General features: G+C 63.1%; 53 protein-coding genes (2 of these 53 running past the window's edge). 24 read left to right on the forward strand and 29 right to left on the reverse strand.

The window, feature by feature from the left end:
• A protein-coding gene (locus CVS28_RS04695) for a DUF3027 domain-containing protein (RefSeq protein WP_103466193.1) crosses the window boundary here: on the reverse strand, window positions 1–335 show its 5' portion. Its footprint begins 196 nt before the window's first position; the window shows 335 of its 531 coding nt (coding positions 1–335); the start codon lies at window positions 333–335; its stop codon lies beyond the left edge, outside the window.
• Window positions 336–346: 11 nt separating this feature from the next.
• A complete protein-coding gene (locus CVS28_RS04700; protein ID WP_103480814.1) occupies window positions 347–727 on the reverse strand; it encodes a cold-shock protein in 381 nt (126 codons plus the stop codon).
• Between the two features lie 201 nt (window positions 728–928).
• Between CVS28_RS04700 and CVS28_RS04705 the strand changes: the two genes are divergently transcribed.
• Genes CVS28_RS04705 through CVS28_RS04720 form a run of 4 tightly spaced genes read left to right on the forward strand, consistent with a single transcriptional unit; the run spans window position 929 to window position 5,559 of the window.
• On the forward strand, window positions 929–1,168 hold the full coding sequence (locus tag CVS28_RS04705) for a hypothetical protein (protein WP_133159051.1): 240 nt from the start codon (window positions 929–931) through the stop codon (window positions 1,166–1,168).
• A gap of 29 nt (window positions 1,169–1,197) precedes the next feature.
• Entirely contained in the window at window positions 1,198–3,042 is a 1,845-nt protein-coding gene (locus tag CVS28_RS04710; protein ID WP_103480815.1) for a helicase-associated domain-containing protein, read from the forward strand.
• Window positions 3,039–4,712, forward strand: coding sequence for a DNA repair helicase XPB (locus CVS28_RS04715; protein WP_103466085.1), 1,674 nt, complete (start codon window positions 3,039–3,041; stop codon window positions 4,710–4,712). The genes CVS28_RS04710 and CVS28_RS04715 overlap by 4 nt, the downstream gene beginning before the upstream one ends.
• A 52-nt stretch (window positions 4,713–4,764) precedes the next feature.
• Entirely contained in the window at window positions 4,765–5,559 is a 795-nt protein-coding gene (locus CVS28_RS04720; RefSeq protein WP_165788067.1) for a class I SAM-dependent methyltransferase, read from the forward strand.
• Window positions 5,560–5,675: 116 nt separating this feature from the next.
• Here the strand turns inward: CVS28_RS04720 and CVS28_RS04725 are convergent, their stop codons facing one another.
• A complete protein-coding gene (locus tag CVS28_RS04725; protein ID WP_103480817.1) occupies window positions 5,676–7,073 on the reverse strand; it encodes a sulfatase family protein in 1,398 nt (465 codons plus the stop codon).
• A gap of 54 nt (window positions 7,074–7,127) precedes the next feature.
• Complete coding sequence (locus CVS28_RS04730) at window positions 7,128–8,039, reverse strand: sugar phosphate isomerase/epimerase family protein (RefSeq protein ID WP_103480818.1); 912 nt, start codon at window positions 8,037–8,039, stop codon at window positions 7,128–7,130.
• Between the two features lie 148 nt (window positions 8,040–8,187).
• On the opposite strand from CVS28_RS04730, the gene CVS28_RS04735 reads away from it, so the two are divergent.
• Window positions 8,188–9,708 (forward strand): sulfatase family protein, encoded by a 1,521-nt coding sequence (locus CVS28_RS04735; protein ID WP_103480819.1) that lies wholly within the window; start codon window positions 8,188–8,190, stop codon window positions 9,706–9,708.
• A 126-nt stretch (window positions 9,709–9,834) separates the two neighbouring features.
• Window positions 9,835–12,201 (forward strand): polysaccharide lyase 8 family protein, encoded by a 2,367-nt coding sequence (locus tag CVS28_RS04740; protein ID WP_103480820.1) that lies wholly within the window; start codon window positions 9,835–9,837, stop codon window positions 12,199–12,201.
• A 97-nt stretch (window positions 12,202–12,298) separates the two neighbouring features.
• Here CVS28_RS04740 and CVS28_RS04745 read toward each other — a convergent pair whose 3' ends face one another.
• Window positions 12,299–13,303 carry a Gfo/Idh/MocA family protein gene (locus CVS28_RS04745; protein ID WP_103480821.1) on the reverse strand — a complete coding sequence of 335 codons (1,005 nt, stop codon included), beginning with the start codon at window positions 13,301–13,303 and terminating at the stop codon, window positions 12,299–12,301.
• 9 nt (window positions 13,304–13,312) lie between these two features.
• Window positions 13,313–14,452: a LacI family DNA-binding transcriptional regulator gene (locus CVS28_RS04750; RefSeq protein ID WP_103480822.1), complete on the reverse strand. Its 1,140-nt coding sequence runs from the start codon at window positions 14,450–14,452 to the stop codon at window positions 13,313–13,315.
• Between the two features lie 261 nt (window positions 14,453–14,713).
• On the opposite strand from CVS28_RS04750, the gene CVS28_RS04755 reads away from it, so the two are divergent.
• From CVS28_RS04755 to CVS28_RS04770, 4 genes are read left to right on the forward strand one after another with little or no spacing between them, the layout of a single operon-like run.
• Entirely contained in the window at window positions 14,714–16,021 is a 1,308-nt protein-coding gene (locus tag CVS28_RS04755) for an ABC transporter substrate-binding protein (RefSeq protein ID WP_103480823.1), read from the forward strand.
• Window positions 16,022–16,990 (forward strand): carbohydrate ABC transporter permease, encoded by a 969-nt coding sequence (locus tag CVS28_RS04760; RefSeq protein ID WP_243399693.1) that lies wholly within the window; start codon window positions 16,022–16,024, stop codon window positions 16,988–16,990.
• A gap of 9 nt (window positions 16,991–16,999) precedes the next feature.
• On the forward strand, window positions 17,000–17,932 hold the full coding sequence (locus CVS28_RS04765) for a carbohydrate ABC transporter permease (protein ID WP_103466076.1): 933 nt from the start codon (window positions 17,000–17,002) through the stop codon (window positions 17,930–17,932).
• Entirely contained in the window at window positions 17,932–19,368 is a 1,437-nt protein-coding gene (locus CVS28_RS04770; protein WP_103480824.1) for a sulfatase family protein, read from the forward strand. Before CVS28_RS04765 ends, CVS28_RS04770 begins: the two co-directional genes overlap by 1 nt.
• Window positions 19,369–19,495: 127 nt before the next feature.
• On the opposite strand, the gene CVS28_RS04775 is transcribed toward CVS28_RS04770, so the two are convergent.
• The 3 genes from CVS28_RS04775 to CVS28_RS04785 form a co-directional block, all read right to left on the reverse strand.
• Complete coding sequence (locus tag CVS28_RS04775; RefSeq protein WP_103480825.1) at window positions 19,496–20,773, reverse strand: SdrD B-like domain-containing protein; 1,278 nt, start codon at window positions 20,771–20,773, stop codon at window positions 19,496–19,498.
• Window positions 20,774–21,094: 321 nt separating this feature from the next.
• Window positions 21,095–22,270, reverse strand: a complete 1,176-nt coding sequence (locus CVS28_RS04780) for an MFS transporter (protein ID WP_103480826.1) — start codon at window positions 22,268–22,270, stop codon at window positions 21,095–21,097.
• 106 nt (window positions 22,271–22,376) lie between these two features.
• Window positions 22,377–22,688 (reverse strand): ArsR/SmtB family transcription factor, encoded by a 312-nt coding sequence (locus tag CVS28_RS04785; protein WP_103480827.1) that lies wholly within the window; start codon window positions 22,686–22,688, stop codon window positions 22,377–22,379.
• A 266-nt stretch (window positions 22,689–22,954) separates the two neighbouring features.
• On the opposite strand from CVS28_RS04785, the gene CVS28_RS04790 reads away from it, so the two are divergent.
• From CVS28_RS04790 to CVS28_RS04800, 3 genes are all read left to right on the forward strand, one after another.
• A complete protein-coding gene (locus CVS28_RS04790; RefSeq protein ID WP_103466192.1) occupies window positions 22,955–23,665 on the forward strand; it encodes a response regulator transcription factor in 711 nt (236 codons plus the stop codon).
• 5 nt (window positions 23,666–23,670) lie between these two features.
• The gene (locus CVS28_RS04795; protein ID WP_103466071.1) at window positions 23,671–25,263 is read left to right on the forward strand and encodes a sensor histidine kinase; all 1,593 of its coding nucleotides are present in this window, start codon (window positions 23,671–23,673) and stop codon (window positions 25,261–25,263) included.
• A gap of 177 nt (window positions 25,264–25,440) precedes the next feature.
• On the forward strand, window positions 25,441–25,734 hold the full coding sequence (locus CVS28_RS04800) for a WXG100 family type VII secretion target (protein ID WP_103480926.1): 294 nt from the start codon (window positions 25,441–25,443) through the stop codon (window positions 25,732–25,734).
• Window positions 25,735–26,100: 366 nt separating this feature from the next.
• Here the strand turns inward: CVS28_RS04800 and CVS28_RS04805 are convergent, their stop codons facing one another.
• Window positions 26,101–27,081 carry a ribonuclease HI family protein gene (locus CVS28_RS04805; RefSeq protein ID WP_103480828.1) on the reverse strand — a complete coding sequence of 327 codons (981 nt, stop codon included), beginning with the start codon at window positions 27,079–27,081 and terminating at the stop codon, window positions 26,101–26,103.
• A 177-nt stretch (window positions 27,082–27,258) separates the two neighbouring features.
• Window positions 27,259–28,887, reverse strand: coding sequence for a chaperonin GroEL (groL, locus tag CVS28_RS04810; protein WP_103466069.1), 1,629 nt, complete (start codon window positions 28,885–28,887; stop codon window positions 27,259–27,261).
• A 450-nt stretch (window positions 28,888–29,337) separates the two neighbouring features.
• Between groL and CVS28_RS20110 the strand changes: the two genes are divergently transcribed.
• Window positions 29,338–29,946, forward strand: a complete 609-nt coding sequence (locus CVS28_RS20110; RefSeq protein ID WP_103480829.1) for a TM2 domain-containing protein — start codon at window positions 29,338–29,340, stop codon at window positions 29,944–29,946.
• 129 nt (window positions 29,947–30,075) lie between these two features.
• On the opposite strand, the gene CVS28_RS04820 is transcribed toward CVS28_RS20110, so the two are convergent.
• A complete protein-coding gene (locus CVS28_RS04820) occupies window positions 30,076–30,678 on the reverse strand; it encodes a LytR C-terminal domain-containing protein (RefSeq protein ID WP_243399694.1) in 603 nt (200 codons plus the stop codon).
• 42 nt (window positions 30,679–30,720) lie between these two features.
• Window positions 30,721–31,020 carry a DUF3263 domain-containing protein gene (locus CVS28_RS04825; RefSeq protein WP_423716381.1) on the reverse strand — a complete coding sequence of 100 codons (300 nt, stop codon included), beginning with the start codon at window positions 31,018–31,020 and terminating at the stop codon, window positions 30,721–30,723.
• Window positions 31,021–31,215: 195 nt separating this feature from the next.
• Here CVS28_RS04825 and CVS28_RS04830 point away from each other — a divergent pair, with 195 nt between their 5' ends.
• Complete coding sequence (locus CVS28_RS04830; RefSeq protein WP_207797160.1) at window positions 31,216–31,974, forward strand: uracil-DNA glycosylase; 759 nt, start codon at window positions 31,216–31,218, stop codon at window positions 31,972–31,974.
• Between the two features lie 76 nt (window positions 31,975–32,050).
• Window positions 32,051–32,905: a siderophore-interacting protein gene (locus tag CVS28_RS04835; RefSeq protein ID WP_243399695.1), complete on the forward strand. Its 855-nt coding sequence runs from the start codon at window positions 32,051–32,053 to the stop codon at window positions 32,903–32,905.
• Window positions 32,906–33,272: 367 nt separating this feature from the next.
• On the opposite strand, the gene CVS28_RS04840 is transcribed toward CVS28_RS04835, so the two are convergent.
• Both CVS28_RS04840 and CVS28_RS04845 read right to left on the reverse strand, forming a co-directional pair.
• On the reverse strand, window positions 33,273–34,700 hold the full coding sequence (locus tag CVS28_RS04840; RefSeq protein WP_103466187.1) for a threonine/serine exporter family protein: 1,428 nt from the start codon (window positions 34,698–34,700) through the stop codon (window positions 33,273–33,275).
• 228 nt (window positions 34,701–34,928) lie between these two features.
• Window positions 34,929–36,002 (reverse strand): lipid II:glycine glycyltransferase FemX, encoded by a 1,074-nt coding sequence (locus tag CVS28_RS04845; protein WP_103480831.1) that lies wholly within the window; start codon window positions 36,000–36,002, stop codon window positions 34,929–34,931.
• A gap of 161 nt (window positions 36,003–36,163) precedes the next feature.
• Between CVS28_RS04845 and CVS28_RS04850 the strand changes: the two genes are divergently transcribed.
• Both CVS28_RS04850 and CVS28_RS04855 read left to right on the forward strand, forming a co-directional pair.
• Window positions 36,164–37,636, forward strand: a complete 1,473-nt coding sequence (locus CVS28_RS04850) for an ABC transporter permease (RefSeq protein WP_103480832.1) — start codon at window positions 36,164–36,166, stop codon at window positions 37,634–37,636.
• Between the two features lie 3 nt (window positions 37,637–37,639).
• On the forward strand, window positions 37,640–38,326 hold the full coding sequence (locus tag CVS28_RS04855; protein WP_103480833.1) for an ABC transporter ATP-binding protein: 687 nt from the start codon (window positions 37,640–37,642) through the stop codon (window positions 38,324–38,326).
• Between the two features lie 89 nt (window positions 38,327–38,415).
• Here CVS28_RS04855 and CVS28_RS04860 read toward each other — a convergent pair whose 3' ends face one another.
• The 8 genes from CVS28_RS04860 to CVS28_RS04895 form a co-directional block, all read right to left on the reverse strand.
• Complete coding sequence (locus tag CVS28_RS04860; RefSeq protein ID WP_103480834.1) at window positions 38,416–40,086, reverse strand: MDR family MFS transporter; 1,671 nt, start codon at window positions 40,084–40,086, stop codon at window positions 38,416–38,418.
• On the reverse strand, window positions 40,083–40,712 hold the full coding sequence (locus tag CVS28_RS04865) for a TetR/AcrR family transcriptional regulator (protein WP_103480835.1): 630 nt from the start codon (window positions 40,710–40,712) through the stop codon (window positions 40,083–40,085). Before CVS28_RS04865 ends, CVS28_RS04860 begins: the two co-directional genes overlap by 4 nt.
• Before the next feature lie 45 nt (window positions 40,713–40,757).
• Window positions 40,758–41,786, reverse strand: coding sequence for an enoyl-CoA hydratase/isomerase family protein (locus tag CVS28_RS04870; RefSeq protein ID WP_423716378.1), 1,029 nt, complete (start codon window positions 41,784–41,786; stop codon window positions 40,758–40,760).
• The gene (locus tag CVS28_RS04875) at window positions 41,674–42,942 is read right to left on the reverse strand and encodes a CaiB/BaiF CoA transferase family protein (RefSeq protein ID WP_243399696.1); all 1,269 of its coding nucleotides are present in this window, start codon (window positions 42,940–42,942) and stop codon (window positions 41,674–41,676) included. The genes CVS28_RS04870 and CVS28_RS04875 overlap by 113 nt, the downstream gene beginning before the upstream one ends.
• On the reverse strand, window positions 42,935–44,479 hold the full coding sequence (locus CVS28_RS04880) for an aldehyde dehydrogenase family protein (protein WP_103480836.1): 1,545 nt from the start codon (window positions 44,477–44,479) through the stop codon (window positions 42,935–42,937). The genes CVS28_RS04875 and CVS28_RS04880 overlap by 8 nt, the downstream gene beginning before the upstream one ends.
• 144 nt (window positions 44,480–44,623) lie before the next feature.
• Entirely contained in the window at window positions 44,624–45,361 is a 738-nt protein-coding gene (locus tag CVS28_RS04885; RefSeq protein WP_103480837.1) for an ATPase, read from the reverse strand.
• 109 nt (window positions 45,362–45,470) lie between these two features.
• Window positions 45,471–46,994 carry a SulP family inorganic anion transporter gene (locus CVS28_RS04890; protein ID WP_243399697.1) on the reverse strand — a complete coding sequence of 508 codons (1,524 nt, stop codon included), beginning with the start codon at window positions 46,992–46,994 and terminating at the stop codon, window positions 45,471–45,473.
• Between the two features lie 105 nt (window positions 46,995–47,099).
• Window positions 47,100–48,152: an ABC transporter substrate-binding protein gene (locus tag CVS28_RS04895; protein ID WP_479768592.1), complete on the reverse strand. Its 1,053-nt coding sequence runs from the start codon at window positions 48,150–48,152 to the stop codon at window positions 47,100–47,102.
• Window positions 48,153–48,317: 165 nt separating this feature from the next.
• Between CVS28_RS04895 and CVS28_RS04900 the strand changes: the two genes are divergently transcribed.
• From CVS28_RS04900 to arr, 4 genes are all read left to right on the forward strand, one after another.
• Window positions 48,318–49,319 (forward strand): iron chelate uptake ABC transporter family permease subunit, encoded by a 1,002-nt coding sequence (locus CVS28_RS04900; RefSeq protein ID WP_243399711.1) that lies wholly within the window; start codon window positions 48,318–48,320, stop codon window positions 49,317–49,319.
• A gap of 2 nt (window positions 49,320–49,321) precedes the next feature.
• Entirely contained in the window at window positions 49,322–50,377 is a 1,056-nt protein-coding gene (gene fepG / locus CVS28_RS04905; protein WP_423716382.1) for an iron-enterobactin ABC transporter permease, read from the forward strand.
• On the forward strand, window positions 50,377–51,189 hold the full coding sequence (locus CVS28_RS04910) for an ABC transporter ATP-binding protein (protein WP_103480840.1): 813 nt from the start codon (window positions 50,377–50,379) through the stop codon (window positions 51,187–51,189). The genes fepG and CVS28_RS04910 overlap by 1 nt, the downstream gene beginning before the upstream one ends.
• 74 nt (window positions 51,190–51,263) lie before the next feature.
• Complete coding sequence (arr, locus tag CVS28_RS04915) at window positions 51,264–51,692, forward strand: NAD(+)--rifampin ADP-ribosyltransferase (protein WP_103480841.1); 429 nt, start codon at window positions 51,264–51,266, stop codon at window positions 51,690–51,692.
• A gap of 30 nt (window positions 51,693–51,722) precedes the next feature.
• Here the strand turns inward: arr and CVS28_RS04920 are convergent, their stop codons facing one another.
• From CVS28_RS04920 to CVS28_RS04935, 4 genes are all read right to left on the reverse strand, one after another.
• Window positions 51,723–51,932: a helix-turn-helix domain-containing protein gene (locus CVS28_RS04920; protein ID WP_103466054.1), complete on the reverse strand. Its 210-nt coding sequence runs from the start codon at window positions 51,930–51,932 to the stop codon at window positions 51,723–51,725.
• Entirely contained in the window at window positions 51,932–52,408 is a 477-nt protein-coding gene (locus tag CVS28_RS04925; protein ID WP_103480842.1) for a DUF2975 domain-containing protein, read from the reverse strand. Before CVS28_RS04925 ends, CVS28_RS04920 begins: the two co-directional genes overlap by 1 nt.
• Before the next feature lie 80 nt (window positions 52,409–52,488).
• A complete protein-coding gene (locus CVS28_RS04930; RefSeq protein ID WP_103480843.1) occupies window positions 52,489–53,106 on the reverse strand; it encodes a LysE family translocator in 618 nt (205 codons plus the stop codon).
• A 77-nt stretch (window positions 53,107–53,183) separates the two neighbouring features.
• Complete coding sequence (locus CVS28_RS04935; RefSeq protein WP_103480844.1) at window positions 53,184–53,969, reverse strand: AraC family transcriptional regulator; 786 nt, start codon at window positions 53,967–53,969, stop codon at window positions 53,184–53,186.
• A 235-nt stretch (window positions 53,970–54,204) separates the two neighbouring features.
• Between CVS28_RS04935 and CVS28_RS04940 the strand changes: the two genes are divergently transcribed.
• On the forward strand, window positions 54,205–54,381 hold the full coding sequence (locus CVS28_RS04940) for a YciI family protein (protein WP_103480845.1): 177 nt from the start codon (window positions 54,205–54,207) through the stop codon (window positions 54,379–54,381).
• Here the strand turns inward: CVS28_RS04940 and CVS28_RS04945 are convergent.
• Both CVS28_RS04945 and CVS28_RS04950 read right to left on the reverse strand, forming a co-directional pair.
• Window positions 54,365–55,069, reverse strand: coding sequence for an ankyrin repeat domain-containing protein (locus tag CVS28_RS04945; protein ID WP_423716379.1), 705 nt, complete (start codon window positions 55,067–55,069; stop codon window positions 54,365–54,367). The two genes, CVS28_RS04940 and CVS28_RS04945, sit on opposite strands and share 17 nt — an antisense overlap.
• 9 nt (window positions 55,070–55,078) lie before the next feature.
• Window positions 55,079–55,636: a GlcG/HbpS family heme-binding protein gene (locus CVS28_RS04950; RefSeq protein WP_103480846.1), complete on the reverse strand. Its 558-nt coding sequence runs from the start codon at window positions 55,634–55,636 to the stop codon at window positions 55,079–55,081.
• 230 nt (window positions 55,637–55,866) lie between these two features.
• Here CVS28_RS04950 and CVS28_RS04955 point away from each other — a divergent pair, with 230 nt between their 5' ends.
• A protein-coding gene (locus tag CVS28_RS04955; protein ID WP_103480847.1) for a sensor histidine kinase crosses the window boundary here: on the forward strand, window positions 55,867–56,851 show its 5' portion. Its footprint extends 233 nt past the window's final position; the window shows 985 of its 1,218 coding nt (coding positions 1–985); its start codon is at window positions 55,867–55,869; its stop codon lies beyond the right edge, outside the window.

Genomic DNA, 56,851 nt, shown 5'->3' on the forward strand with positions numbered 1-56,851 from the left:
AGAACGGAATCATTGGTGGGAAGCATCCCCACTTCATTGACCGTGGAGGCCTTGCCGCGGGAAACCCTGGCCAGCGTGGCAAACCAAACCCAGCCGCCGTATCCGGGCAGCAGGGATTCAAACAAATGCGTCACGCAGCGGACACCTTCACTGCGGGCACCGAGATGCCTGCCAATGTCAGTGTCGTTGGCAATGCTCCGCACAGCCTCACGCGCGGTTGCCACATCTGCGGCCAGGAAAGCGTCAGGCTTCCCCACACGCCAGAGGGGAACACCCGGGCGCTGCGTTGCTTCCGGAACAGCTGAGGCGTCTGATTCGCCAGAAAATTCGGTCATGGTGGGCACCGTTATGCGTCGAAGTTGTCGGCAACCTTGCGCAACGCTGCGGCAATCTTGCTCGCGTCACCATCAGGATACTTGCCGTTGGTCAGTGATCCTACAGAGTGCTCCAGCAAGGAAACCAGGTCCTGCACAATCGGGGCAAGGTCGCGGGCTGGCATGCGCTTGGCCTTGGCCACCGAGGCGCTGCGGTCCAAGATCTTTGCAGCCATGGCTTGGGCACCTTTGCGGCCGTCGGCTACACCAAATTCCATCCGCGTTCCGGGCTTGATCTCACCCGCATCCGCCGGCAGCGCATTGGCGCGCAGGAAAACCTCGCGACCGTCATCGGCAGCAATGATGCCGAAGCCTTTTTCGTTGTCGTACCACTTCACTTTGCCGATAGGCACTTGCTTACCCCTTAAAAAGTTTTGTCGGTGGAAATCACATTCTGTGCCTGTGCGAGGGCTTTTCGCAGTACTTCGGGCCGTAATTTGTGATGGCCGGTACCTACGGTGACAGAACGTGTAGCAACACGCACCCTTACATTACCGTGTTGACCCCGTCACCGCGGCTTTGCGCCCCAACTGTCCGCTGTTAGCGTTATGTTCATGAACCCCCACTTTTCCGCCCCGCAAACAGTGAGCCGTGGCTGGCAGATGTTCAACTACGCGGCCATGGCCATGGCAGTGATTGCCTTGATCGCGCTGATAGTTGTCTTGATCAGCAAGTGGGCTGGCGGCACACCGTGGCCCGGCTTCAACTGGATCTCCATGATCGCCCTGCCCGCGGCGTTTCTCATGATGGGCACCAGCGTGCTGCGCTCGGTGGCCATTCGCCGCCGACTCTAGCCGGCACCATTCCTGCGCTGCTCCCACCCATGGGCACTCTGGCGGACGTGGCGGCCGAGCTGGCCCACCGCAGCGACGCCCAGCTGCTGCGGCTCTTCACCCTGCGCCCGGATGCCATCAATCCGCCGGTGGCCAATTTCGCCGCCCTGGCAACGCGGCTGTGCGGTCCCAGCAGCATTCTGGCCGCACTGGATGCGCTCAATGTTTCCCAGCTGCACGCGCTGACTGTCCTGCATTCACCTGCCGCGACGGGCACGGAAGCAGCCCACGTGCCGGCAACGCTGGCTGAGTTGCATGAGATGGCTCTGCTGACTGCCGAGATTCCAGCTTCACCGGCTAGCCAGACGCACGCGGACGACGGCGGCACCCAGCAATTTTGCACCCTCGCCTCCGTGGGGCTTGCCTTGGGCGAAGGCCCGCCTCTGGGGGATCACTTGACACCCCCGGCCGCCCCGCCCAGCCCGAAGCTGGCGGAGGTTCGCACGGCCCTGCGCGACAACGCAGCGGCGAGCGCCGTCGAGACCCTGCTAAGAGTCACCGCCGAACTGGTGGAGTCCATCGGGCATGCTCCGCTGGCAGCATTGCGCGACAGGGGCGCGGGGGTGCGTACTGTGCGGAAACTCGCCGTGTGGCTGGAAATCAATGAAGCACAGCTGTGCTTTTATCTTGAGCTGGCGGCCACAGCACACCTTATTTCCTATGACCGCGCATCGGCGCAGTGGCGGGCGGCAACGCCGGATTGGCTGCTGTTGGAGCGCCCGGCCCAATGGTTGGCGCTAGCCAAAGCCTGGCAGGACAGCACCAGGCTTCCGTTCTCCGACGCACCAAACAGACCGGCAGCGGGCAGCCCGGCAGCAAAACCGTTGGCGGTGACCTCGACTCTCCCCCACCTTGCCGCTTTGCGCCACAGGGTACTGCGTGTTCTCGCCGCCCCGGAGCTGGCCGCACCCTCCCGCAACTCCGAACCACCGAACACCACTTATGCTCCCACCCTTGATTCCGTCGTGGCCCAGCTGGCTTGGCGCCATCCGAGGCAGTCCGCTGCCATGTCCGCCCTGGTGCCGGGAATCATGGCCGAGCTGGAACTTCTGGGACTGACGGGCGCCGGTGCGCTGAGCATCACTGGCCGTTGCGCCGCCGCGCACGACTGGCCAGCGGCACTGGCCGCACTGGACTCCACACTGCCGGCGCCCATTGACCACTTTGTCATTCAAGGTGACCTGAGCGTTGTAGCCCCCGGCTTTCTGGCGCCCGCCATCGCAGCGGAATTGAAACTTTTGGCCGCCACGGAAGGGCGGGGAGCCGCCGGGATCTTCCGCATCAGTGAGGGCTCACTGCAAGGCGCCATGGCTGCGGGCCAAAGCAAGGAGAGCATCCTGGGGTTTCTTCGCCGGCATTGCCGCACCGAGCTGCCCCAATCCCTTGAGTACCTGATCGGCGCAGCCGCTGCCAAACACCCGGCAGGAGGGGCCCGGCCAGACTCCCCCGCAAGCACACCGCGACGCGGGCCCGACAGGACCACAGCCCTGGCGTGGGAGGCACCCCAGCCAACTGACGACGTCGTCCATCTCCAGATGCAGGCCCAACTGGCTCAGCTCCGGCGCAGCCCGGTCTGGGGTTCGGCCGTGCAGGACGAGGCCGGGCCGGCGCTGGTCATGGAACAATTGCGGCTGTCCATTGCCAGCGGCAACACGGTGTGGCTGAGCGCGGTGAATGGTTCCGGCGACGTTGAACGGGTGTTGCTGGTGCCGCTCTCACTTGTGGGAGGCTTGCTCCGGGCGCGGCTCAATGGCACGGGGCGTGAACGGCATTTCAGCATCCACAGGATCACGGCAGTAGAAGATCCTCCACAGGAAGGGACGGAACTCCCATGACTGACGGTCCGTTGATTGTTCAAAGCGACAAGACCATCCTGCTGGAGGTGGCGCACCCGGACTCCACCGACGCCCGCCACGCCATCGCCGCCTTCGCCGAACTGGAGCGTGCACCCGAACACATGCACAGCTACCGGATCACGCCACTGGGGCTGTGGAACGCCCGCGCTGCCGGGCTCGACGCCGAGCACGTGGTGGACACCCTGCTGAACTATTCGCGCTATCCCGTGCCGCATGCGCTGCTGCTGGACATTGCCGAGATCATGGCCAGGTATGGGCGGCTGCGGCTGGAAAAAGATCCGCAGCATGGCTTGGTGCTGCGCAGTGACGACGAGCTGATCCTGGCGGAGGTGTGCCATGCAAAGAAGGTGTCCGCGCTGCTGGGCGCCCGCATTGATCCGTTGACTGTAGTGGTCCACGGGACTGCCCGCGGCGAGCTCAAGCAGCTGCTGCTCAAGGCCGGCTGGCCTGCCGAGGACCTGGCCGGCTATGTGGACGGCACCAGTCATCCGATCGCCCTGAGCGAGAACACCGGGGCAAGCCCCTGGACCCTGCGCCCGTACCAGCGCGTGGCCGTGGAGAACTTCTGGGCCGGCGGCTCGGGCGTGGTGGTGTTGCCGTGCGGTGCCGGGAAGACCATTGTGGGTGCCGCCGCCATGGCCGCCTCCGGGACCACCACGCTCATTCTTGTCACCAACACCCTCTCGGCGAGGCAGTGGAAGGCCGAGCTGCTTAAGCGCACCACCTTGACGGAGTCGGAAATTGGGGAGTATTCAGGGGCAGTGAAGGAGTTGCGCCCTGTCACGATTGCCACGTACCAGGTGCTCACCACCCGGCGCAATGGCAGCTTCACGCACTTGGAGCTGCTCAATGACAACGACTGGGGCCTGCTGATCTATGACGAGGTCCATCTGCTGCCGGCCCCCATTTTCCGCATGACCGCTGACTTGCAGGCGCGCCGGCGGCTCGGGCTGACCGCCACTTTGGTTCGCGAGGACGGCCGCGAGGGCGAGGTTTTCGCCTTGATAGGTCCCAAGCGCTACGACGCGCCTTGGAAGGAAATCGAGGCCCAGGGGTACATTGCTCCCGCCGACTGCGTGGAGGTGCGCGTGGACTTGGCGCGCGCGGAACGTTTGGCCTATGCCACGGCGGACGACGGCGAGAAGTACCGTTTGTGCGCCACCACGCTGGCCAAGTCCGTGGTTGCGCAGGCCCTCGTGGCAGCCCATGGTGGCGAGCAGATATTGGTGATTGGACAGTACCTCGACCAACTGGATGAGCTGGCCGCCCGCCTGAACGCTCCGCTGATCAAGGGCACCACCCCGGTCAAGGAACGCGAACGGCTTTTTGAGGAATTCCGCCAGGGCCGCGTACCCACTCTTGTGGTGTCCAAGGTGGCCAACTTTTCCATCGACCTGCCCGAGGCCTCCGTGGCCATCCAAGTCTCCGGCGCCTTCGGCTCCCGGCAGGAAGAAGCCCAGCGCCTGGGCCGGTTGATGCGGCCCAAGGCCGACGGCCGCACGGCCCGCTTCTACACCTTGGTGGCCCGCGACACCGTCGATGCTGATTTTGCCGCCAAACGCCAGCGCTTTTTGGCCGAGCAGGGCTATGCCTACAGGATCATGGACGCCCATGATGTTCCCCGTGCCATGGAAGGTCTACAGGAGTAGGATCGGGAAAAACAAGCGTGAATTCACTGAACTACGGAGGCGCACAGGCGTCATGAGCTATGAAGATTCAGTAGCCGAACACTACGGCCGCGGCAATGCCGAACAACTCATACTTGCCCACCTCAGTGCCCTGGGCAAGGATCCCGAGCACTTTGACATTGCCGATCTGCAGGGCATGGACCAACTGCATGTGGGCGGCGCCGAGGCCACCTCCCGGGTGGCAACACGGGCCGGAATCAACGCCGGCAACCACGTGCTGGACATCGGCTCAGGCTTGGGCGGGGTGGCCCGCCATCTGGCCCAGCACTTTGGCGCCAGCGTCCACGGGGTGGAGCTCACACCCGAATTTGTAGCCGCGGCAACCTCGCTGACCCGGCGCACCGGCCTGAGCAGCGCCGTGGCGTTCACCCAGGGCAGCGCCCTGGCGATGCCGTTTGAGGAAAACTCCTTTGACGCCGCAGTCCTCTTTCACGTGGGCATGAACGTTCAAGACAAGGACCAGGTCTTTGCCGAGGCTGCCCGGGTGTTGCGGCCAGGCTCCGTCATGGCCGTGTACGACGTCATGCTGATGGGCGGCGATGTGGAGGAGTACCCGCTCCCCTGGGCCACCTCCGCCGAGACGTCATTCCTGCAACCGCCGCTTGCCTATAGCGATGCCCTGGGCCAGGCCGGATTCAGTGTGGACTACGAGGCGAAAGTTCCCGTCTCGGACTCCGTGGCGTTCCTTGAGCGGGCACTGTCCGGCAGTGGCCCGGCAGGGGTGCAGGCCGCCCAGCTGAACAACTTGATGATGTTCTTCCGCTCGGGCTTGTTGGCGCCTGTGGAGATCTACGCGCATCTGGACTGAGGTCTGGATTATGACGCCGGTATGGTGATGCGCTGCTGATATATCTGCAGCGCATCACCATACCGGCGTCCGCCCAATCCGAACTCCACGAGGTCGAAATGGTCCTGCGCCGGCACTCAGCCGGCGGACAAGCCGGCCACCCACTGCTCATGCAACGCCGTGAGCTCGGCGGCTACTGTTGCTTCGGCGTCGTACAGGTTGCTGGTTTCGCCCGGATCTGCGGCAAGGTTGCACAGGAAGTAGCCACTGCCAGGATCGGCGTGCTCAACGTCCCTGATGGCATCAGCTACGGGCGATCCTGGTTCCACCCAGCGCAATTTCCAGTCTCCGCGGCGCACCGACCATTGCCAGCCACAATCCCAGTGCAGAGTTTCGTGGCACTGAGTCGAATCGTCTGCCGCGGCGAGCAGATCCAGTCCGTCGCAGTGCGCATAAACGGCCGGGTCCGCACCGGCGGCGGCGAGCGCCGTGGGCAGTATGTCCATGGAACTTGTCAGCCCGCTGCGGGTAACCCCCTCCGGCACGTGGCCGGGCCAGCGCAGCAGGAATGGGACGCGCACGCCGCCCTCCCCCAGGGTGTACTTGGTCCCGCGCAAGGGAGCGTTGACACCGTAGTTACACGTGGATCCGCCGTTGTCGGTGAGGTAAATGACCATGGTGTCCTCGGCCAGCCCCAGTTCGTCGAGCTGGTCCAGGATCAGACCAATCTGCTGGTCCATCAATTCCAGCTGGGCCAGGTAGTACGCGCGGCCGTTTTCCAGGTGCGGGCTGATGGCGCCGTCGTACCAGTCAATGTACTCGCTGGCCCCCGGATTCCAATCCTCATAAGCTGGCAGCCCGCGCTTTTCGAGCTCCTCGGCGGGCAGCTGCCAACAAAAGTTGTGGACGGCGTTGAAGGCCACTGTGGCCAGGAACGGCTTGTCGGCATGGTCCGCAACAAACGCCCGGGTCCGCTCCCCAATCGTGTCGGTCAGGAAGCCCTCCAGTTCCTGGGGCTCTTCGCCATTCCAGAGAGGTTGCACAGCCATGGGGAACGCAGCATCACCGTACTCCTGCACCGCGTCCTGGGAGTGGTGGAGGTAGTTGAGCCGGCCCATCGACTCCCCCGCGAGCCCGTAAAACGATTCGTCATAGCCGTGCCGGGGAGGGGTGCCACGGTCACCATGGTGTTCGGTGCCGTAGTGGACCTTGCCGAAATAGCCCGTCGCGTAGCCTTCGGCGCGCAGGAGCTCGGCCATGGTGGGTACCTCTGGCGGGCAGATTTCCGAGTCCGTAAACCAGCGGGCACCCCAGCGCTGCTGATAGCTGCCAGCAGCCAGCCCCGCCCTGGACGGTGAACAAATGGGTGCTGTGACATAGGCGTTGCCATAAGAGGCGCCCTGCCGGGCCAGCCTGTCCAACGCGGGCGTGCTCACATCATCCTGCACTCCCAGAATGGAGCGGTCTGCATAGCCATGGTCGTCGGAGATGATGACCATAATGTTGGGTTGACGCGCGGGAGTGCGGGAGGGCATGAGGATCCTTCTTGATGATGGTGGAGTTTTCTCAGCGAACAATGCCGCGCCGGGCTAAGCCAGGACTGCTTTCAATGATTCCAGGGCCTCGGCCAGCGGCGGAAGATGCGGGTGCCAGGCGCGTTCCCACTCCAGCGAAACCCACGGATCCTCGATTCCATGGTTCGCCGAGATCCCACCGACGAGTCGCTGCATCTCACGCAACGGAAGTTCGCCTTGGCCGGGCAGCGTCAGCGTCACAGTGTTGGTCCCGGGATTCCGCACGCCATCCTTGTACTGCGCGTACGCCAAGGAGTCCGCTAAAAGTTCGGCCGTGCGGGCGGGTTCTTCGTCATGGCGCCACGGGTGCATGAGGTCCCAAATAACCTGCACCGGCGCATCCGCAGCAACATGGGACAGGATCCGCACAATGTCGCCCCCGCGGGGATGCGAATCGTGGGTCTCCAACAGGATCACCACCCCTCGCTCCCTGGCTCGTTCAGCTGCCGCGTTGAGCCGGCTGGCGCCAAGCTTGTCCGCCGCCAGCATTTCCGCCGACGGGTCCTCCCCCAGTGCGCATGGCTCAATCCCTGCCCCGGGGAACACCCGCACCTGGGCCGGGCCGGACGCATTTCCAACCGAGAGGTCTGCAGCCAGTTCGACGGCGGCCAGCAGCCCAGCGAGCACCGGATCGTTTGCGCCCTGGTCGGCGTGGGCATCGGCAGCACCGTCGCCGGCGCCGTCGTCGTAAGCACTGGCGGGTGGAGCGCAGACGCTGACATAGCTGGCCAGCGTCACCACTGTCAGGCCGGCGCTGGCCAGTGCTTGGGCAACGTCGCTGCGCTGGGCCGCGTCCATGCCCGGGTACACGAACTCACCCGCGGCTGCACGCAGTTCAACCCCTGTGGCACCGGATTTCTGCGCAAGCTCTACGACCTGCTCCAGCGAATCGCCTGGACACCCCAGGGTGGAAAACGCCAATGGCATGATGGGCCTTTCAACGGCAAACGATTAATTAGTTTCACACTAGTGCGGAAACCGCTTTCCATCAATGTTTAATGCTCTGTCATTACCCCTTTATTCCTCCCCTGGAACTCTGCTAACAATGGTGTGTCCCGTCTTGCAAGGAGCACCCATGCCCGGCCCTGCCACCACTGCTGCCCTGCCCGGGCAGCCCCAACCAACCGGCCAACACCCGACGCTGCCCAACATCGTCTTCATCCTCAGCGACGACCAGGGCCCCTGGGCGCTGGGCTGCGCCGGCAACTCCGAGATCCAGACGCCACACCTGGATGCCCTCGCCGCACAGGGCACCCGGCTGGAGAACTTCTTTTGCGTCTCCCCCGTCTGCTCCCCGGCCCGGGCCAGCCTGATGACAGGGCAGATCCCTTCCCGGCACGGCGTGCACGACTACCTGACCGGCGTCGAGGTTGGTGCGCAGGCCCCGGACTACCTGGCCGGGCAGCTAATCTTCACCGACGTCCTCGCGGAGAACGGCTACCGCCTGGGCCTGTCCGGAAAATGGCATTTGGGCGCCAACGACGCCCCACGCAAGGGATTTGTGCACTGGTATGGGCTCGAAGGTGGTGGCAGCCCGTACACGGGCGCAACCATGTACCGCAACGGCGAACGCGAGGAAACCAGCAGCTATCTGACGGATGCCATCACCGAGGATGCCCATAAATTCCTGAATCAGGAAGCCTCCCCCCAGCAATCCCAAGAAGCCAAAGAGCCGTTCTTCCTCGCCGTCAACTACACGGCCCCGCACCAGCCGTGGAAGGGTCAGCACCCCGCGGAATTTGAGGATCTCTACGCGGATTGTGCCTTTGAAAGTTGTCCCCAGGAGGAACCGCATCCCTGGCAGCCCACGGTGGACGGGGTGGCCATTGGCGGGGAGCCGGATGTGCGGGCCGCCCTGGTGGGATACTTCGCGGCCGTCAGCGCCATGGATGCGGCCATCGGGCGGCTCATGGCGCACCTGGACAGCCTCGGCATTCGTGAGAACACGCTGGTCATTTTCAGCAGCGACAACGGTTTCAATTGCGGCCACCACGGTGTGTGGGGCAAGGGCAACGGCACGTTCCCGCAAAACATGTACGACTCCTCCGTGAAAGTGCCCGCCATCTTCCACTGGCCGGGCCGGATCGCCGGCGGCAAGGTCCGGGCGGAGCTTTTGTCCGCGTACGATGTCGCCGCCACCATCTTGGAGATCGCCGGGCTTGATCCGGCCACCTTTGAGACGGGGCCGGGTGCCTCCTTCGCACCGCTGCTGCTCACGGACGGGCGGCCGGAGGCGGAGCGGCAGGCTGGCGCCGTGGTGGTTTATGACGAATACGGCCCGGTGCGGATGATCCGTACCCAGGATTTCAAGTACGTGCACCGGCACCCGCACGGGCCGCACGAGCTTTATGACCTGGCCGCGGATCCCGGGGAGCGCGTGAACCTGATGCTCGACGCCGTCGCGCATCCCATGCTGCCAGCCCTGCGTTCGCGAATGGCTGGCTGGTTTGCCAACCATGGGGTGCCGGACTTTGACGGGGCCGCACTTCCGGTTGCCGGGGCGGGTCAGCACAGCCCGCTCCACAGCCCAGTGGGGACCCCCGATCCCCTCGGGGCCTTCACCGGACCCAATTGGGACGGCACACCACGCCCGTGACTGTCCTTGAGAACAATCCTTCCAAGTAGTCCTTTATTCCTCTCTTCACGGTGGCCTTGACTGCAAGGTACTGCTTGCGTTGCTGGCATCAGGGCCGGCAACCTTTGACGAATAGGAATTCCTCCAATGACGTATGGACTGACTCGACGGCACCTCCTCAAGGGCGCAGGCGCCCTGACCTTCGCGGGGCTGCTCGCGGGCGGATTCGGCCCCCTGGCCCAGGCCGCACAGGCCGCCACTGTGCCCGAGTTTGAGGCGCTGCGTGAACGGTGGGTGGACCAGATCACGGGCCGGAAGCTCATCACAGCAGGAGACCCTGACTTCACGGCAGCCGTGGCCCGGCTGGACGCGGACGTCAGCAAGTCGGTGGCCCTGCTCCTGCCTGCGGGGACCCGGACACAGATTTTCAGTGACGCCCCGTTCACCGCCGACGCCCAGATTGTCACCACTTACAAGCGGCTGGCCCAGATGGCCACGGCCTGGGCCACTCCCGGTTCAGTTCATGAGGGCAACGCTGCACTGCTGGGCCACATGCTGGCTGCGCTGCAGGACGGCAACCGGCTCATCTACAACGCCACCCAGAAGGAATTCGGCAACTGGTGGTCCTGGGAAATCGGGACACCGCGGGCACTGGGAGACATCCTCGCCATCCTGGGCAGCCACGTGCCGGCGGAGCTGCTGGGACGGTACACGGCCGCCGTCGACCATTTCATCCCGGACCCCACCCTGCAATTCTCGGACGAGCGCGGAAAGATTCTCTCCGAAGGCGCCAACCGGGTGGACATTTGTCAGGGCATCATCGTCCGCTCCATTGTGGGCAACGACCCGGCGCGACTGGCCGCAGCCGTCGCGGCGCTCAGCCCGGTGTGGCAGTACGTCACCAGCGGGAACGGTTTTTTCACTGACGGTTCCTTTGTGCAGCATTCCACCATCGCCTACACCGGCACTTACGGCCTGGTGCTGCTGGGCGGGCTTGCCAAACTATTTTCCCTGCTGGGCGGATCGGCGCACGCCGTCTCGGACCCCAGCCGCGACATCCTGTTCAAGTCCGTTGAGGACTCCTTCGCCCCGTTCCTGCACAACGGGCAAATGCTCGATTCGGTCCGCGGCCGGGCCATCTCGCGCACCCAGGAGCGCAGCTACGACAACGGCGACGGCGCCATCGAGTCCATCCTGTGGCTGGCGCGGGCCGTGGACCCTGCCACGGCCACGCGCTGGCAGGGCCTGTGTCAGGGCTGGATCGAGCGCAACAGCTTCGAAAGCCCCCTCAAGGGGGCCTCAATCCCGCGCACCGCACTGCTGAAGGACCTGGCCGCCGCCGGTGTCGCCCCCATCGCCGAAACTCCCGGGCACAGCTTCTTCGCCGGCATGGACCGCTCGGTGTTCCGCGGTGACGGCTGGGCCGCCGCTCTGGGGCTGTGTAGCAACCGGATCGCCTGGTACGAGTGCGGCAACGGGGAAAACAACCTGGGCGGCCAGACCGGCTCGGGCATGACGTACGTGTACACGGGCAAGGCCGACCACTTTGATGACGACTTCTGGCCCACCGCAAACCTCAGCCGGCTTCCCGGCATCACGGTGGACACCACACCCCTGCCGGCCAAGGTGGAAGGTGAATGGGGTGCCAAGACACCCAAAAACGAGTGGACCGGTGGCGCGTCCCTGGGCACGGTCGGGGCCGTCGGCATGCACCTGCTGGCCCCGGGTGGCACCGGCATGGCTGCCCGCAAGGCCTGGTTTTACGCCCGGGACATGGTGGTGGCCCTTGGTGCGGACATCAAGACCGCCAGCGGGGCCCGGGTGGAGAGCATTGTGGAACACCGCAACCTGGGTGCCGTGGGCGGGCAGGCCATAACGGTCGACGGCGTTGCCCACTCAGCGCCTGTCGGCACCCCTGCAGTCCACGGCAACCCGGGCTGGGCCCATGTTGAGGGAACCGGCGGCTACCTGATGCTCGGCGAGGAATCGCTTACGGTTCTGCGTGAGCAACGCGTCGGGTCCTGGCAGAAAGTCAACACGGGAGGCCCGGCAGCCACCACCAGCCGCCAGTACGCCACCTTGCTCATTGACCACGGCACAGCACCGCGCCAGGCAAGCTACGCCTACGCAATCCTGCCGGGAGCGTCCGCGCGGGAAACCGAGAAGGCCTCCCGGAAGGCGCCGCGCGTCCTGCGCAACGACGCCGTGGGTCAGGGCGTCGAGTTCAGCGCCAAGGAAACGGCTGCCATCTTCTGGCAGGCAGGCACGGTGGGCATCATGTCCGCTGACGGCCCGGCATGCGTGCTGTTCAACGGCAATCCAGGACACGGCGTGCTGGCTGTTTCGGACCCCACCCAAAGTGCGGGCACGCTCACGGTAACAGTGGCTGGCACCCAATACCGCCGCACCACCGCCGGCGCCACCTTGGCGCTGGATGCAAACGGCAACACTGTTGTCACCGTTAATACGGCCGGGCTCATGGGCGCCACCGTGGAGCTTGAACTGCACCGCTAAAAAAAGAAAAATCATGCGCAGGACTCACCACGAGTCCTGCGCATGATTTTTTATGCGCGGAACCCGCCGTGAGTTCCGCGCATACGTTCAGGGTAAATCAGCCGAGGGGGCTGCTGGCCACGTGCACCTCGTCCAGCCGCACGGGCGTACCGTCTTCGGCCGAGCGGTACGCCGCCAACACCAGCTCCACCACATGTGTGGCGTGGTCCCCGCTAACACTGGGCGCAGCGCCCCCAACAGCGGCCGAAAAATCGGCCAACTGCGCAGTGAAGGCGTCCTGGATGTCGTGGGAAGCAGTGGCGTGCAGCTGCGAGCGCGTTCCATCGATCTCCAGAAAGGTGCCCTTGCGCGGGTCAACCGTGACAGTGCCCAGCTCGCAAACAACCAGCATCTCATCGATGTGATCGGGGGTGTCCGAGACAATGGAAATGCGGACCTGGACACCGTTGGCAAGCGTGAGCTCCATGGCACCATCGGTTTCCACGGGCGCCCCAAAACGCCTCAGGGTGGTGGCGCCGAGCTGCACGGCCGGGGCACCACCCACCCACAGGCACCTGTCCAGGCAGTGCGCACCAATGTTGATGAACGCCCCTCCCCCGGAAATTTCCTTGTCAAAGAACCAGTCGGGGCGGGTGCCTGGACGGTAATCGGTGCTGCGGTAGTCGTGAATCATCAACACCCGGCCCAGTTGGCCCGTGGCCAGTGCCGCCTGCAGTGCCAGCTTCTCAGCCATGAAGTGCTGGATCATCCCCACCACCATGACCACGCCCGCATCGGCGCACGCCTGTTCCATGAGGCGGCAGTCGGCCAGGGTGGTGGCCATGGGTTTCTCCACCAGGACGTGCACCCCTTGGGCGGCCGCGGCCAGCACCATGTCCCGGTGCAGGCTGTGCGGGGTGTTGATCACCACGGCGTCCACCACCCCCGCAGCCAGCATTGCCTGATAATCGGTGAACACGGCCGCGCCCCAGGGTGCCGCCACGGCTGCTGCCACGTCCTCACGCAGGTCGCAGACTGCGCTCAATACAATCCCGTCAAGAACGTCAGCACCGTGCGCATGCAAACCGGCAACGGCGCCTGCCCCAATAATTCCCAGTCTCATTTCCTTGACTCATTCCTGTTCGTGTTGCACGGACAGCCTTTTGGCCCCGCAAGATTCCCTCACAACAAGCCGCGGGCGCAAACGCACCTGGTGGATGGGGCAATCATCGCCCTCCACCAGGCGGCGCAATAGAATTTCCGCGGCCATCCTTCCCATGCGGTGCTTTGCCGGGGCCACAGCCGTCAGGGGCACCTCCGCCAAGTCCGCCAATTCGTCGTCGTAAGACACCAACGCCAAATCCTCCGGCACCCTGACACCGCCCCGACGTGCGGCAGCCTCCAATAAGGTGGCCTCCCTGTCACCAAACACCAGCGCGGCGGTGGCCCCGGCAGCCAGCAGCTGCGCCAACAAGCCTTCGGCCGCACCGTCCTCCCATTCCTCCTTCAGGGCCGCCAGGATCAGCGGCGCGAAGCCCACATCGGCTGCGGCACGCTCATAGCCTGCAACAATGGCCGGCTCCGTGGGTGTCTGGGCCCGCGTCAGCAACGCAACGCTAGGGTGCCCCAAACCGACAAGGTGGGTGACGGCGTCGTACGCGCCACCCTGATGATCCGAGCACACATGCTCGGTCCTGTCCCCCGGGCCCAGGTCCATCAAGCTACGCTCCAGCAGCACCACGGGCACGTTCAAGGACGTCAGCTCCCTGACCCGCTGCTGGGGATCGGCAATGCCGCCCAGAGTGGGGACAAGGATCAGCCCGTCCACGCCAGATTCCACCAGGAACTCAATGCTGGAATCCTCCCGTTCCGGCTGGTAGTTGTAGGTGGCCAGCTGCAGGCCCACATCCTGGGCGGACAGCGTCTCCTCAATGCCCTGCAGGACGCGCGGGTAGTACAGCTGGGTGTCCGGCAACAGGACTCCCACGGTAAACCGGGAACGACGCCGGACTGGCTGGCGGTCGGCCACAAAACTTCCCGCGCCCTGGCGCCGCACCACCACTTCCGCTTGCACCAGCTCGTCAAAGGCCCTGCGCACAGTGGTCAGGGACAGTCCTGTCTCGGCGGCAAGCTGTGCCTCGGTGGGCAGCTTGGCGCCCACGGCCCAGGTGCCGGCCAGGATTCCGCGGCGCAGCTCATCGGCAAGCGCCTGGAACTTCAGGTCCCTGGAATCGGTGTCGCGGATGTGCCCGGAGACAGATTTTCGTGTCACGGTGCCCTTTCTCGTAGCTCACCTGAGGATGAGCCTGCCAGAAACAAAAGAGATGAATAAAGGTGCAATTCGATCTCAATTGGCACAATCCTCTTTTTGGGTCCCTTCGTCAACCGGCAGCACGCCCAGTATGTGCCCACGGTTGAGAAAACTCCTTGAAAAGAACTTTCAAAGTACTCATTGATTCCTCTCTTTCACTGCTGTTTGAGTCATGTCACTGAGTCGTGATCCACGGCACAACTACTTCACGAGGTGTCTTCCATGAGTACTAAATCCCGAATCGCGCGGGCCCTGGCTGTTCTGGCCGGCGCGTCACTGGCCATGACGGCTTGCGGCGGCGGAACAGAGAACCCCCAGGCCGCACAGGAGAGCAGTACATTGACGTACTGGTCCATGTGGAAAGAGGGCGAACCGCAGCAAAAAGTCATTGCCGGTGCCATTGCCGATTTTGAGAAGGAAACCGGGGCCACGGTCAAGGTGCAGTGGCAGGGCCGCTCCAACGTGCAAAAACTTGTCCCGGCGCTGAACACGAACAATGTCCCGGACATTGTGGATGGCCCCTACGCCAAGCTGGCCCCGGTCATTGGGGACACGGGGCAGGCCCTGCCTCTTACCGATGCCTACGCCGCCGAGGTTGACGGCAAAAAGGTGTCGGAGCTGATCCCGGCCAAATACGTCGAAGTCAGCAACATCAAGGATGCCGACGGCAAGCCTTGGATGCTGCCCTACAGCCTGAGTTCAGACGGCATCTGGTACGACGCCGCCAAGCACCCCGGGCTTGAAACTGCACCGCCTGCGTCCTGGGATGACTTCATCAAGGTCCTGGACACGTTCAAGGCAGAGGGCAAGGTGCCGTTGGCGGCCGACGGCGACATTGCCGGCTACAACTCCATGTGGTTCACCACGGCCCTGGTCCGCACCGACGGCACGGGCGCCTTCGCCAAGGTCGCCGCGGACAAGTCCGGCGCAGCCTGGGATGCGCCCTCGGTCCTGGCCGCGGCGAAAAAAGTTGAGCAGATCGCCCAGGGCGACTACCTGGTCAAGGGCTACAACGCCAGCAAGTGGCCGGCCCAGCAGCAGGTGTGGGCCAATGGCGGCGCTGAATTGTTGCTGAACGGTTCCTGGATCCCCACCGAAACCAGCACCTACGCCGCTGGGGGTTTCAAGTTCTCTTCCTTCCCGTTCCCGCCCGTTTCAGGCCAGCCGAAGACCGTGCGCGCCGACTTTGTTGGCTGGGCCATCCCGAAGAAGGCGGAGAGCCCCAAGCTGGCGCAAAAACTGGCGACCTTCATGCTGGGCAAGAAGTACCAGGACGCCTACGGCACCGACGCCAAGGTCCTGCCCATCCGCACCGACGCGGCCACGGCCCCGGAGATCGCCTCCGTCAAGAAGGCCCTGGACCGTGCGGACGGCGTTTACCTGCAGAACGACGGCGTCACGGCGCCGGGTTATGTGGAGAAGATCCTGTGGCCCATCAATGACGAACTCTTCCTGGGCAAGATTAAGGCTGAGGAATTTGTTGCCAAGATGAAGGCCGCCCAGATCGGGTACTGGAAGGACAACAGCTAGATGTCCACCACCATTGGACGCCGCGCAGCTACCGACTCCCCTGCTCCTGCAAAAAAGCAGAAGCAGGGGCAGGGCGGCAGCAGCATAGACCGGCAACGCCGCAAGCTTCTGGTGCCCTTTGTGGGCCCCGCCTTCATCTTTTACACAGTCCTGTTCATTGTTCCGGCCATTGGTGCCGCCTGGATCAGCCTGCATGTGTGGGCCGGATCCGGTCCCATGAAGTTTGTGGGCCTGCAAAACTACGTGCGGGTATTCAAGGACGACCTTTTCCTGAAGTCCTTTGGCAACACCTTGTTGCTGCTGTTTGTGGTGGGCGCCGCGATCTTCATCCTGGCGTTTGCCATGACCCTGGTGCTGCGGGACATGGCTGGGAAAAAGATGGTCCGCAATGTCATCTTCTTCCCGCACCTGATCAACGCCCTGGTCTTTGGCGTACTGGCCGGCTTCATCTTCAACCCCGGCGGCATGGTCAACACCCTACTGAAGCCCTTGGGCATCACGGAGCCACCGGCGTGGCTGGCGCAGGAGAACATTTTCCCGCTCATCATGGCGACCCTGGTGGCCACCACCACCGGTTATTTCACCACCATCTTGATGGCCGGGGTGGACAGGATTCCGCCGTACTTCTACGAGGACTGTGCCCTGGCCGGGGCAACGGCCTTCCAACGCCTGCGTTATGTGATCCTGCCCCTGACTTGGGATGTTTTCGGCACCTGCGCCGTGCTCTGGACCATCTCCTCCATCAAGATCTTTGAAATCATTTGGGTCTTTGGTGGCAGCAGCGGCGCCGGCATTCCGCCCACGCAAAGCTGGACCACGGCCGTGTACACCTACGTCACAGCGTTCTCCGGCCAGTCCACGCCCGCTTACGGTGCCGCCACGGCGTCGGCGATCATCTCGCTTGCCTTGGTCTCGGTACTTGTCGTCCTACTGCGCCGCGCCATGCGCCGTGACGCCGTTGAATTCTAAGGAATCCCCATGAGCACCCTCACCGCACCCACAACAAAAACACCACCCGAGCCGGCCAAACCTGCCAAACCCCGGGCCAGGAACCACCGCGGCGTCAGCCCGGCACTGCGCGCGGAGAACAACGTCATCCGCAGCATTGGCGTGTTCGTGCTGTGGGCCGTGGTGGTCATCAGCATCGCCATGTTGGCGTGGATGGTCCTGCAGGCCTTCCGCGACACCCGGGCCATCCTCAGCGACCCATGGGGCATGCCGGCCACGTTCGACTTCTCCAACTTTGTTCGGGCCTGGACCGTCAGCGACTTCGCCACGGCAACCTTCAACAGCGTGGTTACCACGGGCATCTCGTCATTTTTGACGGTGGCCATCGCCGCGCCGGCCGCATACTACTTGAGCCGGGTGGAAAGCCGCCTGACCGGTGGCTTGAGCCTGTACTTCATCCTGGGCCTGGGCATCCCGGCGCAGGTCATCCTCATCCCCTTGTTCATCATGCTCAACGAGGTGAACTTGACGGACAGCCTGATTGGCCTGAACCTGGTCTACATCGCCATGTCCATGCCGTTCACGGTGTTCTTGCTGACGGCATTCTTCCGCAGCCTTCCGCTGGAGATGGAGGAGGCTGCCGCGCTCGACGGCGCATCCGCCTTGCGCACCTTTGTCCAGATCACGCTCCCGCTGGCCAAGGGCGGCATCCTGACGGCGTTTGTCCTGCAAGTGGTGGCGCACTGGAATGAGACACTGCTGGCCCTGACCTTGATCCAGTCCACCGAAAAGTACACGCTGCCGGTTGCCTTGATCTCCTTTGTGCAGCAGCAGACCTACTCCGGCGCCGACTGGGGCGGGCTCTTTGCGGGTCTGTGCATTGTGGTCCTGCCCATGCTCATCATTTATGTCTGGCTGGGCCGCCGTCTGACCGAGGGGCTGACCCTGGGCATGGGCAAATAATGCCAGCTCCGAACCTGCTGTTCATTGTCGCCGACCAGTTCCGGGCCATGTGCCTGGAGCCGGGCGGCGACCCTGTTTCCACCCCGTTTTTGGATTACTTGGCGGCCAGCGGAGTCTCTTTGGCGAACGCCGTCAGCAACTACCCCGTGTGCAGCCCGCACCGGGCCATGATGATGAGCGGGCAGTACCCGGACGCCAACGGGGTCACCCACAATGTGAACTCCGAAACCGCCGGGTGGGGTGTGGGCTTGCGTCCCGATGCGCCGTCCTGGGCTGCCGTGCTGAGAGATGCCGGCTACAAGACCGGATACATCGGCAAATGGCATTTGGAGGCACCCGTCCCCGAGGACGCCATCCACGGTGCCGGCGTGCTTGCAGACGGCCGCTATTGGGATGCGTACTCGCCCCTTGACCGGCGCCATGGCTTTGACTTTTGGTACTCGTACGGCTGCAATGATGCCCATCTGAGCCCGCACTATTGGACGGGCGACGCCGGACGGCACCAACGCGTCAACGTCGCCGGATGGTCGGCCGCCCATGAGACGGACGTTGCGGTGGAATTTCTGGAACGGGCCGCCGGTCCCGCCCGCGCCGGCACGCCCTTCGCCCTGGCTCTCTCGTGGAACCCACCGCACCAGCCCTTTGACCAGCTGCCCCCGGACTTTGAGCGCAGCTACGGCAAGCTTGCTGCCGCGGAACTGCTCACCCGACCCAATGTTGTGCTGAAATCCGATGCGGGGCGCGAGGCTGCGGCCATCGCTCCCTTGTACTATGCCGCTGTCGGCGCCATTGATGCCCAAGTGGGGCGGTTGCTGGAAGCCCTGGACTCCCTGGGCCTTGCCGACAATACGCTGGTCATTTTCACCTCCGACCACGGCCAGCAAATGGGTAGCCACGGACTGCTGTACAAGAACGTGCCCTTTGAGGAGTCCATGCGGATCCCGTTTGTGCTGCGCTGGCCCGGGCGGCTCAACCCTGCCACGGCTGCGGGGCTTTCCAGCGTGGACATCGCACCCACACTGTTGGGGCTCCTGGGCTTTGACGTTCCCGCACCCATGCAGGGCCGGGATGTCTCCACGGCGCTCCTCGCCGACGCGGCCGGCAACCACCCCGGCGCGACGGCGGACGGCTCACCCGAGCTGGGTACGCCGTCGGCCCTGTACTTTTACTACCCCCGCGACCGGCACGACGTAGATGTGCGGGGCCTGCGAACGGCCACGGCGAAGTTCATTGCCACTTTTCATCCGGCATCCGGCTTGTCCACGGCGCTTTATGACTTGGTGGCCGATCCATACGAGCTCCGCACCATCACCGAGCCGGCACTTGTCAGGGGGCACGCCGCCGCGCTGACCGACGCGTTGGCCGCGGCGGGCCAGTCATGGACCGGCGCCCCGGCGCTGGCGGCCCTGGCGGCGGGCGAGCTGTGCCCCCCATAGCCTCGAAGGTATCCCTCAGGGTTGTGGGCAGGCCGGGCACCCACTGACAGGGGTGCCGTGGACCCATCTTCGTGTGCCTCAGGGCCTTTCTGACCGTTGGTTCGCCCGCCCGGAAGAACTATCGAGGCTAGTGCTTGTGCCGGCGCCGAGTTGTAGCCATTACGGCAAACCCACAGCCGAGCAGCAGCGCGCCACCCACCACCAGAGGCGAATTTGCTCCGGCAAATCCGGTTGAAGCCAGGGCCTTGGCAGAATTCGTCGCTTGCTGCGTTGGGGTGACTGCTGGCGCTACCGTCGGGCTAACTATGGGGTCCACTGTCGGATCCACTGTGGGATCAACCGTGGGGTCCACGGTCGGATCAACTGTCGGATCAATGGTGGGGTCAACCGTCGGGGTGGGGATTGTTGCTTGGTCAAAGTCCACGCCGGTGACGTCGCCTTGGCTGAGATCAACGGTTTGGTTCGCATCGCCCACCAGTTCACAGCCTTCGGCGGCTGTTGCCGAAACTGTATAGGAATCGATGGCCAGGAAGTTGGTGAACGAATAGGTCCCGAGCGAGTCGGTGATGGTGGAAGCGACAACTGTGTTGGCGGCATCCTTGAGGTCCACAGCAACCCCCGGCAAGGTGCAACCGGACACTGATCCGGAAATGTCATGAGCCACTGTTGCAAACCAGGTTTGGTAGGTCGGCAAGCCGGTGGTTCTCGTATAGGTCACGGTCAGGCTGGTGAGTGGTACTCGTGGCATGAACCAACCGGAGGCACCTGAGGTGTCTTGGTTGACTCCGAAACCGCTGCCCAGCAACGTGCCAGTGGCAGCATCCCAGGTCGGCAGATCAAATTGACGCACGCCGTCGACAAGGTCTCCGGTACAAGACCGCGGGGTAGGGGCATCGCAGTAGTTGAAAACGCCCTGGAAGCCAAGGTCAGCGACGGGGACTGGCTGGCCGGCGGCGTCTAGGGCCGAGACTACGGCCTTGTCGGCATCGATATCACCCAGCACAAAACCCCATGCGCTGGCCGGTGTCGGCGCATCAAAGGCATATGTGGTGGTGCCAGGTCCTGTGGGAGTGTCCTGAAGCGGACGCTGGTTGATGTAGCCCTGATCCTGGCTTGATCCAAACACGAGGCCAGGGGCGCTGCCGGCCGGCAGGTATGTTGATGCACCTGTTTGGGTGGTGACCAGCCGAGACGATGCGGCGAAGGTGGTTTGCGGGAATCCGCCACCCAGTTGCACGGAGCCCGTGTAGGCAGGGGCCTGACCCGCAAGCTGCCAGGCACCGTAGCCGCCGCCACCGCCGTCGACCATATCTGCTTGCGAGGCAGTTGTACCTCCGAAGGCCAGGACAGCCACCATAGCGGCAACTCCAACGGCGGGCAGGTATTTTCTCAATGTGATCCCCATAAGTCATCGGTGACGGATTTAGACTCGTGCGGCCTCGCACATTCCGTCAGAACATGCTTAATGTAGCAGAAGCGACCCGGCTCCGGTCTAGATGTCGAAGCCCTCCTGCGTCGCTCGGAAAGAGAAGCAACGGCAGTGCCCGCTGCGCCCAAGAACGGCTGGACTGCCCCCGAATGTGCCTGACCCGACCAGGAAACGGTGAAACTGTCCCGAAAGCTGCCGCTTCGGCAGTCGGCGGATATTCACTGTCGGCGGTTAAGGCGGAACACTGAAGGGTGTCGGAGGGGATTGTTGGCCATCTTCTCGATACCTATCATCACCTCATGCCACCAGGACCTTGAGTTCCGCACGGCGCAGCAGGAACACGCGCACAGCGATAGCGGCCAGGGCCAACCCCGCCAAAATAGCGCCCGACCACGGCAGCTGGCGGATGCCCGCCGTCGAGATGGACCAGCCACCCAGCGCCGCACCCACTGTGATGCCAAGATTGGAAAAGGAGATGAAGAGGCTGTTGCCAAAGTCAGGGGCGTCAGCAGTATCGAGACCAACCCACCGCTGGCTCACAATCAACCCGCCCGAGTGGACCAAGCCCCACACCAGGACCGCCGCAACCATTGGTATCTGGTACGGGCCTGCAGCGAAAACCAGGGCATAGGCGCCAACATAGACCAGCGGGAATGCCACCACCGTGCGGACCACATTGCGCTGGAGTAAGAAACCAAAGATTGAGTTGCCAAAGATCATGACAACGCCAAAGGCCACAAGCAGTGCGCTCACCCACGTCCCGTCCATCTTCGCCACTTGGCCCAGATAGTCGGCAAAGTAGCTGTAGGTGGAGAACATGGCCGCAAAGATGAGGACAATGGAACCCAGATTCAGCCAGAGCAGGGGCTTCCGCAGAATGCCCAGTTGGCCGCTATAAGAGATGCGCCGCTCGGCGGGCATTGACGGTAGCCATTTCCATATCCCCACAAAGGCCCCAAGATTCACCAGGCTGCCGAAGAGAAACGCGGCTTCTAAGGAAAACTGCGAGCCCAGGTACGCCGTCAAGGGAACACCCAGAGCGAATCCCACCGTGACACCGGCAAAGATCCTCGTCGCAGCCTTGCCAGCCTCGTGAGCTGGAACCATTCGTGCGGCGGTTGTGAGGGCTACGGCGAAGAACACCGGATGGACAATGGCAGGGATGACGCGGAAGGCCAGCATCCAGCCAAAATCAGTGGCGAACGCGTACACAAGGTTGGCCACGGCGAAGACGCCAATGGACCCCAGCAGCACCCACTTGCGGTTCATGCCGGAGGTCAACAAAATGGTGAACGGGCCACAAACGGCCACCACCAGGGCGAAAACGCTGACCAACCACCCCGCGTCCGCCGTCGAAACGCCAAACCGTTCACCCACCAGCGGAAGAACACCCACGATCCCTATTTCGGTGGTGATGATGCCAAACACGCCCAGTGCCAACACGGCAATTAATGGCGAACTGCTGCTCTTCATTCGTGCCTCTCCGCTGCTGGAATGCAACAGCCTGTTTTCAATTCGTTAAATCTAATAATGTAGATGCGTTTGGCTAAATTGCCACACTGATCGTTGCCACAGGCGCTTAGAGCTCTTCGCTCATAAAGTCGACAAACTCACGGATGGCCTTTTCGTTGCGACGGTAGTACGTCCACTTGCCAATCCGCTCAGATTCTAGGAGCCCGGCCCTCTGCATGCCCTGCAGGTAACTGGAAACGACAGACTGCGCCAGGCCAGTCTTGGCGCCAATGTCACTGACACACACGCCGGAGGAGAACTCAAGGCCCCTTCGCTGATACTCGCACTCGTCGAAGTGCTCGCCGGGACTCTTGAGCCACCGGAGAATCTGCCGCCTCGTCGCATTCGCCAGCGTCTTGTAGACCAGTTCCGGCTCCATGGCAGATCCCTTTCGCATTCATCGGCCGCGGCACGTCCGCCCGGCAATATCCTATGAATCTATATTCATAGATTTGTAGACTCATGTCAAAGTACCCCCACCTGGCGACCCCGCACCTGACTTTCACCGCACCGGCGTCGAACCCGGCAGAAACCACGCAACGTGAAGAATCGAGACTAGAGCTGGGAGCTGACTGGGCGTAAGCTGACAGTACTTACCCAAGGAATATCCAGAGTATTCCCAGCCAATAGTCGGAGACTGTAATGGTGAAGAAGACCGGACCAGAAGCTAAGTTGCTCGTTGTTGACGACGAGCCCAATATTCGTGAACTCCTCTCCACCTCCCTGCGTTTCGCCGGGTTTGAGGTGATTGCGGCTGCAAATGGCCGTGAAGCCCTCGCAGCTGCTGAGGAGCACAACCCAGATCTTGCCGTTCTGGACGTGATGCTTCCTGACATGGACGGCTTCACGGTGACCCGCCGCTTGCGGGCCGCCGGACGCCATTTCCCTGTCCTGTTTCTCACGGCCCGGGATGACACCGAGGACAAGGTCACCGGCCTGACGGTTGGCGGGGATGACTACGTCACCAAGCCGTTCAGCCTGGATGAGGTGGTGGCCCGCATTCGGGCCGTACTGCGCCGCACCCAGCCCATGGAGGACGACGACGCCGTGCTGCGCGTTGCCGACCTGGAGCTCGACGACGACGCCCACGAGGTGCGCCGCGCCGGCAAAACCGTGGAACTCTCCCCCACCGAGTTCAAGCTGTTGCGCTACCTGATGTTGAACCCCAACCGGGTGCTGTCCAAGGCCCAAATCCTTGACCACGTTTGGGAATACGACTTTAACGGCGATGCCTCCATTGTGGAGTCCTACATCTCCTACCTGCGCCGCAAGGTGGACACTGACGCCTCGCTGCCTGCCCTGATCCAGACCAAGCGCGGCGTGGGCTACGTGCTGCGAACGGCCGATAAGCGCTAATCGCCTTGGTTTCGTTGTGGAAGAACGCCTCCCTGCGCTCACAGCTGGTGGCCATCATCAGTACCCTGTTGAGTTTGTCCCTGTTGGCGCTGGGGGTCACAACGTTCCTTTTGCTGCACTCTTTTCTGGAAGACCAGATGGACACGCAGCTGACAACCTCACAAAAATCCATCGTTGTTTACGGCACTGTCGATTCACAAAACGCGGGACAAACGCCGTTTAGTTTTGACTACTTTGTGGGCTTCCACTACCAGGACGGAACTCTGGCTGACCAAAACCGCTCCGGCAAAGACAAGCCCGTTTATCCCAATTACTCCGCGGCCGAGGCAGCAGCCTTGAACGGCCAAACGTTCACGGTGCCCAGCAGCGATGGCGGCGCACCGTGGCGCATCAAGGTCATTGCCCCGCAGATGTTCAGCTTTGGCCCGGCCGACACCACCAACAACAGGCCCGAGTATTTGGGCTATGTGGTGGTGGGCCTCCCGTATGAGAACCTAAACATCACCATGGAGCGGCTGGCGGTGGTGATTGCCGGCGTCGCAATACTGACCATCACCCTGGGCACCATGATTGCCTACTGGACTGTCACCAGATCCTTCAGGCCTCTGGGCAGGGTGGAGAAAACTGCTGCGGCCATCGCGGCAGGCGATCTGTCCCGCCGCGTAGACATTGAAAATCCGGCCACAGAGGTGGGCAGGCTGTCCGGTTCCTTGAACGCCATGTTGGCCCATATTGAGCATGCTTTTGCTGCCCAGACCGCTTCCGAAAAAAAGATGCGCCGCTTTGTGGCTGACGCCTCCCACGAACTGCGCACCCCTCTGGTCACCATCCGAGGTTTCTCCGAGCTGTACCGCCACGGGGCGCTGCAAACGCCCGAGGATGTGGGCACGGCCATGGGCCGCATTGAAAGCGAAGCCAAGCGCATGGGTGAGTTGGTCGAGGACTTGCTCATGCTGGCCCGGATCGATGAACAGCGGCCCCTGCAGCGCAAGCCCGTTGACCTGCTGATCATTGGCCATGACGCCGTGCTCGACGCGCGGGCGGCGGCGCGCGACAGGACGTTTACCGTCGTCGGACTTGATGGTGGCCCTGGCTCTGCCGCACCCACCATGGGGGACGAGGCCAAACTGCGCCAGGTGGTGGCCAACCTCATGGGCAATGCGCTGCGCTACACCCCCGAGGGTTCCCCCATAGAGATCATGGTGGGCAGCCGGCTGGAGGGTGAGCAAAAGTTCTCGGTAATCAAGATTCGCGACCACGGCCCCGGAATCTCCGACGAGGAGGCCCCCCGCGTCTTTGAGCGTTTCTACCGCGCAGATTCTTCCCGTGACAGGAATACCGGCGGCAGCGGTTTGGGCCTGGCAATAGTGTCGGCCCTGGTGGCGGCCCATGCTGGCACCGTGAGGCTGGAGACGACCCCTGGCGGCGGCGCAACCCTGGCGATCGAGTTGCCCTTCGCCGCGCCCGACCCCGGCGCTGAGGCTGAATCCGATATCGAGGACGATGTCAGGTTCGACGACGCCGACGTGGCAGCACCGCCGCAACGCGCCATGCCGCCAGCCCCGTCCTCGACTCCCGGCCAGGCGCCGGAGCAATAAACCCGAATCACGGGGCCAGGCAGCTGTCTCCTGGCTGCCTGTTCATCCACAGCCGGGGCCGGGGCGCTCACCATCCACAACTGCCGCTGTGCGGCTGGCGCCGCCATTAGCCTCCTCCTACGCTGGAAACTGTCAGAGATATTCGGACAGATTCACCAAGCAGGGACGGAAATGGTCATGGCACAATTCAACGTCAATAGCGACGAACTCGCGGTCAAAAGCACGGCGGTCAAGGGCTCAGTGGACAGGATTCGCATGGAAGTTGACGCCATGAAGCGCAACCTCGTGGATTTGCAGGGCACCTGGACAGGCACCGCAGCCAACAACTTCCAACTGCTCTTGCAAGAATGGCATGCCACTGAGTTGCGGGTGGAGGCATCACTGGAAAGCATCAACGCCGCCCTCTCGATGGCTGCAACGCAATACGCTCAGGCCGAGGACGCGAACACCCGGATGTTCACGGCGCGGTAGTCCCCACGTCCTCCCTAGCCTCACTCCGCTCGGCCAGGGAACCCTCGGACGCGTGGCCCCACCCACGTCCTCCCTAGCCTCACTCCGCTCGGCCAGGGAACCCTCGGACGCGTGGCCCCACCCACGACCTCCAAACACCACTCCGCTCGGCCAGGGAACCCTCGGACGCGTGGCCCCACCCACGACCTCCAAACACCACTCCGCTCGGCCAGGGAACCCTCGGACGCCTGGCCCCACCCACGACCTCCAACTGGACCATTCGAGGCCGTACAACAGATGCAGCTACAGCGCAGATGGCGCTCTTTTGCCCTGAGGCGAACCCAGCGTCGAGAACCTGCAGTCGCAGGGTGACCTTGAGGCCCCGTTCTAGCTTTCGGGGGTGCCCTGGTGGAACCGCAGGCGCCACTGACCGTCCTCGCGCTGCCACAAGGAACTGCGCAGCGCGCTTCCAGCCGGGGAGACGCTGCGGTAGCTCAGCAGGGCGGTGGAAGTGTCCACCTGAGAAAGCGAGAGGACCTGCAGTTCAACGGTGGCCGATTCCTCATCGTTGAACATCTCCAGAATTTCCTGCCGGCTCCATCGGCGACCGGATGCGCCGATTTCCTCGAAGTCCGGGTGCAGCAGTTCCCCCGCCCGGAGCGGATCCGCGCGAACGGCAGGGTCCAGGAGTTCGCGCTCCAGCCCCACCACGGCATCCAACGCGTCCGCATGGTGAGCCGAGAAGGCAGGATCCGCCTCATCCTCCAGCATGGAAAACAAGTCAGGCTGCTCCAGCTCATCCAGGAACAACGTGTTCTGGGCTGGGGCCACCGGACGCGAGTCGGCGGCGGCGCTGGACGTCCCGGCGTCGTTCAATTCCTTGGGCTCAGCCGAAGCCTTGGATCCGGGAAAACCCGGGCCGGCATTGGGTTCGCGCTTGGCCTGGTAGGCGGTGGCGGCGGCGCGAGCACGGTCATCGGCCGCCTCATTCAAATCATGGCCGGCGTGGCCCTTGACCCATTCAAAGGTGTACTTGCGGCCCACCAGGGCAGCGTCAATCTCCTTGAGCAGATCAAGGTTCAAGACGGGCTTGCCGTCTGACTTCTTCCAGCCCTTGCGCTTCCAGCCCGGCATCCACTTGGTCACCGAGTTGATGACGTACTGGCTGTCGCAGAGAATATGCAACGGCTCCTCTGGCAGGTGGGCTGTAGAAACGAACAAATCAAGGACAGCCATGAGCTCGCCCATATTGTTGGTGCCGTGGGGCCAGCCACCAGCGCGCCAGCAATTGTCATCCACGTACCAAGCCCAGCCTGCAGGTCCAGGATTACCTAAAGCCGAACCATCGGCAGCAGCAGTAATAGTCATGCATCCATACTTTCAGACTCCACTGACATCTAAATGCCAAAGGGGCGGCAACTGTGGCCATCACTTGGGCAAGCAAAAGGCGCCATTGCCCGTAGCGGGGATCGATTTCGCATGCTTTTCGCGAAATCCTACTGCCCGCGGGGCAATGGCGCCTTGTGCTAGAAGACTGGGGGTGGGTTAGAAACCGCCCATGCCGCCCATGTCGTCTCCGCCGCCGCCAGCCGGTGCAGCCTTTTCGGGCTTGTCGGCTACAACGGCTTCGGTGGTGAGGAACAAGCCAGCAATGGAAGCCGCGTTCTGCAGTGCGGAACGGGTTACCTTTACCGGGTCGTTGACGCCGGCAGCCAGCAGGTCTTCGTAAACGCCGGTTGCAGCGTTCAAGCCGTGGCCAACAGGCAAGCTGCGAACCTTGTCAACAACGACGCCGGGCTCCATGCCTGCATTGAAGGCAATCTGCTTCAACGGTGCATCGATGGCAACCTTGACGATGTTGGCGCCAGTGGCCTCGTCGCCGGTCAAGTTCAAACCGGCAAATGCCTTCACGCCAGCCTGGATCAGGGCAACGCCACCGCCGGGGACGATGCCTTCTTCAACAGCAGCCTTGGCGTTGCGCACTGCGTCCTCGATGCGGTGCTTGCGTTCCTTGAGCTCAACTTCGGTTGCGGCACCGGCCTTGATGACTGCAACGCCGCCGGCCAGCTTGGCCAGACGTTCCTGCAGCTTCTCGCGGTCGTAGTCGGAATCGGAGTTTTCGATCTCGGCACGAATCTGTGCAACACGGCCAGCAATGGCTTCGGCGTCGCCGGCACCATCAACAATGGTGGTCTCGTCCTTGGTGACAACAACCTTGCGAGCCTTGCCCAGCAGGTCAAGGGTGGTGTTCTCCAGCTTCAAGCCAACTTCTTCAGCGATGACCTGGCCACCGGTGAGGATGGCGATGTCAGCGAGCTGAGCCTTGCGGCGGTCACCGAAGCCCGGAGCCTTGACGGCTACGGACTTGAACAGGCCGCGGATCTTGTTCACGATCAACGTGGCAAGAGCTTCGCCTTCAATGTCTTCGGCGATGATCAGCAACGGCTTGTTGGAAGCCATAACCTTTTCCAGAACTGCAACAAGATCCTTGACGCTGGAGATCTTGGAGTTCACGATCAGGATGTACGGGTCTTCAAGAACCGTTTCCTGACGCTCGGTGTCGGTCACAAAGTAAGCGGAGATGTAACCCTTGTCGAAGCGCATGCCTTCGGTGAGTTCAAGTTCCAGGCCGAAGGTGTTGGACTCCTCGACGGTGATAACACCTTCCTTGCCAACCTTGTCCAGTGCCTCAGCAATGAGGGCACCGATCTCGGGATCGCCGGCAGAGATGGAAGCCGTGGCGGCGATCTCTTCCTTGGTTTCGATCTCCTTGGCGTCTTCGAGCAACTGCGCGATGACGGCTGCAACAGCCTTCTCGATGCCGCGCTTCAAGGACAACGGGTCGGCTCCGGCCGCAACATTGCGCAGGCCTTCCTTGACCAGTGCCTGTGCCAAAACGGTTGCCGTGGTGGTGCCGTCGCCTGCGACGTCGTCAGTCTTCTTGGCGACTTCCTTGACGAGCTCGGCGCCGATCTTCTCGTAAGGATCGTCAAGTTCGATTTCCTTAGCGATGGAGACACCATCGTTAGTGATTGTGGGTGCGCCCCACTTCTTCTCGAGAACCACGTTGCGACCGCGCGGGCCCAAGGTTACCTTGACGGCGTCGGCGAGGATGTTCAACCCACGCTCAAGACCGCGGCGTGCCTCTTCATCAAATGCAATGAGCTTGGCCATGGAGGCTTCAGTCCTTTCGGGACAGTCATTTCGGATACAAAGATCCTCATCACGGTGCCCGCGACGGACGGATGCGCAGCCGTTGATCTATTTACAGCGACCGCGAACCCTCACCCAATGAGGAAAGTTCAATACTCCGACGGCGGTTGACCGGCTAATAATTAGCAGTCGCCACCTCAGAGTGCTAACTCAATAATTAGCACTCGACACCCCAGAGTGCAAGCGGAGCGGGCGCTCTGTGCTCCGGGCGAACGGGAAAAGGGGCAGACCCTTGGAGCGTACCGCCTTGCAACGAAGGAAACATTCGCCACCACAGGCGGGTGGCTCTTTCAGCTGGGGCGGCAACAGACTAGCGTGGGGCATGTAAGTATTCCGATTCGCGCATCTGCATGGGTCACACCCTGCCTCCCGGTAGGGCCTTGCGCCGCAGCACTAGCACCAGGAGACATCATGAGTGAGAATTCACAGCCCGAACAGCCGGCAAACCCGGCCGACGTTCCCGCAGGCTATGACAAGCCCGCAACCCCCCAGACCCCTGATTACCAGGCACAGGCTTACCCGGCACCCGCCTACCAGGCACCCGCAGCTTCTGCGGAAAACCCCCAGGCCCCGGCCTACCCGCAGGCGCCGACTTACCCCCAGGCACCCCAGACCCCTTCCTACCCGCAGCCTGGTGCTCAGCAGGGTTACGAGCAGCAGAACGTTCAGGCTGGCTACCCTCAGCCGGGCATGCAGCAGGGTTACGATCAGCAGAACGTTCAGCAGGGTTACGGCCAGCCGGGCTACGGCCAGCAGCCTGCCTACAACATGCCATACGGCACTGAGCAGAAGTCCAAAGTGGTCGCCGGTATTTTGGGCATCCTGCTAGGTGGCCTTGGAATTCACAACTTCTACCTCGGCAAGACCAATATTGCGTTGATCCAGCTCCTCGTATCCGTGTTGAGCTTCGGAGTTCTTTACGTCTTCATGGCAATTTGGGGCTTGGTGGAAGGCATATTAATCTTGATGGGCAGTGAAAACTACCGCACCGATGCCAAGGGCATTCCGCTGAAGGACTAGTCTTTCCAGGATCCTAAGTTCCTTGTTGAACAGAAAGTTATGGCGGGCAAACCACAAGGTTTGCCCGCCATAACTTTCTGTTCCTGCCGTCAGTGCCCTCGCCGAGCGAAGGAGCCGACTGGCGGCTGCCTAGGCGCCAGGCCCCAGCACCACTGCCAGCGGGATGCCCAGTTCGGCAGTGTCCACCAGCGTGGGAATGTTCAGTGTTGTCGACAAGGACTCGGCGTTGGCTTTTTGTGCAATGCCGTTGTAGAAAATGACAGACGCTGGCTGGGGCTGCCCTGCCCAGTTGGCCGACTGCGAGACGCTCCAGCCCTGAGCCATCACCAGCGAAGAGTACCTGCTAGCCAGGCCGGACACTCCTGTTGCATTGAAAATCGCCACCGGAACGCTCTTGTCCACCACTGAGGCAGGGGTGGGGCTCGGCGTGGGAGTGGGCGACGGCGTCACTTCAGCAGCCTCGGTGGGCGCCTGAGTGGGGGCAACCGTAGCGGCAGCCGTGGTTGCCAGTGCGGTGCTGCTGTTGACCACGGCAGGCTGGTCCGGCGTTGAGTTGTTGAGCATCTTGGGCATGATGAAAAATGCCAGCACGCCGATGCACAGCGCCACGACCCCAACAATCATCAAGGGCACCAGCGAACGCCCCCGGATCTCCATGGAAGCGCGGTGGACGCCGTGGCGCGCCGAGTTCTCCTCGATGGCGTCGAATTCATCCCGCGGGTAATTACTCATAGTGCAGTGGTGTCCTTGTGGGTCATCGTGGTGAAGGGCGCGTCAATTACCGAGCCGGCGTGCGGAACGGGCCTGTTGGCGTGACAACCGTAGTCTACGCAACCGTTTGACCAGCATCGGGTCATGCGCCAATGCAGCTTCCGTGTCGATCAACGCGTTGAGCACCTGATAGTAGTGGGTTGCTGAGAGGTCAAACAGGTCCCGAATAGCCTGCTCCTTGGCACCGGCGTACTTCCACCACTGCCGTTCCAGACCCAACATTTGCTCTTCACGGTCACTCAGCACGCGCTCACTGGCGCCTTCCGCGGAGTCAGGCAAGCCGGCGTCGTCCGCAGGGGGCAGCCCAAGCTGGTCTGCTTCGACCACAACAGCCCTCCATTCTTTTCGACGCGCTCTCAACGCATGATCCATGCTCTGCTCTGTCCATAATAGATGCGAATGACAGCCATGTCATTTGGAAAACTGTGGACAACAACTCAACCGACTGCCGCTGTGGATCAATCATGTGATCGCCCTCCATGGACCACAATGGAAACCATGGACAGCACACCGAGCCTCTTTGACATGCCAGCACCGCCTCCGTGGAGCCAGGAGCAATTGCAGGCATTGGAGGCGTTGCGGACGGCCCCCCTGAGCCAAATGGCGCCGGATTGGGCCGCCACGCTGGCACCATTGGAAGCAAATCTGCGCCAGGTGGGGGCCATGCTGACCAAAGAGTACGACGCCGGAACCCGCTTCCTGCCCCACCCCACTTTGGTTTTGCGTGCGTTGGGCACACCCATGGCCCAGGTCAAGGTCCTGATTGTTGGCCAGGACCCTTATCCCACCCCCGGGCACTCGGTGGGGCTGGCGTTCTCAGTGGACAAAAGAACGCGGCCGCTGCCACGCAGCCTCAACAACATCTACAAGGAACTCAGCGCTGATATGGGCATTCCCCCGGCTGCCCACGGCGACTTGAGCGCTTGGGCCGACCAAGGCGTCCTCCTCCTCAACCGTGTGCTCACCGTGGCGCCGGGCGCGGCAGGCTCACACCGGCGTCGTGGGTGGGAAGAAGTAACCGAATCCATCATCACAGCCTTGGCTGCCCGCAAGCAGCCACTGGTCAGCGTCTTGTGGGGCAACGACGCCCAGCGCCTGGCACCCTTGCTGGAGGGGACGGCCGTGATCGAGTCGCCCCACCCCAGCCCGTTGTCTGCCTCCCGGGGATTCTTTGGCTCCAAGCCCTTTAGCCGGGTCAACGACTTGCTGACCGGCCAAGGCGCGGCCCCGATCGACTGGGCCCTCCCAGTGAACTAGACTAGTTAGGAGTACCTAACTCGGGGCGGTTTCGCCCCTGCCCCTGCTGGCTTGTGCCCGCATCGAGGAGATAATTGTGACAACAGCAGACACCCCAACTGCCACCGTCGTGGCCCCCGCCGTCAAACCACGCACCCAGTACAGCCTGACTGTTCGCCGGCGTGAACAACTCAGCCCGCACATGGTGCGCATCGTTGCCGGCGGCCCGGCACTGGCCGAATTCACGGGCAAAGACGCCACAGACATGTACGTGAAGATTCATTTCCTGGTGCCCGGGGTGGAATATTCAGAACCCGTGGACGTCTTTGCGCTGCGCGAGTCCATGCCGCGGGAGCACTGGCCCATGACACGCACCTACACGCTTCGTTGGGTGGATTTGGCTGCCCAGGAAGTGGCGATCGACTTTGTCATCCACGGCGATTCCGGCCTGGCCGGGCCGTGGGCCAACGCTGCGGCTCCCGGAGACAGGATCATTTTCTCCGGACCCGGTGGCGCCTACAAGCCCAACGTCGACGCCGACTGGTACCTTTTTGCCGGCGACGAGTCAGCTTTGCCGGCCATTGCCTCATCTCTGGCATCCCTGCCGGCGGACGCCAGCGGACACACCTACATTGAAGTGGACACGGCTGCCGACATCCAGCCCGTGGCAAAGCCCAGCGGCGTTGAACTCACCTGGGTGTTCCGCGAAGGCGCCACCCCCGATCAGTGCACGGCCCTGTTGGACGCAGTTGCCAACGGGCCGTGGCCAGCTGGCACTGTCGACGCCTTTGTTCACGGTGAACGCGAATATATGAAGGCCCTGCGCGATCTGCTGTTCAAGCAGCGCGGCCTGAACCGCTCGCAGGTGTCCCTCTCGGGCTACTGGGCTTACGGCCGCACCGAGGACTACTTTCAGGCCGAAAAGAAGCAGCCGATCGGCAAAATCCTGTAACTCGCCGCGGCCCAGCCACCGCTAATTAGCTTATGCGCCGTACAAATACCTGCGCTGGCGCATAAACCCAGGCGACTTTGTTTATGGGCCGCCATCATGGCCAACGTGGCGCCACTCTGGCAGCTGCGCACCGCCGAAACACAGCCATGCGCATGTGCACAGTGGAACAGCCCAGCCCAGCACATCGCATGAGTGCAAGTTCGCCGCAGGCTGGACAGGTAAGTAAGCCGTTGAGTCGGGGGTCCCGGAGCGAGGATGGATTTTCCCCGCACGGGCCCAGCTGCGAGCAGCTGGAGCAGCTGGGAACGGGCGGAAAATCTTACTGCTCGCGAGGGATCCCCCGAACCAACGGCGGTCCGGCCAACGGCTACCGGCGGCGGTTTCTTCGCCGGTCCTTTTGGCCGCTGCTGCGGGTGAACGGGCGGGCGGCGTTATCGCCCAGCACTACGCCGGCAGCCACCGCGAGGATTACCACCAGGGCATTGAAGATTCCCACGGCGCCTGTCACGGAGTCCTCGGGGGTCAGTGTCATGACGAACATGGCCCGGAAGATGGAGAGCCCCACCAGCAGGAAAATGATGGACGGGACGGCGACCACTAGCTGCGGCGCACCCAGCCGCAGGGCAATGACCCGGGCCAGCATGCCGATGACCACTGCTGCCACGGCCGGGGCAAAGCGCCCGCCCAGGCCGAACTCCATGCCGTAGTAATAAACGACGTAACCGATCACGGCAACGGCCGTGGTGGGCAGCACTAACTTGACGGATGTTTGCTCGGCAATACAGATGGCCACCGTGGCCAACCCCACCAGCGCAAGCACCCAAAACAGGGGCAGCGTCCCGCTGATGGTCTCGGCCACGTTGAGCCTGTCCGCCCCAAACACGGCGCTGGACACCAGCCCCACGGCGATGCCCGCAACAATGGCACCAAACGTCAAAAATGCTGAGAGGAACCGCCCGGCGGCTGTCACGGGGAACCCGTTGATAGCATCCTGCACAGCTGAGACCAGCCGGCCCGAGGGCAGCATCAACAAGATCCCGCCCGCAACCACAATGGAAGGACTCAACGGCACCTCCATCATGAAGCACAGCACGGCCACCATGGTGACAATGAAGGAGCTGATGGCGGTGACAAAGAAGTCCGGCACCCGCCATTTGCCCAGGACACGGGCCACCTGCCCTGCCAACAGGATGGTCATGAACGCCACGATCATGCCAACGACTGTGCCACCAATGACGCCTACCACTGCCGCAGCAAACACTGCTTCAGCCATGGACACCATCCAGCGCGGGAAGGGCTTGGGCTTTTTGATGATGACGTCCAGGCGCCTGTGCGCCTCGTCGCGGCTGACTCCCCCACTGGCAACGTCGGTCACCAACTCGTGAATCTCCACCAGGCCCGCGTAGTTGTTGGTCCAGGACCGCACCACCCGCAGCAGCGTGATGGGCACCGCGTCCCGCGGGGCGTAGTTGATGATGACCGACTGGTTGGTGATGTCGACCTCGATGTTGCGCAGCCCCATGGCGGCCGTGACAGCGATGATGCTGGTTTCCACTTCGAGGGCGCCTGCGCCGTATCTGAACATGGTCTCGGCCAGGCGCAGCGCAAAGTCAATGGTTTTGCGGGCTGATTCCTCAGCCTTGCCCACCTGGATGGTGAAGTTGGCGTAGGGGCTGCCTGCGAGCCTGTCAACAATGTTCATGGGCGCCGTGGGCGGCGCTTCACCCTGCACCAGCTTGCGCAGCACATTCCGCGCAGCCTTGTTGGGGCGCGCAGGTGGCACCACGGGAATCATGCCAGCCGCCGGCACCGGGTCGCTGCTGCCCCGTCCGGCAGGAACGCTCTTGGCACCCTTGGCGAAGGCTTTCCCCAAGGGACCTTGCCCATGCTGGGTTTTTTCAGGCTGGCCTCGGCCAGCATCGCCTTGGTCCCGGCTGTTGGGATTGGTGGTCATTCTTACTCCCTATGGCCGTGGGCCTCACCGCGGGATGCTCTTCTCCCGCGGTGAGGCCAAAAAGACGATTTAGTAGAACTGCTTTCCTGTGCGGCGGGTGTAAAGCTGCCTAAACACTCGTTCGCCTGCCACTGACCACAATTTATACCGCAACGGGCTGAGTACCAGGTCGTAGCAGCCCACAAAATCGGTGACAGTCTTGGAGAAACTGGTCTTGAACAAGCCCAAACCGTGGTGCGGATGAGTGGGATCCTTGAGCCTGTCCGACGGCGGCGTGCCGCAGAAGTCGTACTGGAGCGCGCCCAGCTCCTTCATGTCATTGATGGCCACCCACTGGACCAAATGTGAGTCTCCGTACTGGTTGCGCTTTTGCAGCGAACCGCCATCCTTGTACGTGGCTTTGGAGCCGTAGTTGATAACAAACGCCCCCACCGAGGCGACGCCGTCCTCAAACACAAAGTAGAAACGGCCCTGGCCGCGCTTGGCGAATTCGCTCCAAAACTGCTTGTAGTAGTCAAAGTCGCGGGCCTGGCTGTTGGACTTGGCCGTGATGGTGCCCACCATGAGGTCGTACATGGTGCGCATAGTCTCCTCGGTGGGTTCCATGGGAACCACCTGGACCTCTTCGCGAATAGCCCGGCGCACGGCGTTGCGACCACGTGAGTGCAAGTTGCGCAGCAACTGATTGGGCTCGGGTGAGATGTCCAGCAACGCAGTGCTGTCATTGGGCTGCAGGTCCGGGACCTTCACCAGGCCGGCGCCGCTGAGCACAGCATGGGCATCGTCGGAGGCAATCACATCGGGCTCGATTTTGGCGGCAAACACCTTGAGTTTGGCGCGTTTCACAAAAACGCGCAACGCCTCAAGCATGGGCGGAATCTCGGAAACGTCCGCAGCATCCGGGCCCTTGATGAGGTACCAGAGCTTGCCCAGAACCGGAAACTGCTTTTGCAGCACCAGGTTGTAGCTGGTGAAATCAGGTCCCTCAAACGCAATGAACTGGGGATCCCAGCCATAATTCTTCTTGACAGCGGCAAACGCTTCAGACTGCAGCAAATTGCCACCGTTGGGGTTTGCTGTGACCAGCGAATCCCACTGTGCAATTTCGGCGGCGGTGGCAAAGCGGGCGGTAAATTCTGGCAAGTGACCCTCAATTACGTTGGCATGTGTGTGCTGCTTTTAGTCTAGCCGGGAAGAATCTCACAGCCCATTCACAGCCGACCCATATTGATTGCACCGATCACTGTCAGACGATTGCTTCTGAACGGTCGCCGCATGGGCGGCCACATAGTTGGGAGCAAGTCATGAGTGTGGTGTCCCGAAGCGTGGGCAACGCCTTCCGCAACAAGATTCGGACAAGCGCTGTGGTGATCATTTTGGCTGTCGCCATTGGTCTAGCGCTGTCCATGTTGGTTGCCAACCAAGCCGTTGCCAGCAAGGTTGATTCACTGAAAGCGTCCGTGGGGAACAACCTCACGGTCAACCCGGCAGGATCCCGCGGCGGTTTGGGCGGCGGCGAGCCGTTGACGACGGCGGAACTCACCAAGGCATCCGCCGTCGAGCATGTGACCAACGTGACCGGGACGCTGAGCGTGCGGTTTAGCAATGCGGCTGCGGAGACCAACACTTCCACTGGGGGCAACGGGCCCGCAGGTGGCCAGGGCGGCCCCGGCGGCGGCTTCGGCGCAAGCGGCACCACCAGCCTGGAATCGGCTGTGGAGCCGGGGTCACTGGGCCAGCGCAACAACAGCAACGGCAGCAGCGGCAGCAGTCCAGAATCCGGGCAGGGACCTATAGCCGCTCCCGCCGGCTTCAGCATCCCCATCCAGGCCACGGGAGTCTCCACCTCCACAACAGCCACCGGGGCAGCCATCAATGTCACCAGCGGCGCACAGCTCACCGACTTTGCCGCGGAATCCAAGCAGGCACTGGTGGGCAGCACACTCGCCACCAAAAACAGCCTGACGGTCGGCTCCACCTTCACCGTCCAGGACAGGACCATGACGGTCACAGGCATTTTCGATGCCGGCACCGAGTTCGATAACAACGCCATCTACCTGCCACTTGCGGCAACACAGACCCTCACGGATCAGACAGATCAGCTGAGTAGTCTCACGGTGACGGTGGACAGCATCGAGAACATGGCTGCCACTCAGACTGCACTTACTGCCGCGCTGGGTGCCGACAAGGTTGATGTCACCTCCGGTTCGGCCAATCTGGATTCGGCCATCACTTCCCTGGGCAGCGTGCAAAACATCTCCCTCATCGCTTTCATCGCCTCACTGGTGACGGCCGGGCTCATTGTGCTGCTGATCATGATCATGGTGGTGCGTGAGCGGCGCCGTGAAATTGGTGTCCTGAAAGCCATCGGCGCCTCCAACCGCACCATTGGCGCGCAGTTCGTGATCGAGGCCCTGGTCCTGGTGGTTATGGGCTCTATGGTTGGCGCCGTCGTGGCCGCCTTCAGCAGCAACCCCATCGCCAACGCCCTGGTGGCAGGCAACACGAGCACCAGCACCACGGCTGTGGGCGTACCCGGCGCGGGCCCCGGCGGCGCAGGCCCGGGTGGCGGTTTCGGCGGCGGCGAGGGTTTCACCCGGGCCCGCGGCGCCTTTGCCGGAGCCGAACAGCTTACTGGCACTGTCAGCACGTCTCTGGGCTGGCAAACACTGGTGTTTGGGGTGGCCGGCATTTTGCTGATCGCGGCCCTGGGCGCCCTCATTCCCGCCTTGCTGACAGCCAAGGTGCGTCCCATTGAAGTTCTGCGAGGAGAGTAAGCGATGCTAACAGTGACAGATGTGGTCAAGACCTTCAATTCAGGCGATCGCACCATCAAGCCCGTCAACGGGGTCAGCTTCAGCCTGGAACAAGGCAGTTTTGCTGCCATCCTGGGCAAGAGCGGCAGCGGCAAGAGCACCTTGCTCTCGCTGCTGGGGGCACTGGACAAGGCAACATCCGGGGATGTTGTGGTGGACGGCGTGAATATTTCCACCCTGCCGGACGGCAAGCTCACCGCCTACCGGCGCGACGACATCGGTTTCGTGTTTCAGGCTTATCACCTGATTCCCAACCTGTCCGCCAAGGAAAACGTCATGCTGCCCATGGAGTTTGCCGGCGTATCCCACGCCGCAAGAAGCCAGCGGGCGGCCGAGCTGCTCAACCAGGTGGGGCTGACGGAGGAGATGCACTCCCGCAAGGCGAACAAGCTCTCCGGCGGCATGCAGCAGCGCGTGGCCATTGCCCGGGCGCTGGCGAACAATCCCAAGTTGATCCTGGCCGATGAACCCACGGGGAACCTGGATGATGAAACCGGTGAGGTCATCATCGCCCTGCTGCGGCGGCTGGCCCATGAGAAGAAGACAACCATTCTGGTGGTCACGCACGATCAGGCCCTGGCAGCCCAGACGGACAGGAAGTTCCGGCTGGCCCGCGGCAAGATCACCGAAGACACCAAGAACTCCGCTTAACCAACTATGACGCAGTAGGTGCCATTTTCGCGGCGATTTTCAGCACCTACTGCGCCATAGTTGGGGGCGGTCATCGTTGGGGGCGTTGCTTACTTGCTTGGCGCCGGAGCTTTCGCCGAAGGATCCTCGGAGGCAACGGCGTCGTACTGGACAGCTGACTCAAATTCAGCCATCCCCTCGGGGCTCACATCCAAAACAATCTCGCGGTCGGCCTTGGTTTCCAAGGGGACTTCCTTCACAAAGCACAGCACAATTGCTGCGAGCACGGCCAGCGGCACCATCCACAGGAAGACCGGGATCAGGGCCTCGTTGTAGGACTCAATCACCAGCGCCTTGATCTGCGGCGGCAGGCTGTTGACCAGATGCGGCGTGAAGGAGTTGGCCCCACCACCCCCGGTACCGCCCGGGAGTTTCTCGGCAACCAGTTCGTGGAGGCGGCTGGCGAAAACAGCACCAACTACGGCGGAGCCCAGGGTGGCACCCACCTGGCGGAAGTAGTTCTGCCCGGCCGTTGCCGTTCCCACAAACTTCAGCGGGAACGAGTTTTGCGCCACGAGCGTCAGGATCTGCATGCTGGCACCCAGGCCAATGCCCATGATGCCCAGGTAGATGCAGATAACGTAGATGGGGGTGCCCACGGTGATGGTGGCCATCAGCGCCAGCGCAACGGCCAGGATGAGTGAGCCAACAATGGGCGAGACCTTGTACCGGCCAGTGTTGGAGACGCGGCGGCCAACCACCACGGAGACAACCAGGAGGCAGGCCATCATGGGGATCATCAGCAGCCCGGCCTCGGTGGCCGAGTAGCCGGTGGCCATCTGCAGGTAGGTGGGCATGTAGCCGATGGCACCGAACATGGCGATACCGGTGAGCAACCCGGCAACGGTGGTCAGGTTGAAGTTGCGGTTCTTGAACAGGCTCATGGGCATGACGGGCTCGGAAACGCGCAGTTCCACGATGACAAAGAGCACGCCCGTGACAACAGCCGCAATGGCCAGACCGATGATTTCCGGTGAATTCCAGTCGTATTGCGAGCCGCCCCAGGTGCCCACCAGAACAATCGCCGTGGTGGCCAAGGCAATGAGTATCATGCCCAGGTAGTCAATCTTGGGGCGGGTTGCGTGCACCTTGCGCGGCACATGAAGCAGGAAGACCGTGGCAAGAATGGCCAGCACGGCCAGCGGCACGTTCATCCAGAACGTCCAGCGCCAGCCGGGTCCCTCCGTGAGCCCGCCACCAATGAGCGGTCCGGCCACTGAGGAGAACGCGAAGACGCCGCCCATGATGCCCATGTATTTGCCACGTTCGCGGGCAGGGACAACATCGGCAATGGTGGCCTGCGAGAGGATCATCAAGCCACCGCCACCCAGACCCTGGACCACACGGGCCACGATCAAGGTGGTCATGTCCGGAGCCAGCGCACCGATCACCGAGCCCACCATGAAGATGGAAATCGCGAACAGCAGCATGGGCTTGCGGCCCAAAAGGTCGCCCAGCTTGCCGTAGACGGGCATCATGATGGTGGAGGCCAGGATGAAGGCCGTAATGATCCATGCCATATGTTCGACGCCGGAAAGCTCGCCAACAATGGTGGGCAAAGCACTGGAGAGCACTGTCTGGTTCAGGGAGGCCAGCAACATGGTGACCATCAGGCCGGCAAAGAGCAGCACTATCCTGCGCTGCGCATGGGGATCACCCTGTTCGGCCGGGGCACCTGCCCCGGCTTTCTGGGCGGTGGAACTTATTTTCTTGGTACTCATAGCGTTGCCTTAATGGCCTCTCTGAAAATTTCGATGGCCTCGTAAACGGCGGGGCTGTCCTCGTTTGTTGTCACGGTGGGGTCTTTGGAGAACGCGAACCGCAGAACAGTTCCCGCCATCATCAGCAAGGCCATCGCCGAGTCTTGTCCTGGCGGCAGCTCCGACCACGTATCCTCTGGCAGTCCGTCCTGATGTCGCTTCAAGAGGGCAGCCTCCACCAGTTCCTCCGAGGCCCGCATGTGGGCGAAAATGCGTTTCCCCAGCTCCGGGTAGTCGGCCTTAAGCTGCCTGCGGCGCTCACTCAGAGATTCTGCGGGGAACATGGACCGGATCACGGCGGCCATCAGGTGCACCGTTCTGCCAAACAAGTCTTGGTCCCCATCAGCACGGAAGGCCGCGATGGTCTCTTCGGAGAGTGTGGGTGCCTGAATGCCCAAGATGGCATCTTCCTTGGACGCGAAGTAGTTGAAGAAGGTGCGCTTGGAAATGCCCGCCGCATCGGCAATGGCTTCCACGGTTGCCTTGTTCAGGCCCTCTTCGCTCGCGATGAGCGAGGCCTTGTCATGGATCAGCGCCCACGTCTCAAGGCGGTTCCGCTCACGCAACGGCACAGTGGTTTTTTGCATACCTCAAGAATACGCACTGGTGCACTTATTGCACAAGTGCAAAGTTTACATCTGTGCATGTTTTGGCTCACAGTGGCTCAGCTCCCCTGCCACCTCCTGTCGGCGGCGTGCCAAAGTGGCGGGGGCCCATGAAATTTCATGGGCCCCCGCCACTTTGGCACGCCGCCGACAGGAGGTGGCAGGGGAGCTGAGCCACTGTGAGCNGAACCGGGGGGTTTCCTTGGCCAGGAATGCTGCAATCCCGATCTCGGCGTCGGCACTGCGCACCATTTCCTGTTGCCAGCGATCATAGAGTTCGGCCACGTCCGCCGTCGAAGCGCCCAGGGCGTTGACCAGCTCCTTGTGCGCCTGGTGGGAGAACTGCGAGCGCGCAGCAACATGGTGTGCAAAGTCGCTGACCTGATCCCAAAACGATTCCCCGGAGAGAAGTTGCGTTACCAGCCCCAAGCGAAGAGCCTCGGGCGCCTGAACAAAATCGCCCGTGAGCAGCAAGTACTTGGCGGTTGCCGGGCCGGCGATCTCCACGAGCCGCTGGATTCCGGACAGGGGGTACACAATGCCGATTTTGGCTGGCGTGACACCAAAAACCGCCCTGGTGCTGGCCAGCCGAAGATCGCACGCCCCGGCAATTTGCCAGCCGCCGCCCACGCAGTAGCCGTCGATGGCGGCAATGGTCGGCTTGGGGAATGCTGCGAGCGCGTCCTCGGCGGCCGTGATGTCCAGGCCGCCGTGATGCCCCGTGGCCGGGTCGTGCAGGATGCTTTTGAGTGAGGCAATGTCCGCCCCTGCCGAGAAGTGCTCCCCCACCCCTCGCACCACCAGCACCTTGACGCCGCTGTCCTTCGCCAAGACAGCCAGCAGGGCCATGAACTGTTGCCACATGGCATGAGTGACGGCGTTGCGCATGGCCGGGTTGTCGATCACCAGCACGGCCACCTCGCCGTGGCGTTCCACCCGCAGCTCAGCCACGGGGAGCCACCGCCGGCGCGGCAAGCACCACCCCGGCGTCCACCAGGCCGGCGATCTGTTCGGCGGTGAGCCCCAGCCCCGCCAACACGGCCAGAGTGTCCTCACCCAGCGCCGGAGGTGCCTTGCGAACGGCGGGTGCTTGCCCGTTGACCGACACCGGGCCGCGCAGCAGCGGCAGCTCGGAGCCGTCGCTGCGGGAAACTGTTTGCACCATGTTCAGGTGCTGCACCTGCGGGTCGGCAAAGGCCTGGGCGTAGTTGTAGATGGGTCCGGCCGGGATGCCTGCGGCCCGCAGATCGCGCAGCCAATCGGCAGCATTTTGCCGCGCCAGCAGGCCGTCGATGAGTTCCCGGAGCTCCTCCCGGTGGACAGTGCGCAGGCGGCTGGAGGAATAGTCAGGGTGCGCCGCCAACTCCGGCCGCCCCAGCAGCTCGCACAGCTGCACCCACTGCTTTTCGCTGCCCACGGCGATGATGAGCGGAATGTCCGCGCTCTTGAACACCCCATACGGCGAAAGGACAGGGTGGTTGTTGCCGCGCGGCACGGGCACCTCGCCGGTGCTCAGGTACTGCTGGCCCTGAAACGCGGAGAGCGAGAGTCCTGTTTCCAACAACGACGCCGACACCGTACTTCCAGCCCCGCCCTCCTTGCGCCCGGCCAGGGCAGCGGCAATGCCAAAGGCCGTATAGATCCCGGTGACCAAATCAACGATGGGCACCCCCACCCGGTACATATGGTCAACGTCCAAACCCGTCACCGACATGAGCCCGGACATGCCTTGGGCCACCTGATCCAAGCCGGCGGCCTGGCTCAGCGGACCGGTTGGCCCGAACCCTGTCACCGAGGCGATGATCAGCTTCGGATTGGCCTCCCGCAGCAGATCCGGGTCCAGACCCGTGGCGGCCAGCACTCCCGGACGGAAGTTTTCAATGAGCACATCGCTGGCTACAGCCAGGTCCCACAACAGGGTCTTGCCGGCCTCGGAGTAAAAGTCCACGGCCACTGATTGTTTGTTGCGGTTGGCGGAGTCGAAGTACAGCGAGTGCACGCCGTCGAAGGGAGCCCAGGCGCGGCTGGAGTCACCACCGTTGCTGCTTTCCACCTTGATGACTTCCGCGCCCATGTCACTGAGAAGTGCCGCACAATAGGGGCCGGCGAGTGCACGGGACAGGTCCATGACCTTCACCCCGGCGAGGGGCAGGCCACCCGCTGATGCGGCGCCCTCAGCACTGGAGCCCTCAGCACTGGAGCCCTCAGCCACGGGTACCGCTCGGGCGCAGTTTCACGTTGATTTGCTTGGTCTGGGTAAATCCCTCGAGCATGCCTTCGAGGGAAACTTCCCGGCCCATGCCGCTTTGCTTGTACCCGCCGTAGGACTGCCCCACCATTTGCCCGCCGCCCTGGTTGACCTGCACCCAGCCGGCATCAACGCGGTGCGCCGTGTTGAGGGCGTCGTCGAGGTTGTGGCTCCACACGTATGCGGCCAGCCCGTAGTGGGTGTCATTGGCCATGCTCACCACCTGGTCCACCTCACGCCAAGGAATCGCCACCAGCACGGGCCCAAAGATCTCCTCACGCGCAATATGGAACTCGTTTTTGCCACCCGTAAACAGTGTGGGCACGTGGTAGTAGCCCTCCGTCAGCGGCCCGGATTGTGGCGCGTCCCCGCCCAGCACGGCCTTCATGCCTTCGGTGGCCCTCCCCTCATCCAGGAAGCCGCTGATCTGGGCGTGCTGGCGGGCGTTGATGATGGCGCCCATGTCCGTGGCCTCATCCAGCGGGTCGCCCACCGTCAGCGCGCCAAGCTTCTGCGTCAGCCGGGAAACAACCTCGTCAAAAATGTCCTCGTGCAGGTACAGCCGGGACCCTGCCGTGCAGCTTTGCCCCTGCCGGGTGAAGCGTGAGGCCAGGAGCAGACCGTTCATGAGTTCGACGTCGGACTCCCCGCCTCCATCGAGAACGTCGGGGAACACGATGGAGGGGTTTTTTCCGCCCAGTTCCAGCGACATGTGCGCCAGCCGGCCTCCGGCTTGGGCGCCCACCTGGCGCCCCACCTCGGTGGATCCGGTGAAGGAGACCTTGTCCACGCCGGGGTGGGTGGCCAGCGCGTCACCGACCACGGCACCGCGGCCCGTGAGCGCGTTGAGCACTCCTGCGGGCAGGTGCTTATTGCACACCTCGGCCAGGAGCAGGATGGTCAGCGGGGCGTCGTCGGCGGCCTTGAGGATCACGGTGTTGCCGGCGGCGAGCGCAGCAGGGACCTTGAACGCGGCTATCAGGAGCGGGGAATTCCAGGGCAGGATGGCGGCCACCACGCCCAGCGGTTCCAGCCGGGTGTACTGCAGCTGGTCATCCCCGGCGGGCAGGGTGGTTCCCTTAACCTCACCGGCGATGCCCGCAAAGTAACGGAACATGGCCACCATGCTGACGGTTTCCGGCCGGGCCTGGGTACGCAGGGCGTTGCCCGTATCCAAGGCAGTGAGTCTGGAAAACTCCTCGGCCCGCTGCTCCAGTTCATCTGCAATGGCCCACAAGGCCTTGGCCCTGCCCGTGAAGTGCAGGGCGCGCCAGGCCGGGAACGCGGCACGGGCTGCCGTCACTGCATGGTCGGCGTCTTCCACCGTGCCGGCAGGGACACGGGCAATGACCGTCTCGCGGCGGGCGGGATTGTGCACATCGCGCCATTGGCCGCTGCGCGATGGCACAGGCACGCCATCAATCCACATCGGGTGATCCCTTACGGACCACACAGGGTTGGACCACTCAGGGTTGGAACTGATGGGTGTCTCAGTTGTCATATCTAAAGCCCCTTTGCTTTATCAACGGTGGCGGCCATGGGTGTTTGCCGTCCATGACCACTGTCACACTTGGTCATCGCTGGTGCAAGCAACGCGCCCTAGGGAGAAGTGTTGATTGTCGCCACGCGCCCTGGCTAAAAGCGCTCAGCCAAAGAGCCCGTTCAGCCAGGTTCCCCACGCTGCTGCTTCCGTGCGGGCAATTTCATCGCCGGCAGCCTCGTCACTGGCATCCCCGGCAAAGAGGTGGATGGTCATGCCCACCACCGAGCCAAAGGCGTTGCGGCCAAAGAACCTGTACATGGCATCCTCGGTGCGCAGGCCCACGAAGTTCTCGGCAAGGTAGTCCACCTCGGCGTCAATGTGCCCCAGCCCCTCGATGGTGACGCTGACGCGGTGCCCGGCTTCGACGTCGGAGATCCCTAATGCGGCCTTGACCCGCTGCAGGGCATCAGCCGCGCCCGAACCCTCCGGGCCTTGGACCTCAGCGAAGCTGGCCTGCCGGCCCGGGAAGTACTTCACCACTTGGGCCAGGGTGTGCTGGTAGAAGGCCGTGTGCTGTTGGGCCGCCTCATACTGGTTCTCTTCGTCCTCGAAAATGACACCGCTGTGCACGTAGCGCAGCCACGACTTGCCGTCGGGGCGCTCGGAGATCTCAAACTCCAAGGTGTTGTAAAAACCGTTCTCGCCGTCCATGTGGTTCGCGTAGCGATGCGGCGGATCCCACGCTGTAACGCTGCTGCCAAAGGGCCCCGCACCGCCAAGCTTCAACTCGATGTCCACCGGCCACAACCAGCCGGCGCTGCCCTCAGTGGCCGCGGCAAACACCTGCTCGGGGGTGCCGTCAATCTGCTGCTCATGGACAATCTTGAATTCCCTGGTCATCTGCTGCTCCTCATCACGGCCGCCTGGCGAGCGCCGTCGCCAACTACCAGCCATTATGCTCCCGTGGTGCGACATTGTCGCTGGGAGGCACGACGGCGGCTGGCCGGGCTTAGTCCTGCGCGCCAAGCTTCCCGGCGAGACGGTCATGCATCGCGGCACTGGCCACGTCCAGGCCGGTGATCGCCACAGTCTTGCCATGGCGGCGGTATTTGGAGGTGATCGCGTCCAGGGTGGCAACGCTGGAGGCGTCCCATACATGGGAGGCACTGAGGTCAATGACCACATGGTGTGGATCCAGCGCGTACTCAAACTGGGTGTACAAGTCGTTGGAGGAGGCAAAGAAGAGTTCGCCGTCCACGCGGTAGCTTGCCGTCTCCCGGCCGTTGACGGTTGATACGGTTCGCTCCACGGCGACCAGATGGGCCACACGTCGGGCGAACAGGACCATGGCAACCAGGACGCCCACCCCAACACCTATGGCCAGGTTGTGCGTGGCCACCACCACGGCAACCGTGACCACCATGACGGCAGTCTCGCTTTTGGGCATCATTTTCAAGGTGGCCGGGCGGATGCTGTGCCAGTCGAAGGTGGCGAGCGAAACAAAAATCATGACCGCCACCAAGGCTGCCATGGGAATCAGCGCCACAACATCACCGAGCACGATCACCAGCACGGCCAGGAAAACGCCGGCAAGGAACGTGGAGATGCGGGTGCGGGCGCCGGATGCCTTGACGTTGATCATGGTCTGGCCAATCATGGCGCAGCCGCCCATGCCGCCAAGGAATCCGGTGACAACGTTGGCCACTCCCTGGCCCAGCGCCTCTCGGGTCTTGGAGGAGCGGGTGTCCGTGATGTCGTCAACCAGCTTGGCCGTCATGAGGGATTCCAGCAGGCCCACAAAGGCCATGGCGAGCGCGAACGGGGCAATGATCTTGAACGTTTCCCAGGTCAGCGGGACGTTGGGCACGAACAGGGACGGCAGGCTGTCCGGCAGCTCACCCTTGTCCCCCACCGTGGGGACAACTATTCCGGCCAGAACCGTGAACAGCGTCAGGACCACAATGGCCACCAGGGGTGCGGGCACCGCCGTGGTCAGCTTGGGCAGGCCAAACATGACCAGCAGCGCGAAAGCCGCCAGCGGGTAGACCATCCATGGCACACCTAGCAGTTCGGGCAGCTGGGCGATGACTATCAGGATGGCCAGGGCGTTGACGAACCCCACCATGACCGAGCGGGGAATGAAGCGCATCAGCCTCGCGACGCCGGCCAGCCCCAGTACCAGCTGGAAGATTCCGGCCAGGATGACGGCGGCAATGAGGTAGTCCAGCCCATGGCTCCTCATCAGGGGCGCAATGACCAGTGCGACGGCGCCGGTGGCCGCGGAAATCATGGCCGGCCGGCCGCCAACAAAGGAAATGGTGACCGCCATGGTGAACGCGGCAAACAGCCCGATCCGCGGGTCCACCCCGGCAATGATGGAGAACGCGATGGCCTCCGGGATCAGGGCCAGGGCCACGACCAGTCCGCCGAGCACTTCGGTCCGCAGGCGCCGCGGGGACTTCAACGCACCCCAGACGGACTGCAGTTCCTGGGGCGTGGGTGCCGGCTTCAGCGCAGCGGTTTCGAGCGCCAATGTCGGCTCCATTCAATAGTCAAGGGGCGCGACAAATGAAAGCCTGCCCAACGTCCAACTTTAGCGTGGCGGGCAGCGGACAGGGCTGCCTGCCTGCTTGACCACCTACTTGACCAAGAGAGTGCGCAAATCGGCGAGGATCAACTGCGCGCCGGCCGGGCCCAGACCCAGGAACCAGACGTCGTCGTTGATGGACTTTGCATTGCCGGCCTTGACGGCACCGAGCTTGGACCAGATGGGGCCGTCAACCACTGCCTGTTCGCCGGTTGTGGCGGGGTCGCCGTAGCTGCTGTAGAAGACCCAGTCGGAGTCGGCCTGGTCAATGTTCTCGGCGGAAATTTCCGCAGCCAACTCGTCAATGTTCTGGTTCTCCGGGCGTGCCAGCCCGGCATCCTTCAGGATCACCCCGATCAGGGACTTGTTGGCGTACAAGCGGATTTTTCCGGGCATGAAGCGGACCAGGGAGATCTTCGGGTCCCCTGTGACGTCCTTGTTGAGTGCCTCGGCCTGCGCCTGGTAGTCGTTGAGGATGTCCACGGACTGCTTTTCCTCGCCCAGGGTCTTGCCCACCAGCAGGAAGTTTTCCTTCCAGGGGAAACCGGGGCGGATGCTGAAGACCGTGGGGGCAATGCTGGAGAGCTGGGTATACAGCTTGTCCGCGCGCAGCTTGCTGCCCAGAATCAAGTCAGGTTTAAGCGCGGCAATCGCCTCAAGGTTCAGGTCCTGAATGGTGCCGATGGTGGCCACACCCTCCACTTTGGAGGCCAGGTAGCTGGGGATGGAATTCTTGCCTTCGGTGGTGGGGATGCCGACGGGCGTGATGCCCAGGGACAGGACATCGTCCAGTTCACCGGTGTCCAGGACCACCACGCGGGTGGGCTTCTTCTCGATGCTTGTCTCACCGCCGGCGTGCTTGATCACGCGGGGGAACTCGCCGGGTGCGGCGTCGGTGCCGAGCTTGGCGGTTTCCGCATCAGCGGTGGTGAACTTGGATCCGCCGGTGGCTACGTCGGCGTTGCCGGCGCCGGAGCCGGTGGTCGCTGCAGCACCGCAGCCTGCCAGCAGGCCAATGGCCAAGGTGGCGCCAACGGCGCGCAGCACCAGGCGGCGGGTGCGGATGAGGGAAGGCGGCTGAGACGCCGAATCGTTGTTTTTCACTGACTAAGGCTAACCTAATTACAGGGCGTTTCTGGCGGCGAGTGATGGGGGTCACTTAGGCGGCGCGCCCCCCTTTATCCCAGCCTTCCGGAACGGTTTACAGTGTCCCAAGTGACAACCCATCACGTTGAGCGTTCCGCTCGCACCCTCAAGGAGCGGCGCGGCGTGGCCGGCACACCCAGCTGGCGGCTTCTGGTCCTGCTGATTGCGGCAGTGGCACTCGTGGGCGCTTCCCTGCTCAGCCTGGGTGTGGGCGCGAAGTTCATTGACGTGTCCGACGTCGTCGCAGCCTTCCTGAATCCGCAAGACAGCGTGAACCATGCAATTGTTTTGGAGAGCCGCCTCCCCCGCACGCTGATGGGCATCGCCGTCGGGCTGTCCCTGGGTGTGGCTGGTGCCTTGATCCAGGCCATCACCCGCAACCCCCTGGCCGATCCCGGCATCCTGGGCGTCAATGCCGGCGCATCGTTTGCCATGATCGTTGCGATCGGCCTGCTGGGCATCTCCTCGCTGACCGCCTACATTTGGTTCGCGTTCGCGGGGGCCGTCCTGGCCACCGCCGCCGTCTACGTGATCGGCACCTCCGGGCGAAATGTTGTCAATCCGATCCGCCTGACGCTGGCCGGTGTGGCCCTAGGCGCGGTCTTGACGGGCATTGGGTCCGGGCTGACGCTGCTGAACCCGAAGGCGTTTGATCACTTGCGGTCCTGGAGCATTGGCTCCTTGGACCAGCGCACCATGGACATGGTCGCCACCGTGGCCCCGTTCATGGCGGCAGGGCTGGTGATTGCCCTTTTCGCGGTGGGCGGGCTGAACGCCATGGCACTGGGCGACGATCTGGCAACCTCCCTGGGCAGCAACGTGAACCGCACCCGGATTTTGGCAGTTCTGGCCATTACGCTGCTGAGCGGTTCGGCCACGGCCGCGGTTGGCGCCATTGGTTTTGTGGGACTCATGATCCCGCACGTGGCGCGCTGGGTCATGGGCCCCGACCAGCGGTGGATCATGGCCGCAACGCTCCTCTTCTCCCCCATTCTTCTGCTGGTCTCTGACGTGGTTGGCCGCATTGCCGTGCCCGGCGAGCTCCCCGTGGGTGTGGTCACGGCGTTCATCGGCGCCCCTGTGCTGATTGCGCTGGCACGCCGGAAGAAGGTGAGCGGCCTGTGAGCATCTCACGCCCGGACCTGGACTTTGGCCGGCTGACCTTGCTGGTGCGCACCCCGGGAGGCGCCGCCAGTTTCCGCATGGAGACCCGCACCGTGCTGGTGTGCTTCGTGGTTCTGTTGTTGTCCCTGCTGCTCGCCGCCGTCGCCCTGGCCACGGGCGACTTTGCCGTGCCCCTGCCGGAGGTACTGCGGGCACTCACCGGCGGCGGGGATCCCATGACCCAGACAGTGGTGGCCCAGTGGCGGCTCCCCCGCGTCCTCATGGCCCTGGTCCTTGGCGCCGCACTGGGCATGAGTGGGGCAATCTTCCAGTCGCTGACCCGAAATCCGCTCGGCAGCCCGGACATCATCGGCTTCAACACCGGCGCATATACTGGGGCGCTGCTGGTGATCCTGGCCGTTGGTGGAAGCTACTGGCAAGTGGCCGCCGGGGCACTCGCGGGTGGTATTCTCACGGCCTTGGCGGTGTATCTGTTGGCGTTTCGGCGCGGCTCGCACGGCTTCCGCCTCATCATTGTGGGCATTGGCATGAGCGCCATGCTCGCCGCCTTCAACCACTGGCTCATTCTGCAGGCCGAACTTGAGGCAGCCATGGCAGCGGCCGTGTGGGGCGCCGGCTCGCTCAACGGCATCACCTGGGAACAGGCCGGGCCCGCTGTGCTGGTGGTCGTGGTGGTGTCGGCGGCCGCACTCGGTGTTTCGCGCCGGATGCGGATGCTGGAAATGGGCGACGACGCAGCCCGCGCCTTGGGCGTCCGGGCCGAGCCCACCCGCCTGCTGCTGTTGATACTTGGCGTGGCACTGACTGCCGCTGCCACCGCCGTCGCCGGCCCCATCGCCTTCGTTGCGCTGGCAGCACCGCAGCTGGCCCGCCGCTTGTGCGGCAACGCCGGGATTTCCCTGGTGCCCTCGGCATTGCTGGGCTCTTTGTTGCTGGTGGCCAGTGACCTCGCCGCCCAGCGGCTGTTTGCACCGATCCAATTGCCCGTGGGCGTCGTGACCGTCAGCATCGGCGGCATCTACCTGATCTGGCTGCTGGCCAGGGAAGCAAGGAAATAATGAGCCTCACCACAGCCACCCACCCGGGCCTGGAAACCACCGATCTGGCCATCGGCTACGACCAGCGGGTCATCTCGGAGCATTTGAACATCCAGATCCCCGAGGGTTCATTCACCGTGATTGTGGGCCCGAACGCTTGCGGGAAGTCGACGCTGTTGCGGGCACTGGCGCGCCTGATCAAGCCGCGCAACGGGCAGGTTTTGCTCGATGGCAAGTCCGTGGCCGCATTCCCAGCCAAGGAATTGGCGCGGAAGCTGGGCCTGCTGCCCCAGTCTTCGATTGCCCCGGACGGGATCACCGTGGCAGATTTGGTGGCCCGGGGCCGCTACCCGCACCAAAAACTGTTGCGGCAGTGGAGCGTGGCGGATGAGGCCGCCGTCGTCGATGCCATGGCAGCAACAGGGGTGGAATCACTGTCCGGCCGCCTGGTTGACGAGCTCTCCGGCGGGCAGCGGCAGAGGGTGTGGGTGGCCATGGTGCTGGCCCAGCAAACCCCCCTGCTTCTGTTGGATGAGCCCACCACGTTCCTGGACATTGCGCACCAGATTGAACTGCTGGAGCTGTGCCGGGACCTCAATCAGGACAAGGGATTCACGCTCGTTGCCGTGCTGCACGACCTCAACCATGCCAGCCGTTACGCCAGCAACATCATTGCCATGAAGGACGGCGCCGTGGTGGCCGAGGGCGCACCCGCGGACGTCATCACCGAGAAGCTGGTGGAGGAAGTCTTCGGCATGCCGTGCAGGATCATCGAGGACCCCGTCTCCCACACGCCCCTGGTCATCCCCCTGGGGCGCCCCCGCACCGCCTGAGGGCGGAAGATTTTTGGACCACAGTGCTCCGCGCGGGGCTACAGTGGGATGCAAACGTCAACGCAGGGGTACCCATGGAGCAGCAGACAACACCGTCCCAGCCCAACGATTCCGGGCCTTTTTACCACGGCACCAAAGCCGCACTGGTGCCCGGCGAGCTGTTGAACACCGGTCACAGCTCTAATTACGGTGAACGAAAAACAGCCAACTTCCTCTACCTGACGGCAACCCTGGATGCGGCCACCTGGGGCGCCGAGCTCAGCGCTGGCGAGGGCCCCGGGCGGATCTACCGGGTGGAAGCCACCGGTCCCTTCGAGGACGACCCCAATCTGACGGACAAGAAATTCCCGGGCAATCCCACAAGGTCCTACCGCACGCGCGAACCCTTGCGGGTCATTGCCGAGGTGCTGGACTGGGAACCACACTCCCTTGAGGCGCTGGGGCACATGCGTGGCCACCTTGAACAGCTCAAGCGCGACGGCGTGGAAGCCATCAACGACTGATCCGCGGCAATACCGGGGCCCGCGCCTGGTTTAGGGTTCGGGTTCCCACCGCAGCAGGTCCCCGGGCTGGCAGTCGAGTGCCTCACACAATGCCTCAAGCGTGGTGAACCGGATGGCCTTGGCCCGCCCGTTCTTGAGCACTGCCAGGTTGGCCGGGGTGATGCCGACACGTTCGGCCAGGGCACCCACCGGCATCTTGCGCTTGGCCAGCATGACATCGATATTGACCATGATGGGCACTAGATGACCTCATCCAGCTCTTGGCGCATGGTCATGGCCTGGGCCAGCAAAGTGCGCATGACCACCACTATCAACGCCACAGCGCCAATCAACAGCCCCACGCCCCCGAGCATGAGCACCACTCCCGGCGCCACCGCCTCGCCGGGGGCCAGGACTGCACCCATGGCAAAGGTGAGCAGCGCGGCCGCCGCAATGGCGGCGATGATGACGTCCACATATTTGAACGCCGCCTGCGCAAACACCGCGTCCCTGCGCACCAAGCTCAGGAGTTTCCACACGCACAAAAGCGTCACCTGGATGGCCAAAAGTCCCAACAGAACTATCACCACAATGGCTGGCCTAACCCTGAGCACTTCGGATCCTGCCTCACTCAGGTCAACGGCCAGCAACGGCACCATCACCAGCTGCACAAATAACAGGCCAGCCAATCCCACCGCGAGGCATATGCGCAGCGCCAGAACAGTTAAGCGTCCCATCCCCATCCTTCCATCGAACAACGATGTAAATATATCGTTAATCGATAGATTGAACAAGGCAGGCGGCCGTAGGGGCACAGCTACTGCCACAGCCCTGCCACGAGGGTCACGACCATCCCGAGCCCCAGGAGCACAAGAACACCTCCCGCGACCTTTGTCAGCCACGGCAGGAAGCGGGACAGTTTGCTGAGCGCCCGTTCCGACCCCAAGGCAATCGCAAGGAAGAGGTCCCACAGCAGGACCACCGCGAACATCCAGGCACCATAGAGCCCCAGCGACACGGCATCCGCGGCGGCAAGGCCCGCCGCGAGACTGACATAGAAGAGCGCGTTTTTCGGATTGAGCAGGCCGGAGGCGAACCCGAGACCCAAGCTCTTCCCCCAGGTGCTGCGCGCCGCCACCGCCATCTCGGGGACAAGCACTGCCGTGCTTGCGCGCAGAAACATCACACCGATGTAGCTCAGAAAGATGCCACCTGCCGCCTGAATTGTTCCCAAGAGCACCGGGTGGGAGATCAGGGACAGCCCCGAGAACGCGGCCGCGATGAACACACCGTTGGCCAGTGCGATGCCCAGGCAGGCACCACTGGCGTTGCGCCATCCGTGACTCATGGTGGTGCGGGCGATCAGGAAAAAATCGACTCCTGGGATCAGCAACGCCAAGAAATGCGCCGCCGCCACGGCAAAGAACTGCTCCATATGTCTCCCACTGCCTCGACTGCGAACGTGGTCAAGTTTGCTGGATGGCAGCGGTGCGGTCTTGTACGATATTGCGCCTAGCTGCGATAACTGCCAGGGGATGAAGCCACATGGGCGCGGAATACCCGGTGGAAGTGGCTTTGATCGACAAAGCCAAGGGCGTGGGCGGTCTCCGCCAGGGGCCGTCCCTCGCGGAGCATCTTCCGGGCAGTGATGACACGCTCGTTCTGCCGCCACGCCAGTGGCGCGAATCCTGTCAGCTTTTTCATGGCCCGGATGAGCTGGTACTTGCCCATCCCCGCGATCTGGGCCAGTTCATCGAGCAGTGGATTCTCCTCATCATCCCGCAGCCGGATGAACACCGGGTTCAGCCGGTGAAGGAGCTCGACGTCAGTGGTGGCAAGCAGTCGATGCGCCGGTTCACGTCCCGCACATGCTGCTAACGCCTCGCGGAACCCTGTCTCGATCCGGCCGGGTGCCGCGCCGGTAAAAATCAGTTCGTTGATGAGTGAGAAATGCCCGTACATTTCCGGCTGCCGGTACACGCTGATTCCGGCAACAAGCTCTGTGGCTCCCTCCGGCAGGAGCCCACCAACCCAGTCCTGATCGGCCTGGATCATTTGGTACCGCCAGTGACCGCTGTCCGGGTTGCAGGCGTGGACGCGCCTCGCCGGAATAAGAATGACATCGCCGGCGGCCAAAGGAACGGGGTACCCCGCGGCCCCGCTGAACACAGTGGTGCCCGAGTCGATCAGGCCAACTGAAAACCTGTCATGACTGTGTGGCCGGTAGCTTGCGCTCTCTTGGCACGAGCGGCGCGATTCCAAGTGCGGCAGCTTGTTGCTGTGCCAGAACTCTGTCACCGTTTTCCCTCTTCTTTTCACCCGATGCCGGCATCGGCGCTTGCCCCGTAGGTTCACGGGCCGCTCAACCAGTCTAGGCAGCAATGCCAGTGCTAAATTCCGGGCGGAACCCCAGAGGAGACGTGCGGCCCCCCCTACCGGTGTCGCCCCGGTCCTCGCTACGGTGGCAATTGTCCCAGCACCTCACATCTCCAGCGGAGGCACCGCATGAAGCAGTACATGATCTCGGTAAGCCATGACTGTTGAAAACACGGGCGCCTCAGCCGTTGTGAGCGACGGACCCTGCACCCTGCCCCAGGAATACCTTGGCGGCTTCTGGGTCATCGAAGCCAGCGACCTTGAAGCCGCGCTGGAATGGGCCAGCAACCGAACAATGGCCCACGCACTGGGCCAGCTCAGCTGTGCGTGCTGATGATCTCCTCGATCTCCGTAAAGCCCAGGCGCTGCGCGTTCTCCAGGACAGTGCGCCCCTCGGGGTCCCGCAGGTCCGGGTCGGCACCGGCGTCCAGCAATTGCCGGACAACGTCCTGCTGTTTGGGGCCGCCGTCGTTGAGCAGGACAGCTTCCTGCATGGCCGTCCAGCCAAGGTTGTTGACATGGTTGACCGGCACCCCGGCCTTGATGAGAATCCGCACCGTTTCCACATGCCCATGCTCGCTCGCCGGGATGAGGGCGGTTCCGCCGTAGCGGTTGGTGCTGGACACATCGGCCCCGTGGGCAAGGGTTAGCTCCAGGATCTCGTTGAATCCTTCGGCCCCGGCGTAGAGGAACGCCGAGTCCTGCATCGAATCTTTGGCATTGACGTTCCCGCCGGCCTGGATGAGCCGGTCAACCAAGGGCAGGTCGTTGGCCTTGGCGGCGAGAATCAGCTGCTGGTCAAGGTCCATTTGGGCCTCCGTGGACAGGGCAGCGCGGGTGGGTGTGGGCGCAGCGAGGGTGGGGAGAGGTGATTGGCTCGTGGCGGCGGACGACGGCGGCACTTGGGTTGCCGCCGTCGTCCCTTCGCCTGCTGTGCAGGCCGAGATTAAAACCGTCATTGTCCCCACTGCGGCCGCCAGCAATAGACGCTGGTGTGTGCTGGACGCTGTGAATCGTGCCATGGGGAAAGGCTACTTGATCAGGGCCGCGGCGCCGGCAGCTGCGCAGGCCTCGTCCAGCATGCCGTCGGGGGCACCACCCACGCCGATCCCGGCCACGGAGACGCCGTTGACCTTCAGGGGAACGCCGCCGGGCAGGAACAATGTTCCAGGCAGGTCAGCGATGCTGGGGCCGTTGCCCTGGATGCGCTTGGCCAGCTCGCTGGTGGGTGCCCCAAAGGCGGCGGCTGTGTAGGCCTTCGCCTTGGCTGAATCGATGGTGTGCTCGGCGGCATTGTCACCGCGCAGGATTGCCTGGACGGTGCCGAAGCGGTCAACCAACGCAACGGTCACGAAGGGAAGCTTGTCTGCCTGGCATTTTTCCAGGGCCGCGCCCACAGCTTGTGCAGACGCACCAACGGAAATGCGGTTCTGGGGCACTGCGTTTGAAGCAGCAATGAGGACATCTGCGGCCGGCTTGGCTGCTGGCGCGGCGGAGCTCGTGCCGGCATTGGCAACAAAGGTGGTGCCTCCCGTGAGCAGCAACGCTCCAACGGCGGCGGCGGACATGATCTTGGTGGACTTCTTCATGGTGGTCTCCTTGGGTTTTTGAATGCTGGGCCTGTGGGTGGGACTGGCCGGCTTTTGGGTGCCTGTGCCGTGTCTTCATGGTGTCGCGGACGGCCGTGCCGGCACATCGGGCCTTGGGCTGGAGCAGGATCATCCAATGCGGCGGCCTTGTCAGCCAAAAGGCTGAGAGACCAGCAACGGCAGACGCTCTAGCATGGGAGAAACGCCTTTCATTGCACCGGAACAGGACCATGCCACCTTCAGCTCCAGCCCCGCTGCCCCACCCCGGCAATCCCTCGGGTAGCGTCCAGGAATCAGTCATCACGCAGCCCCGCCAGCTGGGCCGGATTGATGCGGTGGTGCACTTGGGCTTTGTGGTGCTCATGGTGGCGTCACTGGTGCGATACGTCATGCGGCATCCGCCTGCAGACAACATCTGGGTGCTGGCTCTTGCGGCGGGCGTGTGCGCCATCTATGCGGTGGTGGCGGTATTGGCACGGCGACGCCGGCCCTGGGCGTTGTGGATGTTTGCCCTGGTTGTTTTGTGGTCGGCACTGGTTCTGGTGGCACCGAGTTTTGCGTGGTGTTCTGTTGCTGTGTTCTTCCTCTGCCGGACCGCTTTGTCTGGCTGGGCGGCACATCTGGCAGGTGGAGTGATCGCCGTGGCAACGTCAGCAGGATTATTCAGGCTCAGCGGCGGCAGCGACATCGCCATGTTGCTGGGGCCGTTGGCCATCGGTGCCATGTTGACGCTGATCTACGACCGGATTGAACACGATGCCCGGGAACAGCGCCGGCTTCATGCCCAGGTTTCCGCGGCCCAGGCCAAGCTCGCCGCCAGCGAGCGCCGGGCTGGCACCATTGCCGAGCGCGAGCGGGTTTCCCGTGAAATCCATGACACAGTGACGCAAGGCCTTGCCAGCAGCCTGCTGCTGCTGGAGGCCGCCACCAGGACCTGGCCGAGCACCGCCGCCAAGGGAGATGTGGACCGGGCCAGCACACTGTTGCGGGCGAACCTCACGGACACTCGAAGCCTCGTGCATGAACTGGCCTCGCCGGGGCTGGACACCGTGCCGCTGGCCGAGGCCCTGCTGCAGGCCGCATCCGCCTACGTTCCAGACGTCCGGGTGCAAGTCACTGGCATGGCGCGCACCCTTCCCTCCGATGTCCGCCATGCCCTGCTCCGAGTGGTTCAGAGTGCCGCCGCCAACATCAAACTGCACGCTGCCGCTCCCC

Origin of the sequence: Arthrobacter glacialis (assembly GCF_002909415.1) — a bacterium.
GTDB lineage: Bacteria > Actinomycetota > Actinomycetes > Actinomycetales > Micrococcaceae > Specibacter > Specibacter glacialis.

What these genes read in the sequence shown, in the direction of transcription:
- CVS28_RS04800 (WP_103480926.1), top strand. Translation starts at nt 25,441, where the DNA reads ATGGCACAATTCAACGTCAATAGCGACGAACTCGCGGTCAAAAGCACG.
- CVS28_RS04760 (WP_243399693.1), top strand. Translation starts at nt 16,022, where the DNA reads ATGTCCACCACCATTGGACGCCGCGCAGCTACCGACTCCCCTGCTCCT.
- CVS28_RS04940 (WP_103480845.1), top strand. Translation starts at nt 54,205, where the DNA reads ATGACTGTTGAAAACACGGGCGCCTCAGCCGTTGTGAGCGACGGACCC.
- CVS28_RS04780 (WP_103480826.1), bottom strand. Translation starts at nt 22,270, where the DNA reads ATGAAGAGCAGCAGTTCGCCATTAATTGCCGTGTTGGCACTGGGCGTG.
- CVS28_RS04735 (WP_103480819.1), top strand. Translation starts at nt 8,188, where the DNA reads ATGCCCGGCCCTGCCACCACTGCTGCCCTGCCCGGGCAGCCCCAACCA.
- CVS28_RS04820 (WP_243399694.1), bottom strand. Translation starts at nt 30,678, where the DNA reads ATGAGTAATTACCCGCGGGATGAATTCGACGCCATCGAGGAGAACTCG.
- CVS28_RS04930 (WP_103480843.1), bottom strand. Translation starts at nt 53,106, where the DNA reads ATGGAGCAGTTCTTTGCCGTGGCGGCGGCGCATTTCTTGGCGTTGCTG.
- CVS28_RS04710 (WP_103480815.1), top strand. Translation starts at nt 1,198, where the DNA reads ATGGGCACTCTGGCGGACGTGGCGGCCGAGCTGGCCCACCGCAGCGAC.
- CVS28_RS04775 (WP_103480825.1), bottom strand. Translation starts at nt 20,773, where the DNA reads ATGGGGATCACATTGAGAAAATACCTGCCCGCCGTTGGAGTTGCCGCT.
- CVS28_RS04755 (WP_103480823.1), top strand. Translation starts at nt 14,714, where the DNA reads ATGAGTACTAAATCCCGAATCGCGCGGGCCCTGGCTGTTCTGGCCGGC.
- CVS28_RS04740 (WP_103480820.1), top strand. Translation starts at nt 9,835, where the DNA reads ATGACGTATGGACTGACTCGACGGCACCTCCTCAAGGGCGCAGGCGCC.
- CVS28_RS04860 (WP_103480834.1), bottom strand. Translation starts at nt 40,086, where the DNA reads ATGAGTACCAAGAAAATAAGTTCCACCGCCCAGAAAGCCGGGGCAGGT.
- CVS28_RS04880 (WP_103480836.1), bottom strand. Translation starts at nt 44,479, where the DNA reads ATGACAACTGAGACACCCATCAGTTCCAACCCTGAGTGGTCCAACCCT.
- groL (WP_103466069.1), bottom strand. Translation starts at nt 28,887, where the DNA reads ATGGCCAAGCTCATTGCATTTGATGAAGAGGCACGCCGCGGTCTTGAG.
- CVS28_RS04840 (WP_103466187.1), bottom strand. Translation starts at nt 34,700, where the DNA reads ATGATTCCCGTGGTGCCACCTGCGCGCCCCAACAAGGCTGCGCGGAAT.
- CVS28_RS04865 (WP_103480835.1), bottom strand. Translation starts at nt 40,712, where the DNA reads ATGCAAAAAACCACTGTGCCGTTGCGTGAGCGGAACCGCCTTGAGACG.
- CVS28_RS04725 (WP_103480817.1), bottom strand. Translation starts at nt 7,073, where the DNA reads ATGCCCTCCCGCACTCCCGCGCGTCAACCCAACATTATGGTCATCATC.
- CVS28_RS04855 (WP_103480833.1), top strand. Translation starts at nt 37,640, where the DNA reads ATGCTAACAGTGACAGATGTGGTCAAGACCTTCAATTCAGGCGATCGC.
- CVS28_RS04925 (WP_103480842.1), bottom strand. Translation starts at nt 52,408, where the DNA reads ATGGGACGCTTAACTGTTCTGGCGCTGCGCATATGCCTCGCGGTGGGA.
- CVS28_RS04785 (WP_103480827.1), bottom strand. Translation starts at nt 22,688, where the DNA reads ATGGAGCCGGAACTGGTCTACAAGACGCTGGCGAATGCGACGAGGCGG.
- CVS28_RS04805 (WP_103480828.1), bottom strand. Translation starts at nt 27,081, where the DNA reads ATGACTATTACTGCTGCTGCCGATGGTTCGGCTTTAGGTAATCCTGGA.
- CVS28_RS04910 (WP_103480840.1), top strand. Translation starts at nt 50,377, where the DNA reads ATGAGCCTCACCACAGCCACCCACCCGGGCCTGGAAACCACCGATCTG.
- CVS28_RS04765 (WP_103466076.1), top strand. Translation starts at nt 17,000, where the DNA reads ATGAGCACCCTCACCGCACCCACAACAAAAACACCACCCGAGCCGGCC.
- arr (WP_103480841.1), top strand. Translation starts at nt 51,264, where the DNA reads ATGGAGCAGCAGACAACACCGTCCCAGCCCAACGATTCCGGGCCTTTT.
- CVS28_RS04705 (WP_133159051.1), top strand. Translation starts at nt 929, where the DNA reads ATGAACCCCCACTTTTCCGCCCCGCAAACAGTGAGCCGTGGCTGGCAG.
- CVS28_RS04850 (WP_103480832.1), top strand. Translation starts at nt 36,164, where the DNA reads ATGAGTGTGGTGTCCCGAAGCGTGGGCAACGCCTTCCGCAACAAGATT.
- CVS28_RS04885 (WP_103480837.1), bottom strand. Translation starts at nt 45,361, where the DNA reads ATGACCAGGGAATTCAAGATTGTCCATGAGCAGCAGATTGACGGCACC.
- CVS28_RS04720 (WP_165788067.1), top strand. Translation starts at nt 4,765, where the DNA reads ATGAGCTATGAAGATTCAGTAGCCGAACACTACGGCCGCGGCAATGCC.
- CVS28_RS04830 (WP_207797160.1), top strand. Translation starts at nt 31,216, where the DNA reads ATGGACAGCACACCGAGCCTCTTTGACATGCCAGCACCGCCTCCGTGG.
- CVS28_RS20110 (WP_103480829.1), top strand. Translation starts at nt 29,338, where the DNA reads ATGAGTGAGAATTCACAGCCCGAACAGCCGGCAAACCCGGCCGACGTT.
- CVS28_RS04770 (WP_103480824.1), top strand. Translation starts at nt 17,932, where the DNA reads ATGCCAGCTCCGAACCTGCTGTTCATTGTCGCCGACCAGTTCCGGGCC.
- CVS28_RS04745 (WP_103480821.1), bottom strand. Translation starts at nt 13,303, where the DNA reads ATGAGACTGGGAATTATTGGGGCAGGCGCCGTTGCCGGTTTGCATGCG.
- CVS28_RS04950 (WP_103480846.1), bottom strand. Translation starts at nt 55,636, where the DNA reads ATGAAGAAGTCCACCAAGATCATGTCCGCCGCCGCCGTTGGAGCGTTG.
- CVS28_RS04730 (WP_103480818.1), bottom strand. Translation starts at nt 8,039, where the DNA reads ATGCCATTGGCGTTTTCCACCCTGGGGTGTCCAGGCGATTCGCTGGAG.
- CVS28_RS04945 (WP_423716379.1), bottom strand. Translation starts at nt 55,069, where the DNA reads ATGGCACGATTCACAGCGTCCAGCACACACCAGCGTCTATTGCTGGCG.
- CVS28_RS04715 (WP_103466085.1), top strand. Translation starts at nt 3,039, where the DNA reads ATGACTGACGGTCCGTTGATTGTTCAAAGCGACAAGACCATCCTGCTG.